Annotated in this window: 51 protein-coding genes and 1 tRNA gene (1 of these 52 running past the window's edge); 21 read left to right on the top strand and 31 right to left on the bottom strand. The window is 52.5% G+C overall.

Going from position 1 to position 57,671, the window contains the following annotated elements; genetic code table 11:
- The 3 genes from Q8W32_RS11805 to Q8W32_RS11795 form a co-directional block, all read left to right on the top strand.
- Positions 1 to 1,740: the 3' portion of a choice-of-anchor tandem repeat GloVer-containing protein gene (locus Q8W32_RS11805; RefSeq protein ID WP_305415068.1), read on the top strand. 210 nt of this gene lie to the left of the window's left edge; only the last 1,740 of its 1,950 coding nucleotides appear in the window; its start codon lies off the left edge, out of view; it ends in the stop codon at positions 1,738 to 1,740.
- A gap of 164 nt (positions 1,741 to 1,904) precedes the next feature.
- The gene (locus Q8W32_RS11800) at positions 1,905 to 3,734 is read left to right on the top strand and encodes a type I secretion system permease/ATPase (protein ID WP_305415066.1); all 1,830 of its coding nucleotides are present in this window, start codon (positions 1,905 to 1,907) and stop codon (positions 3,732 to 3,734) included.
- Complete coding sequence (locus Q8W32_RS11795; RefSeq protein ID WP_305415065.1) at positions 3,731 to 5,062, top strand: HlyD family type I secretion periplasmic adaptor subunit; 1,332 nt, start codon at positions 3,731 to 3,733, stop codon at positions 5,060 to 5,062. The genes Q8W32_RS11800 and Q8W32_RS11795 overlap by 4 nt, the downstream gene beginning before the upstream one ends.
- 69 nt (positions 5,063 to 5,131) lie before the next feature.
- On the opposite strand, the gene choV is transcribed toward Q8W32_RS11795, so the two are convergent.
- From choV to betI, 6 genes are all read right to left on the bottom strand, one after another.
- On the bottom strand, positions 5,132 to 6,316 hold the full coding sequence (gene choV / locus Q8W32_RS11790) for a choline ABC transporter ATP-binding protein (protein ID WP_305415064.1): 1,185 nt from the start codon (positions 6,314 to 6,316) through the stop codon (positions 5,132 to 5,134).
- 2 nt (positions 6,317 to 6,318) lie between these two features.
- Positions 6,319 to 7,161, bottom strand: a complete 843-nt coding sequence (choW, locus tag Q8W32_RS11785; RefSeq protein WP_303433260.1) for a choline ABC transporter permease subunit — start codon at positions 7,159 to 7,161, stop codon at positions 6,319 to 6,321.
- Positions 7,162 to 7,416: 255 nt separating this feature from the next.
- Positions 7,417 to 8,358 carry a choline ABC transporter substrate-binding protein gene (locus Q8W32_RS11780; RefSeq protein ID WP_305415063.1) on the bottom strand — a complete coding sequence of 314 codons (942 nt, stop codon included), beginning with the start codon at positions 8,356 to 8,358 and terminating at the stop codon, positions 7,417 to 7,419.
- 85 nt (positions 8,359 to 8,443) lie between these two features.
- Positions 8,444 to 10,174, bottom strand: coding sequence for a choline dehydrogenase (gene betA, locus Q8W32_RS11775; RefSeq protein ID WP_305415062.1), 1,731 nt, complete (start codon positions 10,172 to 10,174; stop codon positions 8,444 to 8,446).
- Entirely contained in the window at positions 10,171 to 11,631 is a 1,461-nt protein-coding gene (gene betB / locus Q8W32_RS11770; RefSeq protein WP_305415061.1) for a betaine-aldehyde dehydrogenase, read from the bottom strand. The genes betA and betB overlap by 4 nt, the downstream gene beginning before the upstream one ends.
- 11 nt (positions 11,632 to 11,642) lie before the next feature.
- Positions 11,643 to 12,275: a transcriptional regulator BetI gene (gene betI / locus Q8W32_RS11765; RefSeq protein ID WP_305415060.1), complete on the bottom strand. Its 633-nt coding sequence runs from the start codon at positions 12,273 to 12,275 to the stop codon at positions 11,643 to 11,645.
- Between the two features lie 445 nt (positions 12,276 to 12,720).
- Between betI and Q8W32_RS11760 the strand changes: the two genes are divergently transcribed.
- Positions 12,721 to 13,134, top strand: a complete 414-nt coding sequence (locus Q8W32_RS11760) for a heme-binding protein (protein WP_305415059.1) — start codon at positions 12,721 to 12,723, stop codon at positions 13,132 to 13,134.
- A 23-nt stretch (positions 13,135 to 13,157) separates the two neighbouring features.
- Here the strand turns inward: Q8W32_RS11760 and Q8W32_RS11755 are convergent, their stop codons facing one another.
- On the bottom strand, positions 13,158 to 13,739 hold the full coding sequence (locus Q8W32_RS11755; protein ID WP_303433254.1) for a TetR/AcrR family transcriptional regulator: 582 nt from the start codon (positions 13,737 to 13,739) through the stop codon (positions 13,158 to 13,160).
- Positions 13,740 to 13,859: 120 nt separating this feature from the next.
- Here Q8W32_RS11755 and Q8W32_RS11750 point away from each other — a divergent pair, with 120 nt between their 5' ends.
- On the top strand, positions 13,860 to 14,411 hold the full coding sequence (locus Q8W32_RS11750; protein WP_305415058.1) for a carboxymuconolactone decarboxylase family protein: 552 nt from the start codon (positions 13,860 to 13,862) through the stop codon (positions 14,409 to 14,411).
- Positions 14,408 to 15,100 carry a glutathione S-transferase family protein gene (locus Q8W32_RS11745; protein ID WP_303433252.1) on the top strand — a complete coding sequence of 231 codons (693 nt, stop codon included), beginning with the start codon at positions 14,408 to 14,410 and terminating at the stop codon, positions 15,098 to 15,100. Before Q8W32_RS11750 ends, Q8W32_RS11745 begins: the two co-directional genes overlap by 4 nt.
- A gap of 93 nt (positions 15,101 to 15,193) precedes the next feature.
- Here the strand turns inward: Q8W32_RS11745 and Q8W32_RS11740 are convergent, their stop codons facing one another.
- Positions 15,194 to 15,511, bottom strand: a complete 318-nt coding sequence (locus Q8W32_RS11740) for a 2Fe-2S iron-sulfur cluster-binding protein (protein WP_303433251.1) — start codon at positions 15,509 to 15,511, stop codon at positions 15,194 to 15,196.
- An 867-nt stretch (positions 15,512 to 16,378) separates the two neighbouring features.
- Positions 16,379 to 18,082 (bottom strand): amidase, encoded by a 1,704-nt coding sequence (locus Q8W32_RS11735; protein WP_305415056.1) that lies wholly within the window; start codon positions 18,080 to 18,082, stop codon positions 16,379 to 16,381.
- Between the two features lie 581 nt (positions 18,083 to 18,663).
- Here Q8W32_RS11735 and Q8W32_RS11730 point away from each other — a divergent pair.
- Together Q8W32_RS11730 and ykgO are read left to right on the top strand one after the other, a co-directional pair.
- The gene (locus Q8W32_RS11730; protein WP_303433249.1) at positions 18,664 to 18,930 is read left to right on the top strand and encodes a type B 50S ribosomal protein L31; all 267 of its coding nucleotides are present in this window, start codon (positions 18,664 to 18,666) and stop codon (positions 18,928 to 18,930) included.
- A 15-nt stretch (positions 18,931 to 18,945) separates the two neighbouring features.
- Positions 18,946 to 19,086 (top strand): type B 50S ribosomal protein L36, encoded by a 141-nt coding sequence (gene ykgO / locus Q8W32_RS11725; protein ID WP_303433248.1) that lies wholly within the window; start codon positions 18,946 to 18,948, stop codon positions 19,084 to 19,086.
- Position 19,087: 1 nt separating this feature from the next.
- On the opposite strand, the gene Q8W32_RS11720 is transcribed toward ykgO, so the two are convergent.
- Together Q8W32_RS11720 and Q8W32_RS11715 are read right to left on the bottom strand one after the other, a co-directional pair.
- Positions 19,088 to 19,240 (bottom strand): hypothetical protein, encoded by a 153-nt coding sequence (locus Q8W32_RS11720; protein ID WP_305415054.1) that lies wholly within the window; start codon positions 19,238 to 19,240, stop codon positions 19,088 to 19,090.
- A 60-nt stretch (positions 19,241 to 19,300) separates the two neighbouring features.
- Complete coding sequence (locus Q8W32_RS11715) at positions 19,301 to 20,611, bottom strand: peptidoglycan DD-metalloendopeptidase family protein (RefSeq protein ID WP_305415051.1); 1,311 nt, start codon at positions 20,609 to 20,611, stop codon at positions 19,301 to 19,303.
- Positions 20,612 to 20,997: 386 nt separating this feature from the next.
- On the opposite strand from Q8W32_RS11715, the gene Q8W32_RS11710 reads away from it, so the two are divergent.
- From Q8W32_RS11710 to Q8W32_RS11670, 9 genes are all read left to right on the top strand, one after another.
- A complete protein-coding gene (locus tag Q8W32_RS11710; RefSeq protein WP_305415049.1) occupies positions 20,998 to 21,723 on the top strand; it encodes a PIG-L deacetylase family protein in 726 nt (241 codons plus the stop codon).
- Positions 21,724 to 21,805: 82 nt separating this feature from the next.
- Positions 21,806 to 22,732 carry a GTP cyclohydrolase FolE2 gene (gene folE2 / locus Q8W32_RS11705; protein ID WP_305415048.1) on the top strand — a complete coding sequence of 309 codons (927 nt, stop codon included), beginning with the start codon at positions 21,806 to 21,808 and terminating at the stop codon, positions 22,730 to 22,732.
- Positions 22,729 to 23,031, top strand: coding sequence for a membrane protein insertion efficiency factor YidD (gene yidD, locus Q8W32_RS11700; protein WP_305415046.1), 303 nt, complete (start codon positions 22,729 to 22,731; stop codon positions 23,029 to 23,031). Before folE2 ends, yidD begins: the two co-directional genes overlap by 4 nt.
- Entirely contained in the window at positions 23,021 to 23,581 is a 561-nt protein-coding gene (locus Q8W32_RS11695; RefSeq protein WP_305415044.1) for a carbonate dehydratase, read from the top strand. Before yidD ends, Q8W32_RS11695 begins: the two co-directional genes overlap by 11 nt.
- Positions 23,582 to 23,584: 3 nt before the next feature.
- Positions 23,585 to 25,612 carry a threonine--tRNA ligase gene (gene thrS / locus Q8W32_RS11690; RefSeq protein ID WP_303433242.1) on the top strand — a complete coding sequence of 676 codons (2,028 nt, stop codon included), beginning with the start codon at positions 23,585 to 23,587 and terminating at the stop codon, positions 25,610 to 25,612.
- Positions 25,609 to 26,955 carry a dihydroorotase gene (locus Q8W32_RS11685; RefSeq protein ID WP_305415043.1) on the top strand — a complete coding sequence of 449 codons (1,347 nt, stop codon included), beginning with the start codon at positions 25,609 to 25,611 and terminating at the stop codon, positions 26,953 to 26,955. The genes thrS and Q8W32_RS11685 overlap by 4 nt, the downstream gene beginning before the upstream one ends.
- Positions 26,955 to 27,458 carry a phosphoribosyl-AMP cyclohydrolase gene (hisI, locus tag Q8W32_RS11680; protein WP_305415041.1) on the top strand — a complete coding sequence of 168 codons (504 nt, stop codon included), beginning with the start codon at positions 26,955 to 26,957 and terminating at the stop codon, positions 27,456 to 27,458. The genes Q8W32_RS11685 and hisI overlap by 1 nt, the downstream gene beginning before the upstream one ends.
- A 227-nt stretch (positions 27,459 to 27,685) precedes the next feature.
- A complete protein-coding gene (locus tag Q8W32_RS11675) occupies positions 27,686 to 29,374 on the top strand; it encodes a methyltransferase domain-containing protein (protein WP_305415039.1) in 1,689 nt (562 codons plus the stop codon).
- 238 nt (positions 29,375 to 29,612) lie between these two features.
- Positions 29,613 to 30,323: a transposase gene (locus Q8W32_RS11670; RefSeq protein ID WP_305415037.1), complete on the top strand. Its 711-nt coding sequence runs from the start codon at positions 29,613 to 29,615 to the stop codon at positions 30,321 to 30,323.
- Positions 30,324 to 30,521: 198 nt separating this feature from the next.
- Here Q8W32_RS11670 and Q8W32_RS11665 read toward each other — a convergent pair whose 3' ends face one another.
- From Q8W32_RS11665 to Q8W32_RS11650, 4 genes are all read right to left on the bottom strand, one after another.
- Positions 30,522 to 31,547, bottom strand: a complete 1,026-nt coding sequence (locus Q8W32_RS11665) for a PDR/VanB family oxidoreductase (protein ID WP_305415036.1) — start codon at positions 31,545 to 31,547, stop codon at positions 30,522 to 30,524.
- 9 nt (positions 31,548 to 31,556) lie between these two features.
- Complete coding sequence (locus tag Q8W32_RS11660; protein WP_303434821.1) at positions 31,557 to 32,198, bottom strand: aromatic-ring-hydroxylating dioxygenase subunit beta; 642 nt, start codon at positions 32,196 to 32,198, stop codon at positions 31,557 to 31,559.
- Positions 32,195 to 33,397: an aromatic ring-hydroxylating dioxygenase subunit alpha gene (locus Q8W32_RS11655; protein ID WP_305415138.1), complete on the bottom strand. Its 1,203-nt coding sequence runs from the start codon at positions 33,395 to 33,397 to the stop codon at positions 32,195 to 32,197. The genes Q8W32_RS11660 and Q8W32_RS11655 overlap by 4 nt, the downstream gene beginning before the upstream one ends.
- 127 nt (positions 33,398 to 33,524) lie before the next feature.
- A complete protein-coding gene (locus Q8W32_RS11650) occupies positions 33,525 to 35,024 on the bottom strand; it encodes a glutamine synthetase family protein (RefSeq protein WP_303434819.1) in 1,500 nt (499 codons plus the stop codon).
- A gap of 665 nt (positions 35,025 to 35,689) precedes the next feature.
- On the opposite strand from Q8W32_RS11650, the gene Q8W32_RS11645 reads away from it, so the two are divergent.
- From Q8W32_RS11645 to Q8W32_RS11635, 3 genes are all read left to right on the top strand, one after another.
- On the top strand, positions 35,690 to 36,574 hold the full coding sequence (locus Q8W32_RS11645) for a MurR/RpiR family transcriptional regulator (RefSeq protein ID WP_305415034.1): 885 nt from the start codon (positions 35,690 to 35,692) through the stop codon (positions 36,572 to 36,574).
- Positions 36,575 to 37,352: 778 nt separating this feature from the next.
- Complete coding sequence (locus tag Q8W32_RS11640; RefSeq protein WP_303434816.1) at positions 37,353 to 38,042, top strand: hypothetical protein; 690 nt, start codon at positions 37,353 to 37,355, stop codon at positions 38,040 to 38,042.
- A 37-nt stretch (positions 38,043 to 38,079) separates the two neighbouring features.
- Positions 38,080 to 40,155 (top strand): hypothetical protein, encoded by a 2,076-nt coding sequence (locus Q8W32_RS11635; RefSeq protein ID WP_305415032.1) that lies wholly within the window; start codon positions 38,080 to 38,082, stop codon positions 40,153 to 40,155.
- A 221-nt stretch (positions 40,156 to 40,376) separates the two neighbouring features.
- On the opposite strand, the gene Q8W32_RS11630 is transcribed toward Q8W32_RS11635, so the two are convergent.
- Together Q8W32_RS11630 and Q8W32_RS11625 are read right to left on the bottom strand one after the other, a co-directional pair.
- A tRNA-Arg gene (locus tag Q8W32_RS11630) sits at positions 40,377 to 40,453 on the bottom strand.
- Positions 40,454 to 40,632: 179 nt separating this feature from the next.
- Positions 40,633 to 41,640, bottom strand: coding sequence for an MsnO8 family LLM class oxidoreductase (locus Q8W32_RS11625; RefSeq protein ID WP_303434813.1), 1,008 nt, complete (start codon positions 41,638 to 41,640; stop codon positions 40,633 to 40,635).
- 854 nt (positions 41,641 to 42,494) lie between these two features.
- On the opposite strand from Q8W32_RS11625, the gene Q8W32_RS11620 reads away from it, so the two are divergent.
- On the top strand, positions 42,495 to 43,460 hold the full coding sequence (locus Q8W32_RS11620) for an AraC family transcriptional regulator (RefSeq protein ID WP_305415030.1): 966 nt from the start codon (positions 42,495 to 42,497) through the stop codon (positions 43,458 to 43,460).
- Positions 43,461 to 43,632: 172 nt separating this feature from the next.
- On the opposite strand, the gene Q8W32_RS11615 is transcribed toward Q8W32_RS11620, so the two are convergent.
- From Q8W32_RS11615 to dmpE, 14 genes are all read right to left on the bottom strand, one after another.
- Positions 43,633 to 44,343, bottom strand: a complete 711-nt coding sequence (locus Q8W32_RS11615) for an ABC transporter ATP-binding protein (protein ID WP_303434809.1) — start codon at positions 44,341 to 44,343, stop codon at positions 43,633 to 43,635.
- Positions 44,343 to 45,104 (bottom strand): ABC transporter ATP-binding protein, encoded by a 762-nt coding sequence (locus Q8W32_RS11610; protein ID WP_305415027.1) that lies wholly within the window; start codon positions 45,102 to 45,104, stop codon positions 44,343 to 44,345. The genes Q8W32_RS11615 and Q8W32_RS11610 overlap by 1 nt, the downstream gene beginning before the upstream one ends.
- Positions 45,101 to 46,063, bottom strand: coding sequence for a branched-chain amino acid ABC transporter permease (locus Q8W32_RS11605; protein WP_303434468.1), 963 nt, complete (start codon positions 46,061 to 46,063; stop codon positions 45,101 to 45,103). Before Q8W32_RS11605 ends, Q8W32_RS11610 begins: the two co-directional genes overlap by 4 nt.
- Before the next feature lie 15 nt (positions 46,064 to 46,078).
- Positions 46,079 to 46,942, bottom strand: coding sequence for a branched-chain amino acid ABC transporter permease (locus tag Q8W32_RS11600; protein ID WP_303434467.1), 864 nt, complete (start codon positions 46,940 to 46,942; stop codon positions 46,079 to 46,081).
- Positions 46,943 to 47,024: 82 nt separating this feature from the next.
- Positions 47,025 to 48,200 carry an ABC transporter substrate-binding protein gene (locus Q8W32_RS11595; RefSeq protein ID WP_303434466.1) on the bottom strand — a complete coding sequence of 392 codons (1,176 nt, stop codon included), beginning with the start codon at positions 48,198 to 48,200 and terminating at the stop codon, positions 47,025 to 47,027.
- A gap of 326 nt (positions 48,201 to 48,526) precedes the next feature.
- Positions 48,527 to 48,895 carry an IS5 family transposase gene (locus tag Q8W32_RS11590; protein WP_305415136.1) on the bottom strand — a complete coding sequence of 123 codons (369 nt, stop codon included), beginning with the start codon at positions 48,893 to 48,895 and terminating at the stop codon, positions 48,527 to 48,529.
- Positions 48,896 to 48,909: 14 nt separating this feature from the next.
- A complete protein-coding gene (locus Q8W32_RS11585) occupies positions 48,910 to 49,350 on the bottom strand; it encodes a transposase (RefSeq protein ID WP_305415025.1) in 441 nt (146 codons plus the stop codon).
- A 304-nt stretch (positions 49,351 to 49,654) separates the two neighbouring features.
- Complete coding sequence (locus tag Q8W32_RS11580) at positions 49,655 to 50,353, bottom strand: retron Ec48 family effector membrane protein (RefSeq protein ID WP_305415022.1); 699 nt, start codon at positions 50,351 to 50,353, stop codon at positions 49,655 to 49,657.
- On the bottom strand, positions 50,350 to 51,525 hold the full coding sequence (locus Q8W32_RS11575) for a reverse transcriptase family protein (protein WP_305415020.1): 1,176 nt from the start codon (positions 51,523 to 51,525) through the stop codon (positions 50,350 to 50,352). Before Q8W32_RS11575 ends, Q8W32_RS11580 begins: the two co-directional genes overlap by 4 nt.
- A 784-nt stretch (positions 51,526 to 52,309) precedes the next feature.
- Entirely contained in the window at positions 52,310 to 53,257 is a 948-nt protein-coding gene (locus Q8W32_RS11570) for a ketopantoate reductase family protein (RefSeq protein ID WP_303434465.1), read from the bottom strand.
- A gap of 133 nt (positions 53,258 to 53,390) precedes the next feature.
- A complete protein-coding gene (dmpH, locus tag Q8W32_RS11565) occupies positions 53,391 to 54,188 on the bottom strand; it encodes a 2-oxo-3-hexenedioate decarboxylase (protein WP_303434464.1) in 798 nt (265 codons plus the stop codon).
- A 154-nt stretch (positions 54,189 to 54,342) separates the two neighbouring features.
- A complete protein-coding gene (dmpG, locus tag Q8W32_RS11560; RefSeq protein WP_303434463.1) occupies positions 54,343 to 55,365 on the bottom strand; it encodes a 4-hydroxy-2-oxovalerate aldolase in 1,023 nt (340 codons plus the stop codon).
- A gap of 18 nt (positions 55,366 to 55,383) precedes the next feature.
- Positions 55,384 to 56,298, bottom strand: coding sequence for an acetaldehyde dehydrogenase (acetylating) (locus Q8W32_RS11555; protein ID WP_303434462.1), 915 nt, complete (start codon positions 56,296 to 56,298; stop codon positions 55,384 to 55,386).
- Between the two features lie 26 nt (positions 56,299 to 56,324).
- Entirely contained in the window at positions 56,325 to 57,110 is a 786-nt protein-coding gene (gene dmpE / locus Q8W32_RS11550; protein WP_303434461.1) for a 2-oxopent-4-enoate hydratase, read from the bottom strand.
- Positions 57,111 to 57,671 lie beyond the last annotated feature (561 nt).

Genomic DNA, 57,671 nt, shown 5'->3' with positions numbered 1-57,671 from the left:
GATGGCAGTGACCCGCAATTGGATGAAGTCGACTTTTACTATGAAGCCACTACTTTGGTCAGTAATCATCGCGGGCAGATTTTTTTAGGGCACAGAGCAGAAACTCGCTGCCCAGAGATTCTTCGAGAAATACAAGGGAGTAGTGAGATTACCGGCCGGGTTTATGGTTCCATTACTAAATATACCCCTTGGGCTGAGGAAGCTTCGGAAAGAATGGTGGATATGACAACCAATCTGGGTGCGGCCATTTGTCCAACCGGCAATATGGTGTTGGATAACGACGATAATCTCTACTTTATCAGTAAGGCTGAAGGCGATACAGAAATTGAGGCTGTTAACCGTATTTACCGTTTAAGTGCCGAAGGCGAATTAGAAGTTATCAAAGAATTTGTTGTGGACGCAGAAGGCGACAATGAAGAGCAAGCGCTCGAAGAAGGTTATGATCCCGTCAATTTATTTATCAATGCCGATGGCCAGACGATTTACGGCATAAATACCGAGGGGGGCAATAAAAGTTTTGAAAGCGGTGGCACCACTTTTAGAGTTGGAACCATTTTTAAAATCGATACCGCCAATAATTATGACTATTCGGTACTACGCCAAGCTTATATTCTGGAAGACCCAGGTTTAGACTCTGAAGCATGGTTAACCACCACTAACGATAAACTTTATTATATTACCGATGGCCATCCGGCAGTAGATGGTGGTGATGGAATACTCAATAGCCTGGATTTATCTTCCGGCGATACAGACACCATTGATGCTTCCTGGGTAAAGGTTATTGATTTTGAAGGGGCCTCTTCGCCAATGGGTAATTCACCGCGTACTTTGCAATTGGGCATGGATGGAATGATTTACGGCGTCACTAGTAAGGGCGGAAGCAATGTAACAACAAATGCCAACGGTGAGGGAACCTTATATAGGCTCGACCCCGTAACCGACATATTTGAAACCTTATATGAGTTCAGTTCTGACAATGATGTAAAAGCCTTTCCGGTCGGTCTTAGCCCTGTCAGCCCAGACGGTAACTTTTTTGGTTCAACTACAGCTTCAAGCAGTACGGTGTTTAAAGTCGATACCGATATTATCCCAACGTCTCCAGTTATCACCGCCTTTTGGACAGAAACCCCTGAATTGACTTGGGAGTCGGGGGCTTTGCAGGCCACTTTGAACTGGAATGTCACGAATCCATCCGGGGAACTCAGCGACGTAACTTGTAGCGCCAGCGGCGACTGGGACGAGGCCATCTCTGAGCTGACAGATGCCAGCCAAACAGTGGTTATCGCTAACGAAGGCACCAACGAATTTGTCCTGACCTGTGATAACGGTACAGAACAATCCAGCCAAACCCTCAGAGTGCTGGCCTCCGGTCTACCGGATCCAGTATCCATTATTGATTTTCGTTCAGATTTGTACGAAGTCGAACAAGGTGAAACCTTTACCATCAATTGGCAAACCGAAAATGCCGCCAGCTGTGACACTAACTGGGGCACATTGGATACCGAGCAAGCTGTCAGCGGCTCTAAAGAAATTACAGGAGTACCCGGCGAGTATACGTATGAGCTGACCTGTACCGGTCTGGGTGGCGATGAAGTATCGGCAACGCCTTTAGATATAACTGTCGAAACCAGTGAATCCGTTGATGCCGGCTCCTCCTCCGGCGGTGCTTTTAACCCTCTTCTGCTGCTACCCGCAGCCTTGCTGTTGTTCCGTCGCCGTCGGGTGACGTCGGCCAGTTAATCCATGGATAGCCTCTGCCCCGGTTTCCGGGGTACAGCAATCACTCATAACGACCATAACCACCATTAAAATAACCGTCTTTAACAACTACCTTTAATCGCTATCTCAGTCGGCGCAGTTACCCAGCGCCGGCTGGATAAAAAGCCTGAATCCCGGAGTCTGTTATGAAACCTGAAGCGGCTGCCTCAGCCAATACTTCCCCACTGCGTGAGGCGTTGTTGGGCTGCAAGTCGGTGTTTATGTCGGTGGCGGCCTTCAGTGCCGTGATCAACTTACTGATGCTGGCTCCGGCTATTTATATGTTGCAGGTGTACGATCGGGTGATCAGTTCGCAAAACAGTATGACGCTGTTGATGCTCAGTCTGATCTTGCTGGGCTTGTATCTGTTAATGGCAGCGCTGGAGTTTATTCGTAGTCGGGTGCTGGTGCGGCTGGGCACAAAGCTGGATATTCAGCTCAGTCAACAGGTGTATTCGTCGTCTTTTATTGCCAGTTTGCGCAAGGGCGGCTTTAACGCCAACCAGTCGTTGGGTGATCTTAACGGTATTCGTCAGTTTTTGACCGGCAGCCCCTTGCTGGCGTTTTTTGATGCGCCCTGGGTGCCGGTGTATCTGGCGGTAATCTATATGTTTGATGTCTGGTTGGGTTTGTTTGCAACGGTGGGCAGCCTGGTGTTGATCGGGCTGGCGATACTGAATGAAAAACTCACCCAAAAACCCTTGCAGGCAGCCAATCAGTCGTCAATCAAATCCGGTTATCAGGCGGACTCGGTATTGCGTAATGCCGAGGTGATTGAGGCCATGGGCATGTTGCCAGCGTTGCGGCAGCGCTGGTTTCAGTTACACCAACAGTTTTTGGATCATCACCGCATTGCCAGTGAAAAAGCCGGTTCGGTGGCGGCGGCCAGTCGTGGTATCCGTATTACCTTGCAGTCGATGATTCTGGGGTTGGCGGCGTTGCTGGTGATCTCGGGTGAGATCAGTGCCGGGATGATGATTGCCGCTTCTATTTTAATGGGTCGTGCTCTGGCTCCGGTGGATGCGGTTATTGGCGCCTGGAAGCAATGGACCACAGCGCGGCAGTCTTATCATCGGCTGTCGGAGTTGCTGCAGGCCTGCCCTCCTCCTGTAACAACATTGTCTCTGCCCGCCCCTTCTGGTGAATTGAGTATTGAACATCTCAGTGCTGCAATACCAGGCACACGGCAAGTGGTGTTATCACGACTGAATTTCCAGTTGCCATCCGGCAGTGTGCTCGGCGTATTGGGGCCGTCTGGCTCTGGCAAGTCGACATTGGCGCGGCTATTGGTTGGGGTATGGCCTGCGGCATCTGGCAAAGTCCGTCTTGATGGAGCGGATATTTTTCGCTGGAACAAAGCGGAGCTTGGCCCTTCGCTGGGGTATCTGCCGCAGGATGTCGAGCTGTTTGCCGGTTCCATCAGCGATAATATTGCCCGCTTTGGTGAGGTCGATGCCGAGCAGGTGGTCGCGGCGGCCAAGCTGGCGGGTATCCATGAGCTGATTCTGCAAAAACCCGACGGTTACGAGACCCTGTTGGGAGAAAACGGCCGGGGATTATCCGGCGGTCAACGCCAGCGGGTCGGGCTGGCTCGGGCCTTGTACCGCAACCCGGCGTTACTGGTGCTGGATGAACCGGACGCCAGCCTGGATGACGCTGGCGAACAGGCCCTCAAGCAGGCAATCATTAGCCAACAACACAGGGGCGGTACGGTGGTGGTGATTACTCACCGTCCAGCGCTGGTGTCGTCCTGCTCCCATTTGTTGGTATTGGCGGATGGCCAGATGCGCGCCTTTGGGCCAAGGGAGCAGGTGTTGTCGGGGGCGGCGAAGAAGATCAGGCCAACGCCGGAAGTTTATCACTCGCCAACGGTGTCGTTCAGCACAGCAGCCCCATCGTCGGCCCCAGAATCACCTTCAACGCCTTCGTCTTCGTCTTCTTCAAAATCCCACTCCACAGAGGCCAGCGGACAATGACCGTAACCACATTGCCATATGCTCACACCCTGCGCGCAGCCAACACAGAGATGGCCATTCCCTACCAGAGTCAGCGCTATGTACGCGCCGGCTGGCTGTTGATTATTGCCGGTGTACTGGGGTTTCTTGGCTGGGCCTCATTGGCACCACTGGACAAGGGCGTTCCGGTCAATGGTCAGCTGATCGTCGAAGGGCAGCGCAAGAGTCTGTTTCATCCGGATGGCGGTCAGATTGAGCGTATTCTGGTACGCGACGGCGACCAGGTCCACGCAGGGCAGGTATTGATCCGTCTGAATCCGACCCGGGCCGAGGCGCATCTGCGTGAAGTGCAGATTCAGTACGACAATGCCCTGGCCTTGCTGACTCGTCTGAAAGCGGAACGCGATGGGCAAGCAAACATTGAGTTTCCGGCGGACTTGATGGAGCGGGCCACCGACGCCGTACACAGCCAGCAACGGTTGTTCCAGGCCCGGCAGCGCTCACTGGCACAAGCCTTACAAAGCTACGATGAAATCATCACCGGCATGGATTACCAACTGAAAGGTCTGAGCGACAGCAATAGCAGCCGCCGTCGTCAGCGTGCCACGCTGGATGAGCAACTAGCGGGAATGAAAGCACTGGAAAAATCCGGTTATGTCTCCCGGGTACGCTTGCTGGAAATGGAGCGCCTGCACGCCGAAACCGACAGTAAACTGGCCGAGAATATCGGTCAACTAGGGCAATTGCAGCAACAGCTGCAAGAGTTAGCCATCCGCCAATCGTCGCATCAGCAATCCTTTCTCGAACAGGTACACGAAGCCTATGCCGAGGCTGAACTCAATCTGTTATCCCTGGCGCAAAAGCTGCGCTCAGCCCAATACAGCCTGGAGCAAACCCGGGTATTGGCCCCTGTCAATGGCGTGGCCATGGGGCTGAGTGTATTTACCGAAGGCGGCTTTATCAATCCGGGCAGTCATCTGCTCGATGTGGTGCCTGCCAGAGGCACCCTGGTCGTTGAAGCCCAGGTACCAGTGCACCTGATCGATAAAGTCGAACCCGGTTTACCTGTTCGGATTCTGTTTCCTGCGGCCAACCAGAACCGTACACCCGATATCATGGGCACGGTTGCAACCGTCGCCGCCGACCGCTCGGAAGATGATCAGACCGGCCTGCCCTACTATGCCGTGCTGGTCCGTATTGGCCCGGATGGTTATCAACAATTAGAGGATTTCACCCCAAGACCGGGTATGTCGGTCAGTCTGTTTATTCGTACCGGTGAACGCACACTGATGAATTATTTACTCAAGCCACTGCAAGACCGGGCCAATAGCGCACTGGCAGAGGAGTAGTCTTGCCACGGGCATCCAACCCCACGGACAAAGCCAGGCTCAATGCTCAATGGTGCACGGCGCGCAAGATTACGCCGTAGCAGCACCATTAAAATGTTTACCCAGCATGGCGTGATAGAAGTTATGGTCGGTCAGTACCCCCACCAGTTTGCCATGTTCAGCCAGCACCACGGGTTGCTCGGTGGCGTAACGGATTTCGATCGCCCGTCGCATGGAAATATCTGGCGTTGTCATTGCCATGGTGCCCAGTGGTGGCATATCCGTGTTGGCCTCGATGCCGCATTGTTGCATGGGGACCGGTTTGCCGTGGCGATGGGCCGTTTTGCCATCGGACGCCAGCCAGATGTCTTTTTCGCTGCACACCAGGGTGTCGTTCCCTTGCCGCGTCAGCTCATCCGCTGCGGTCATCAGAGACCGGCCAGCCAGGACATTCAATGGGTTGGTATGGGCAACAAAGTCTTCCACATAGGCGGTGGCCGGGTTCATTACAATGTCTTCCGGTGCGCCCTGCTGAATAATCCGGGCTGATTCCATAATGACGATATTGGTGCCAATTTTTAACGCTTCGTCCAGGTCATGGGACACAAACAGAATGGTCTTGTTGAGGCTGCGCTGCAGCACCAGCAGTTCATCCTGTAGCTGCGCCCGAATCAGTGGGTCGAGTGCAGAGAATGGCTCGTCCATCAACAGAATATCGCTGTCCATGGCAAATGCCCGAGCCAGGCCAACCCGCTGTTGCATGCCTCCGGATAGCTCCGCCGGTAATGCATCCTTCCAGTCGGTCAGACCGACCATGTCGAGTTTTTCCATGGCTTTCTGATGGCGCTCGGCCTTGCCTTGCCCCATCAGTTCGAGACCATAAGCAACGTTGTCGAGCACCGATAACCAGGGCATCAGGGCAAATTTCTGGAATACCATCGATACCCGTTCGGCCCGCAGCCGCCGCAAGGTATTGGCGTCACAGCTGCCGACATCAACCTGGCCGTCGCCATCCTTGACCAGTACCTGACCACGAGAGATCGGATTAAGGCCGTTCACCGCCCGTAACAGGCTGGACTTGCCGGAGCCAGACAACCCCATCAAGACACAGATCTCCCCTTGCTTGACCTCGATGCTGGCGTTATGCACGCCCACCACACTGCCAGTGGATTCGATGATCTGCTGGCGGGTTTTACCCTGATCCAGCAATGCCAGCGCGGGGGCGACCGTGTCGCCAAAAACAACATCAAGATTTCTGATAGAAATGGCGTTCATGGTTATACCTCTGCCTTGCCCGGCGCTTTGAAAATACGATCGAGAATAATAGCCACCAGCACGATGGCGATACCGGCTTCAAAGCCTTGCGAAATATTCACCGTGTTGAGTGCCCGGATCACCGGTTTGCCCAAGCCATCGGCACCGACCAGCGCGGCCACCACCACCATGGATAACGACAGCATGATGCACTGGGTCACACCGGCCATAATGCTGGGCAGCGCAGCAGGCAGCTCGACTTTCCACAATAATTGCCGGGGCGTGGCACCAAAGGCCTTGCCCGCTTCAATCAGTTCTTCCGGGACGTTACGAATGCCGAGGTAGGTCAGCCGGATCGGGGCGGCAATGGCAAACACAATGGTCGAGATCAGGCCGGGCACCACGCCAAGGCCAAACAGCACCAGGGTCGGGATCAGGTATACGAAGGTTGGGACGGTCTGCATCAGGTCGAGCACCGGCCGCAAATAGTTGTACACCTTGGGTTTGTGACCGGCATAGATGCCTACGGGGACACCGGTCAGAATACAAATCGTGGTGGCGGTGACGACCAGCACAAAGGTCTCGATCATCTCGGCCCAATAACCAAGGTTGATAATCAGCAGCATCGAGGCGACAACAAACAGCACCAGCCGGATGCTGCGGTGCAGAAACCAGGCCATGGCTGCTGTCGCAATAATCGGTACAGCCGGGTGAAACCATTGGAACAGAGTCACCAGCGAGGTGATCACCCATTCCAGAGAAATGGACACCAGGTCAAAAAACCAGGCTCCGTGGTCGGTCAGCCAGTCGACGAATGTTTCCATCCATGCGCCCAGCGGCAATTTGTTATCGGACAGCCAGTTCATATCAAGCCTCTGTTTGTTCTGTTTTTTTTTGATCTGGTCATTCTGATCGTTAGCGGAAATCTCTGGAGAAGTCTGCGTTATCACTGGCTCAGGCTACGGCTCTGATGCGGTCAGAACCACAACCAGATCGGCGATAACACAGACTTGTCGAGAGACTCCAAACCAGAGCGGTGTTGGCCGCACCTGGTTCGGGATGGTCAGCCAACCGGTTATTGATGGTTGGTCAGGTTGGCCGTTATCCGACCGGGAGGCGGTCTACTTTTTCAGGTAGGCCTGTACCGCTGGCAGCGCATCCGCACCGCTGTTGGTTTTCACTCCGGCCAGCCACTGGGTCAATACGCCCGGGTTGGCTTTCAGCCAGTTGGTCGCTGCGACTTCCGGCTTTTTGCCATCGTTCAGAATCGCGCCCATGATTTCGTTTTCCAGCGGCAGGGTGAAAGTCAGGTTGGTCAGCAGCTTGCCAACGTTCGGGCAGCTTTCCAGATAGCCCTGGCTGACGTTGGTATGCACATTGGCACCGCCGTAGTTGGGGCCGAAGAAGTCATCACCACCGTCGAGGTACATCATGTCAACGCTGGCGTTCATTGGGTGTGGTGCCCAACCAAGGAAGGCAATCCATTTGTCACGACGGACGGCGCGCTTCACTTGCGACAACATGCCGGCTTCGCTCGATTCCACCAGAGTGAAGTCTTTCAGGCCAAAGGCGTTCTGGTCGATCATGTCCTGAATCAGGCGGTTGCCATCATTGCCCGGCTCGATACCGTAAATCCTGTCATCAAACTTATCGGCAAATTTCACTAGGTCGTCAAAGCTTTTGACACCGGCGTCGTAGGCGTATTTCGGCACGGCCAGGGTGTATTTGGCACCGGTCAGGTTGGGGCCAAGATCTTGCACGCTGTTGTTTTTCAGGTAAGGCTCGATATCGGCCTGCATGGTCGGCATCCAGTTGCCCAGGAACACATCAATGTCCTTGTTGGCAAGGGACTTGTAAGTCACCGGCACCGACAGCAACTGGGTTTTGGTATCGTAGCCCATGCCTTGCAGCACCACCGAGGCAACAGCGGTGGTGGCGGTGATATCGGTCCAGCCGACATCCGCAAAACGGACGGTGTCGCACTGGTCAGCGCTGGCGGCTCCGGCGTGCATCAGCAGGCTCAGGGCGATGGTGGATACGGTAAACGATGTTGCAGTCTTCATGACTTGTCCTCAGTGGTTGAATATCAGTTACGGCTCATCACCAGGCCGGGGCCTGGCGGTGCAGATACATCAGTGACGTTGGGCGTTATGCAGCATCTTCGCTGCCGGTGGAGTTGGCCAGCGCACGCTTGGGCGTACCGCTGCGCTGTTGGGTTGGCCAGTCGGGGTCTATCCAGACAGGGACATCCGCCGCGGTGGCAGCGCCCTTGCCCAGAATCAGGTCGGCGGCCTTTTCTGCCACCATGATGGTCGGGGCATTCAGGTTGCCATTGGTAATGGTCGGGAAGATGGAAGAATCCACTACCCGCAGGCTGTCGATGCCCCGCACCCGGCAAGCGCTGTCCAGCACCGCCATCGGGTCGTCGTCTGCCCCGATCTTGCAGGTACAGGACGGGTGATAGGCGCTCTCGACATTGGCCCGAACCCAGGCGTCAATCTCGGCATCGGTCTGGACCGCCGCACCGGGCTGGATTTCATCCCCCCGATACGCGTCCAGCGCCGGTTGCAGAATGATTTCGCGGGTCAGGCGAATGGTGTCGCGCCAGTCCTGCCGGTCTTGTTCGGTGCCGATGTAATTAAAGAAAATCGATGGTTTGGCGTGAGGGTCGGCAGAAGTAATCCAGACCTTGCCGCGGCTGGCCGGTTTATTCGGCCCGACGTGCACCTGGAAGCCATGACCATCGAAGGCTGCCTGACCGTCGTAACGCATCGCCGCAGGCAAGAAGTGATATTGAATATTGGGCCATTCCACTCCCGCCCGGGAGCGAATAAAGGCGCAGCTTTCAAAGTGGTTGGTGGCACCCAGACCATTTTTGAACAGCAGCCAGCGAGCACCGATCAACCCCTTGTTAAACAGGTCGAGTTTGCCGTTCAGGGTGATTGGCTGGTGGCAGTAAAACTGGAAATAGACTTCCAGGTGGTCTTGCAGGTTTTCGCCCACTCCCGGCAGCTCGTGTTGCACGCTGACGCCAGCCTTGGCCAGGACATCCCTGGGGCCAATCCCGGACAATTGCAGCAACTGTGGTGAACCGATGGAGCCCGCCGCCAGAATCACTTCCCGGCGGGCAGTGTGCTGTTCGACCTTGCCGTTGCTTTCAAACTGGATGCCAGTGGCTTCCAGCGTCGTACCCTCGCCGTTCAACAACACCTTGTGTACCACCACACCGGTTTTCAGCGTCAGGTTGGGACGCGATAGCGCCTCCCGCAAATAGGCATTGGAAGTCGAGGCCCGCACACCGTCTTTGACGGTCATATGCATTGGCCCAAAGCCTTCCTGCTGATAACCGTTGTAGTCCGGAGTGTATGGATAGCCGGCGTCTTTACCGGCGTCGATAAAGGCTTGATACAGCGGGTTCAGGCTCATGTTGTTGCCGTTGTTGGTGCCGACCGGGCCATGACCACCGCGGTATTCGCTCTCGCCACCCATCCAGCACTCGGCCTTTTTGAAATACGGCAAGCAGTGCTGGTAATCCCACCCTTCTGCGCCGTGGGCTTGCCATTCGTCAAAGTCTCGGGCATGGCCACGGACGTACACCATGCCATTAATGGATGATCCGCCACCCAGCACCTTGCCGCGCGGGCAATGTAATACCCGGTTGTCGATGCCCGGCTCTGGCAGGGTTTCAAACTGCCAGGCGTATTTTTCGGTATTCATCGGGTACGACAGCGCGGTCGGCATCTGGATAAATATGCTTTTGTCGCTGCCACCGGCTTCCAGTAACAACACCTTGTACTCGCCGCTGGCGCTCAGGCGATTGGCCAGCACACAACCGGCACTGCCGGCGCCGACAATAATAAAATCGTATTGACCACTCATGCGTAAGGACTCTCGACATCTCCCAGCTCAATAAACACGCTTTTGGTCTGGGTATAGTGATTCAGGGTTTCCACCCCGTTTTCTCGGCCAATGCCCGACAACTTGTAACCACCCACGGGCATTTCGGCCGGTGAAGCGCCCCAACTGTTGATCCAGCAAATACCGGCTTCCATTGCCGCGATCACCCGATGAGCACGGGAGAAATCACGGGTAAAAACCCCGGCAGCCAGACCGAAGTCCGTTGCGTTGGCACGGCGGATCACCTCCGCTTCATCGCTGAAACGCAGCACCGACATCACCGGGCCAAAGATCTCATCTTTCACGTTAGGCATATCGTCGTGGCAATCGGCAAAGACGGTCGGCTGCACAAAAGCCCCTTTGGCACAGTCGCCGGTCATGGCCCGTTCACCACCAATCACCAGACGGGCACCCGCCTCTTTGGCGGCGTCGATATATCCCAGTACCTTGTGCATATGGTCGATACTGATCAGCGCCCCGACCTGGGTAGCTGGATCGCTGGGGTCGCCCATGGTCAGCCTGGCGGTGCGTTCTTGCAGCTGGCTGAGGAAGGCGTCGTAAATGGCATCGTGCACAAACACCCGGGTGCCGTTGGTGCAGACTTCGCCCTGGGTGTAAAAATTAGCGATCATTGCCGCCGATACCGCGTTGGTCAGATCGGCGTCATCAAAAATGATCAGTGGTGATTTGCCACCCAGCTCCATGGTGACGTCTTTCAGTGTGGTGGCACTGGCAGCCATCACTTTTTTGCCGGTACCGCACTCGCCGGTAAACGATACCTTGGCAATATGAGCGTGATGAGTCAGCGCTTCCCCGACCCGGTAGTCCCCTTGCACGACGTTAAAAACGCCATCCGGCACACCGGCTTCGGTGTAGATCTCGGCCAGCTTCATCGCCGTCAGCGGCGTTTCTTCCGAGGGTTTGAACACCATGGCGTTACCGGCTGCCAGCGCCGGAGCGGATTTCCACATGGCGATCTGGATCGGGTAATTCCAGGCGCCGATGCCAGCCACGACACCCAATGGTTCGCGGCGGGTATAGAAAAAGTTGCTGCCGCCCAGATCTTGCTGCTCGCCCTGAATCGACGGTGCCAGGCCCGCAAAATATTCCACCACATCGGCACCGGTGACGATGTCGACGCAGTTGGCTTCCTGAATCGGCTTGCCAGTGTCCAGTACTTCCAGCATGGCCAGCTCGTCGTTACGCTGGCGCAGAATCTCAACCGCCTTGCGCAAAATACGGCTGCGTTCCATCCCGGTCATGGCCGACCAGACCTTGAAACCGGCCTGGGCAGAAACCACAGCCCGGTCGACGTCGGCACTGGAGGCCTGCTGGATCAGTGCAATGGTTTCGCCGGTTGCCGGGTTACAGGTCGCAAATGTTTCACCAGAAGTGGCGTCCTGATACTGGCCGTGAATGTACAGAGTGTGGGTTTGCATGGAGTTACCTTCTAGTTCTGAATAGGGGTCGTCGGTCGGGCCGGGACATCATCAGCATCAACGCTCGCCAGTTGCTGGCCGATGTAATCACTGATCAGTTTTTTCGCCATCCCGACATCAATGCCTTCCGGCCGTAATGCGCCACGCAGCCAGATACCATCGATCAGCGCCGCGATGGTCTGGGCGGTCTGCCAGGCCTGATGCCGGGGCATCACCTGCTTCAACTCAAACATCAGATACGACAGCAAGCGCTTTTCGTTGACCCGCTGTAACCGGAACAGCGCCGGTACGTGCATCGATTGCGACCAGAACGCCAGCCAGGTTTTTACCACCCGTGGGTCCGTCTGCGACTTGTCGAAGTTACCGCAGACAATGGCATCCAGACGGCCACGGACATCATCACGCGCCACCTGATCCAGCTGCTTGCGGACACTGCTCGATAGTTGTTTCAGCACCGACCGCATGGTCGCCTCTAGCAAATTATCCTTGCCGCCAAAGTGGTGGTTGATAATGGCCGGCGATACCCCTGCCTTGCCGCTGATAATTACTACGCTGGCTTTGTGTAAACCCACTTCGTTGATTGAATCCATGGTGGCCTCAATCAATTGTGGTCTACGTATTTCTGCTACTCCCAACTTCGGCATAGGAAGTCCTCTACTGGCCAGAATCTTTTTTGTTAAATGGTCGTTTAACCAAAATGTAACGGCTTCAGCGCTGATGTCAACTGAAGAGGCGCAGATAATCCACACTGTCAGGTATGAAGGCAGGCGGTTCGTGAATGGATTGTTGGCGTGGAAAACCCCATAGGGCAACGGTTTGCAGGAAGATTTTTAGTTAGGACTCTAACTAAAATGATGAAAAAACAAACAGGTCATTAAACGGTGTCTGCCATGATCTGGCGCTGTGTTCGAACAATCACAGAGGGCAGCCGTCCGGGTCGCTACTGCCTGAGTCTGGTCTCTTCGGTATTGTAAAATCCCGAATCTGGTACTCTGCCGATCCTGCCCCAGTGGTAGCATCGTCACTCTTTGGATGCTGTCTTGGCGGCTGCATTCATGCATTCCGATTTCCTGATAAAAAGGTCACGTCATGAACCCGATCAATTGCCAACAAGCTCGCCAGATGCTCGATGATGCGGTTAAACAAGCCGAGGATATGGGATTGAATGTCTGTATTTCGGTCGTCGACAGCGGTGCCAACCAGGTTGCTTTCCTGCGGATGGACAAGGCCTTTCTGGGGTCAACTGAAGTCAGTCAGCGCAAGGCCAGAACAGCGGTTTTATTTCAGTGCCCGACCGATGTGTTTGGTCAGGTTATCGAGCAAGAGAAGCTGCTCGGCATGGATCAGATCGATGGTGGCCTGATGGCATTCGGGGGTGGTTTGCCCATTCTGGTGAATGGCGAACTGATTGGAGCGGTAGGCGTTTCAGGCGCGACGGCCAAGCAGGACAAGGCTATTGCGACGGCGGCCATAACCGCTCTGTTGGCGCAGCTGGCGTCGTAAACGCCAGCAATCCGCTCGCTCTGTCAGCCGCGCAGATGCTCAAACACATCGTCGACCAGTTCATCGAGATGGCATTCACCCGGGCGGGCACGCGCATAAGAGCGTAACCCCATCAGCTGAACCTGCAAATAACGTGCTTGCCGCTCTGGATCAGCAGTCGCTGCGGTCTCTCCGCTTGCTCGCGCCTGAGTCAGCACCTCGGCAAAGGCGGCTTCCATTTCGGCCAGCCAGTATTTGGCTTCTGCCAGTAAATCGGCGTTGTCATCGGTCAGTTCGGTGATGGTTTTCACCAGCATACACATACTGCTGGGAGTCGATGCCGGATCACTGCATACCGCGCCTTTAACAAAGGCTTTTAATCCGGCCAGCGGCGATCCCGCCTGCTCCACACTGGTACGCAGCCGCGCTTTACTCATCGCGGCATAGTGGCCCAGCACTTCCTTGAACAAGCCTTCTTTACTGCCGAAGCTGGCGTAAATACTGCCAGGGCGCATATCCATGGCCTGCTGGATATTACGCATGGAGGTAGCGTGAAACCCTTTTGCCCAAAACAGTTGTGTGGCGTTGTGGATCGCCTCTTGGCGATCATGCTTGGCGTGAGACACCCTTGAATTCTCTTTTTGTAACGATCGTTCAATTCTACCTTGAACAAACGTTCAAATCCAGCTAGAGTGATTCCAATGATTAATAAATAACCGCGACAATCGCGGGCCTCTGGAGCAAACATGCAATCCTTTACTCTGCACACCCTGGAATCCGCCCCGGCCGAAAGCAAGCCGCTGCTGGAAAAATCGTTACGAGCCTTTGGCTCTATCCCGGGTCTGCACGCCGTGATGGCCGAATCGCCAGAAACACTGGAAGCCTACCAACAGCTGCACCAATTATTTACGCAAACCTCATTTGATGCTGAAGAACTCACCGTCGTCTGGCAAACCATCAATGTTGAACACCAGTGCCATTACTGCGTACCGGCTCACACTGCCATTGCCAATATGATGAAGGTTGATCCGGCGCTGACCGAAGCACTCCGTAATGGTACGGCCATGCCAACCGCCAAACTGCAAGCGCTGCATGACACCACACTGGCGATGCTGCGTGGTCGCGGCAACCTTGCCGATGCCGAACTGGATACTTTTTATGCTGCAGGCTATGGCCCCAAACAAGTCCTGGAGATCACGCTGGGCATGGCGCAAAAAGTAATGAGCAACTACATCAATCACTTCGCCAAAACACCAGCAGATGAACGCTTTCAACAATTTGCCTGGAGCCCGAAATGATCAAGTTTTACTACCACCCAACCCCAAACCCAACCAAGGTGGCCCTGTTTCTGGAAGAAACCGGTATGCCTTACGAACTGATCCCGGTGGACACCCTCAAGGGTGAGCAACACCGCCCGGAATACCGCGCCATTAACCCCAATGGCAAGACGCCAGCGATTGAAGACGACGGCGTACGGGTGTTCGACTCCAACGCCATCCTGCTCTATTTGTCAGAAAAAAGTGGTCAACTGGGAGGCACACCAGCCACCCGTGCCGAGTTGCTGTCCTGGCTGATGTTTGTGGCTACCGGGCTGGGGCCTTACTCTGGTCAATCAGTGCATTTTCGTCGCGCCGCCCCAGAGCCGATTCCTTACGCCCTCAATCGTTACTGGCGTGAAGCCCGCCGTCATTATTCAGTGCTGAATACCCATCTGGCGAGCCGTACCTTTATCGTCGGTGAGCAATACAGCATCGCAGACATTGCCGCCTGGGGCTGGATCGACAAGGCTACCGTGGTACTGGGTGATGATGGTGCTCTGAGTGAATTTCCGCACCTAAAGGCCTGGTTTGACCGTATCAACAGCCGTCCAGCCGTCGAACGCGCCCGCACCATTGGCCAGCACGCCGAATTCCAGAGTGAGCTGGATGACGCTGCCCGTCGCGCCCTGTTCCCGCAAAATTATCCGGAAGTCGATGCGGCGGAATAAACCGCCACGATCAGCACGGTAGCAGTCCCCTTGCGGGGTACTGCTGTCTCGAACAGTAGAACAGTAGTTAGATAAACCGCGTCCGCGGCTTGCTCAGGCCTCAAGCGGTATCAGATGAATATCACTCTGGGCAAAAATACGACACGCCAACACAATACTCTGCTCTTCATCCCGTGGCGTAATATGCGCCCGACTCATCTTTTTGCTGAGATAAGTGCCACTGGTCACCTTGACGCGGCATTTACCACAGCCACCGCCCTTGCAGCCAACCGGCACCGGGGAATTCTCTGCCCAGCCCATACTGGCCAGTACATTGTTTTGTGAGTTGGTTTCAAAGCATCGTGATTCATTCATCACGCGAACCTGATAACAGGCACGATCTGGCGATACAACAGTCTGCTGATTATTCATGGTCACACTTCTTTTTATTGTTAACCGATGACCTTTCATATTACGTAGGTAGCCCAAAAAATCGCCCATATATTGGCGTCAATTCCGGGAAATAGGATTCTTGTTTACGGGATCAATGATCAGCAGAGCAAACTAACCAGAACCGTCAGAAAGTCTGGGAGGCAACGCAGGGGGTACACATCTCCCTGGTGTAATACCGTCAATTATTCAGCCTGTGTGATCGGCCCTTGCTGCTATTCCATGTCATGTTCATCGATATGCCTTTCCCATCGCAATCCATTGTCAGAAGGGATCAAAGAGGCACTTTTTTCTGTTTTTCAAGGCTGACCAGTGTCAACAACAGAAAAGCATCTTGACTCTTCATGGTGCCTTTCAGGCTCCCGTCCTGTGTCCCGGGACAAGGGACAGCTGGATCATAGTGAATGGGTGATTACAATAATTGCCATATGCGCCCGTGGCGGCTTTTGATTTTGTGCCCAGCCACCTTAGGCAGGGACAGAGAAGCACCAATAAATACAGGCAGAAAAGAAGCGTGTTATCGCCAATAAACACGAGACCCCAACACAGAGAGCAATGAGCACGGTAAAAACCTACCCTGTTCTGTATGCGATGCGCGGGTGGTTATTCATAGTGATGCCAGGGAAATAAAACAGGCGTTTCAGAAAGCCGAGAGAGGTTCACAATTGAGGGGAGTCACGGTGTTGTGTCCGTTGATATTCACGGGTTCATGTACTTTGTCGGCTGCCGCTGGATTGCACAGGATGTGCCCTGCCAGAGGACATACCCAGTCGACCCAGGCAATCAAGGCCAGACTGGATAATCTCGCGCAGAGCAATAAGCATACTGCTCTGCGCGATCACCAGACCGTTACTGAACAGACGTCAGTTCAGGGTAATAAGTCGGTGCTTGACGTGGCTGTGCCACTTCCTGGTAAGAGTAAGCGATGCTGATCAGCGTTGCTTCATCAAACTCTCGGGCCAGAATTTCGAAACCCACAGGCTGTGCTGGGCTAACGCCGTCGTCTTCATCCGCCATACCAGCAGGCATGGACAAGGCAGGGAAGCCAGAGAACGGGCTCAGACGGTTCGCACTACCAGCACTTGGGCTGCTACCCAGATCACCGGCCAGGCTTTGCAGGGTTGGGTACAACAGTACGTCGTACGGCTCTGCACCTTCACCAGCAGCGGTATTGTCCAGGGCTTCCAGAATACGGGGACGCACAAACGTTGGGCGATCAACCGTGTTCAGAAGGTATGTTTCATCAGTGCTCAGATCCACATCAAGGTTGTTACGTGATGCGATGGTTCTGGTGTTACGCTCCAGGTAGCCGGCGCTGTCCTGGAAGTCCTGATAGGTACGCAAGTGTCCGTCCAGGTTACTCGACCAGCTATGCAGGTAGGTTTCCATATCGCGGGCGAACTCATACGACGACATACTGCGGTAGTTGCTCAGAATATCGTCCATATCCGGGATCACGACGTCTTCAACCGTGGCACCTGCCGCTTCCATTGCCGCCAGTGCTTCGTTCAGCTTGGCCTGTACGATCGCATTATCACCTTCATTATCACCAAACAGACCACGTACCACACCGATACGAGCACCGTTCAGTGCATCAGCATCAAGGAACGCGGTGTAGCTTTCCGGAACGCCTGTTACTTCTTGATAAGAGGCTTCATCAGCCACCAGTGCGCCATCAATATCGAAGACTTCGCGCTGACCTGAATGTGAAGACTCATCAAAACCAACCAATACGTCCATCGCAACGGCACAGTCTTCAACCGTCCGGCACATTGGGCCGCCAGTATCCTGCCAGGTAGCCAGAGGCATGATGCCGTCCTGACTTACCAGTCTCATGCTGGGACGAATACCAACCAGTCCACCGAGGCTGGACGGAACACGGATGGAACCACCGGTATCAGTACCCAGGCCAAAAACGGCCAGGCTAGCGGCGATACTTGCGCCGGTACCAGTAGAAGAACCGCCCGCACCTTTGGTCTGGTCATAAGCATTCTTGACCAGACCACGCACGGAGCTTTCACCACGGAAGCCAAATGCCAGCTCATCCATGTTCGCTTTACCCAGGATAATGGCACCGGCGTCACGCAGTTTTTCGATGGTGTAGGCATCGCGGCTCGGCTGGTTGTACTGGAATGCAGTTGCACCACCAGACGTGTACATATCCGAGGTGTTGTAGTTATCTTTTGGCAGCACCGGGATACAGTACAGCGGCTGATCATCGAGATCAGCGTCGGTACCGTAATTCTGGTCAAATTCAATGGCTCGGCCAATGGCATTCGGATTGGTCAGCACAACAGAGTTGAGCTCTGTGCCACCCACCACCGTGTCATAGGTGTTAATGCGATCCAGATAACCGCTGACAATTTGCTCGCAGCTCATCTGTCCAGATGTAATGGCGCTATGAACACTGGCAATCGTTGCTTCAGAAAAGTTGAAATCCTCAGCAGCGGCGGCAGGAGAATCGTTATCGGAAGAGGAACTTCCGCAGCCAGAAAGTAGCAACATGGCTGCGGTTACTGCAGTAATACTGAGTACCTGTTTGGAGGCTTGCATATTTTTACCTTGGTTTGAAAATTTTAAAGAAATTTTCCCGGTTAATTTGTCAAGTCAGATCAGCTTCCGTTGTTGATCGTAAACATGCGTAAGCACACATCGCGCCACATCTTGAAACTTTTTGACAAACAAACAGGTAAACAGCCACACAATCATGATTTAGGTCATAGCTAATTAAAAACTCCAATACTGAATTTGCAAATGTAGTCCTTAGAAATATAAAAACGCCCATTTATAGAGCAATAAAATAAACCAACTGCTCTATTTTAAGGAAAACGATCCACCCGAAAGCCTCCGCTCTGTCTGATCCTCAGTGATCCTCTGTCTGCGGTACCGGCTGCTCAACAGCAAGACGGCGCTATCTGGCAGCACTCAAAATCAATAAAACCAAACACCCGTTAGCAAAGCGCTGCCGCGGCTTATAAATAAAGATCCAGTGGCAGGCCTGGTCTGCCAGCACTCATTGATCATTCTTATTTTGACCCTCCAGATCAAATAAGAATAATTCTCATATTGTTTACTTTTAGATACGAATGAGTTTCAATCATAAATGTTACTTTATAACTTTAAGGAGCAATGACATGAAACCAGGGATTCATCCAACCTATGATTACGTTGTGTTTCGAGACACCAGCTGCGGCGCAACGTTTTTGACCCGATCAACCTGCACATCCACCGAAACCATTGAGTGGGAAGATGGCAAAACCTACCCACTGATTAACATTGAAGTGTCCAGTGCCTCCCATCCGGTGTACACCGGAGAGCAACGGAAAACGAATAAAGAAGGCCGTATTGCCCGCTTTAACCAACGCTTTGCGGGTATGAAAACCCGGCTGGGCAAATCCTGAACCGGAGGCTGATACATGCAGGTATTAAGCTCACTCAAGACTGCGAAACTACGCCATCCAGACTGCCAGATCGTCAGACGCCGTGGTCGTTGTTATGTGATTTGTAAAAGCAATCCCCGCTTCAAGGCTCGCCAGGGCGGAGTCAAAAAGAAATAATTCAGACGACGGCATACAAACAAGGGCACTCAGCAACGGCCAGGAGTGCCTTTGTGCCTCCGGCATCACTGCCGATATTCCCTTGCAGATGGCTGGAACAGCCAGTGCCCGCAGCATGATCAATACGCCGCATCCAGCACATAGACATAGACATCGCATGACGCGCCATTGCGGCACAGGATCACCAGCTCTTCAGACTTGCCGTCCGACCCCATCAGGAAGGAGCCGTGACCTGCAGAATATCGGAGCGGCTGGCAGCATATTTCATCACGATTTGTCGTTGTTTGAGCTTGGCCTTGAAGCGGGCTAAATCCGCCAGAGGAATGGCAGCCGCCGTTGGGATATCCGCCGTCATAGGATCCACCGGTCGGCCGTTGATATGAAACTCAAAATGCAAATGGGGACCAGTGCTGCGGCCGGTATTCCCCGACAAGGCAATTTTCTCGCCGCGCTGCACCTGATCGCCTTTTCGCACCAGAATTTTCTGCAGATGCAGATAGCGCGTTGTGTACGCACCACCATGATCAATATCGATGTATTTGCCCGCGTATCGATGATTACCGATACGCCGCACCGTACCATCCCCGGTACTGACGATCACAGTCCCCGGCGGAGTCGCCAGATCGACCCCGTTATGCGGCGACCGCCGCCCGGTAATCGGGTGCAATCGGTTTGGACTAAAAGCAGAACTGACCCGATAAGGTTTCCGGGTCGGCCAGCGCATAAAGGCCGGGGTTACGCTTTCACCCTTGTCATTGTAGTAATTGCCATCCTCGAACAGAAAAGCGGTGTAGGTTTGATCGCCACGCACCAGTGAAATGGCCTCCAGACGAGTATGGCCGGTGCTCTGGTTACTGGTGACCTCATGCCCGACAATGACCGAAAACGTATCCCCCTTGCGCAAGTCCTTGCGGAAATTCAACCGGTTCCCCAATAACTGATCAATCAGCAGGATTTGGGCCTTGGTCAGTCCGGCGCGAAGCGCGGATGTATACAAACTGCCATCCACAACGCCCCGGAGCACTTCAACCACCCAGCGGGTATCTGCGGTGAATGCCTGATATTCAAAAGAGCCATCGGGTTGTTTGACATAAGTGACCTTGCGAGCCGCATCCAAACGCAGTGTGAGTGCTGAAAACCGGCCCTGGGGATCGTATACCAACGCAAGCTCGGTGCCTGGGGTCAGTGTCTCCAACGACAAATACGCCTCATCCGCCTCCATAATGTAATGCAAGTCAGTCACTGACACCTGGTTGGCACTGAACATTTCGCTCAGTGTATCCCCGGCCTGAACCCGAATGACCCGTATACGATCGACAGCCTCCTCGGCTGACGGCGTCTGTGTGGTCTGTGTGGTCTGTCTCTTATCGTTATTGGCCGCCATGGGCAGATCAGCGGAGTGGTGATCAGGAGCAGGCAGCTGTGCCTGAGCAGGTGCCAGATTGGTAAACACGCTGACCAGCATGACAATGGCCACAGATCTGATGGTCCCCACTACCGTGGGGGTGTGGTCAAACACGGCCACCGGTAATCCTTGTCGTATCGGGCAGCTCATCCAGAATGCCCGGATGAGCTGTTTGACCTTGCAGCACAAAGCGCCGGAACCGCCAACTAACGACCGTAAGATTCCCAAAAAACAACACCCCTTGTTGATGATCGTCGCGGCCGTTTTCTGTTTGCGCGCCACACTCGCCACTATTGAGCCGCTATTCACTCTCTTGACCACTCTTTACCCTCTCTTCGGTTTCCTGGGGCGACGTGCCAGCACTCAGCCAGTACTCAGCACTCATCCCCCGCCCTCACAAATATTTCCCTGGAGCATATTCCCAATCGCCAAAATGTTATATTATAACATTTAATAATAATCAAAACGGCCAAACCAATGTCTCCATCCAACAGGAAAACCAAACCGTGGATCAAAAAACTGCTCTGGTCATTAGTGCACATTCTGCCGATTTCGTATGGCGCGCTGGCGGCGCCATTGCCAGCCATGTTCAGCAAGGTTGGCGAGTAAAGATCATCTGTCTGTCATATGGAGAGCGTGGTGAATCCGCCAAGCTGTGGCGACAACCCGGCATGACGCTGGAGGCCGTTAAAGAAGCTCGACAGGAAGAAGCACAACGGGCCGCCGATATTCTGGGGGCCGAGGTAGAATTCTGGGATATCGGCGATTACCCGATGCGTGTTTCCGACGAAACGCTGCTCCGCCTGGTCGATACCTATCGCGCGTTACAACCGGAATTTGTGCTCTCGCACTCGGAAAAAGACCCCTACAACTTCGACCATCCCCTGGCCATGCACGTGGCTCAGGAAGCCCGCATTATCGCTCAGGCTGAAGGCCACAACCCCGGTCAGCAAGTCATTGGCGCGCCCACCATGTACTCCTTCGAACCACACCAAACAGAACAGTGTGACTGGAAGCCAAATACCTTCCTCGATATTACCGACGCATGGGAAACAAAGCGTAAAGCCATTGAGTGCATGCAGGGGCAGGAACATCTCTGGGCCTACTACACACGTGTTGCCCTGCAGCGTGGCGTACAGGCCAAGCGTAATGTTGGTATTACCAGCAAGCGCACGATCACCTATGCCGAAGCGTACCAGCGACTCACGCCGACGGTTTCTGAAACCCTCTGATCCGCACTGGCGGGAGCTTGCTCCCGCCGTACCACTTATTGAGCGCCACCAACTCGTGGGGCTGACTATTCGGAATGTTTCCATGAACGCAATGCTTCCAGATATCTCTGTCACCGATACAGCTCCCCTGTCCGGGCCACTGCAATGGGTGGGTATGCAAGGAATCGACCTGCCGATCACCATTGCTGAAGCGGATTACCGGCGCGAACTGCACGCCCGTGCCGACGCCCAGGTGAACTTGCCCAATCCCCATATCAAGGGGATTCATATGTCACGCCTGTATCACTTGCTGGCGCAAATCAGCAACGGCGAACCACTGACAGCCACCGCTTTACACACCGTATTAACCGCCATGATCGACAGCCATCACGACTGCGGCAGCAACAATGCCCGGGTGCTGTTGCAGTTTGAGTTACTGGTATTACGCCCGGCACTGCACTCCCAGCATCTGGCTGGCTGGAAATCGTACCCTGTCTCCCTGGAAGCCCGGTTACAGAACGACCAGTTCCGCCTGACCGCAGAAGTCCGCATTGGCTATTCATCTACCTGCCCCTGTTCCGCGGCCTTGTCGCGGCAACTGGTTGAGCAAGGCTTTATCGATACCTTTGGCCACCAGCAACACATTGACCTGACAGCCGCCGCCAGCTGGATTCGTGCCAACGCCACGCTGGCCACCCCCCACAGCCAGCGCAGTGAAGCCATCATCAAGGTCGAGCTGCCGATGGATTCTGCCGACCTTGGCTTACTGGCATTGGTGGATCAGGTAGAAAAAGCGGTAGGAACACCACTACAAACCGCCGTAAAACGCGTGGATGAACAGGCATTTGCCGAACTGAACGGCCAGAACCTGATGTTTGTCGAGGATGCCGCCCGCGCCATTCAGGCAGCACTGGCAGACCATTATCAGCGCCCCAGAGTACAGGTTCGCCACCTCGAAAGCCTCCATCCCCATGATGCCGTCGCCTGGTCGGATGACAGCATCGCTACCGGAATGCCAGCGTCGTTATGAAGATCAGCGTTGCCAAAATACTGATTGGCCTGGTGAAGGGCTACCAGATGTGGATCAGCCCCTTGCTCGGTCACAACTGCCGCTTCTATCCCAGTTGCTCGCAATACGCCGTTGAAGCGATTCAGCTGCATGGTGGCTGGCGTGGCAGCTGGCTGGCCCTGCGACGACTGGGCCGCTGTCATCCGTTCCATCCTGGAGGTTTTGATCCGGTGCCCGGCGTCCCTGACCCAGAGCCGGAATCCCTCTCCGGCCCAGAGACTCCAAAAGATGAGACTCAAAGAGACCGCCATGATTCGTAAAAACCCCCAGGGGGACTTGCCGCAAGTTCACCCCAGTGCGTTTGTCGACCCGACGGCTATTTTATGTGGGCCAGTGATTGTCGAAGAAAACGTCTTTATTGGCCCCTACGCCGTTATTCGCGCAGACGAACGTAATGCCGACGGTGGCATCGAGCCGATTGTGATTGGAGCCCACTCCAATATTCAGGATGGTGTGGTGATTCACTCCAAATCCGGTGCCGCCGTCCGTATCGGCCAACACACCTCGATTGCCCACCGGGCCATTGTCCACGGCCCCTGTGTGGTAAAGGACCGTGTCTTTATCGGCTTTAACAGCGTGCTGTTCAACTGCCAGATCAATAACGGCTGTGTGATCCGCTACAACGCGGTGGTCGACGGCTGCGAGCTGCCCGAAGACTTTTATGTGCCGTCCACTGCCCGTATCGATGCCCACACCGACCTGGATAGCATGCCCAGAGTATCCGCCGACAGCAGTGAATTTTCCGAAGATGTTGCCCGTACCAACAACGATCTGGTCGCGGGCTACAAACATATCCAGAACGAGTTTTGAACCATGATTTTACCCCCCGCCATCGCCAATGAGGATTCCGCAATCAACGCCAACGAGGTACACATCACCCTGCCCGACGGCAATATCCTGCCCTTCACTCAGGCACCCACCCTGCTGGATGTCGCCAACGCCATCAGCCCACAGTTTGCCAAACAGGTGGTGGCCGGGTGCATCAATGGCGAAGCCCACGACCTCAGCGACCGGATCACCGACAACGCCGCCGTTACACTGACCAAGGCCAGCGACGACGACGGGATCGATATTATCCGCCACTCCTGCGCCCACCTGCTGGGGCATGCCCTCAAGCAGTTATTCCCAACCGCCCAAATGGTGATTGGGCCTGTGATCCGCAACGGCTTTTATTACGATATTGCCTACGAACGGACTTTCACACCGGACGATATCAACGCCATCGAAACGCGCATGAAAGCGCTGATCAACACACACTACGATGTGATCAAGCGCATGACTCCCCGCGCCGAAGCCATACAGCAGTTCCGCGACCGTAACGAGGAATACAAGCTGCGGCTGATCGACGATCTCCCGGAAGTCGACGAACTGGGGCTGTATTTCCATCAGGAATACCTCGATATGTGCCGTGGCCCTCATGTGCCCAACACCCGCTTTCTCAAGCATTTCAAGCTCACCGGCGTTTCCGGCGCCTATTGGCGGGGGGATGCCAACAACGAACAGCTGCAACGTATTTACGGCACCGCCTGGGCCACCAAACAGCAACTGAAAGATCACCTCACCCGGCTGGAAGAAGCCGAAAAGCGCGATCATCGACGGCTCGGCAAGGAACTCGACCTGTTCCACTTTCAGGAAGACGCCCCCGGCGCCGTATTCTGGCACCCGAAAGGCTGGACCCTGTTTCAGCAACTGATCGATTACATGCGCCGCCGCCAACAACAGGCCGGTTACACCGAAGTGAACACCCCGGACATGATGGACCGCAGCCTGTGGGAAATTTCCGGCCACTGGCAAAACTACCGCGACCATATGTTCAGCACCGAAACCGAAGACGGTCGCCATCTGGCCCTGAAGCCCATGAACTGCCCTGGCAGTGTGCTGCTGTTTCATCACGGCCTGAAAAGCTATCGCGACTTGCCCATCCGTATGGGAGAGTTTGGCAAGGTGCACCGCTACGAGCCGTCCGGTGCCCTGCACGGCCTGCTGCGGGTACGCCACTTCACCCAGGACGACGCCCATATATACTGCACACCGCAACAGCTGAACGCGGAATGCCAGACCGTGATTGCCCTGACTCTGGATATCTATCGCCAGTTCGGTTTTGACGATATCCGCATCAAGCTGTCAACCCGGCCCGACAACCGCATTGGCCACGACGAGACCTGGGATTTGCTGGAGCAGTCCCTGATCGACGCCCTGCAACAACAAGGCATGGAGTACCAGCTCAACCCCGGCGAAGGCGCCTTCTACGGCCCGAAACTGGAATTTGTACTGCGCGATGCCATCGGCCGCGACTGGCAATGTGGCACGCTGCAAGTCGATATGAACCTGCCTGAACGTTTTGACGTCAGCTATATCAACGAAGCCGGAGAACGCGAACGGCCAGTGATGCTGCACCGGGCACTGTTCGGCTCACTGGAACGTTTTACCGGAATTCTGCTGGAGCATCACAGCGGCAAGCTGCCGATCTGGCTATCACCCGTTCAGGCTGTGGTGATGTCCATTGCCGAAGCCCAGAACCACTATGCCAGCCAGCTGGCCGAGCTGCTGAACCTGCACGGTATCCGCACCGACAGCGACACCCGTAATGAAAAAATCGGCTACAAGATACGCCAGCAAACGCTGCAGCGCATACCTTACCTGCTGATTGCCGGCAAACAGGAAATCGCCGACGGCACCATCACCCTCCGCGATCGCCACGGCAAACAACTCGGCACCTATCCCCTTGCGGACGCCGTCGAGTTCCTGCAAGAAATGGTCATCGCACCGGACTTTACCCGCTCCGAACAACGCCGCCAGACCTTGCTGCAACAGCTGAACAAGCAGCAGGCCAAAACATGAACCAGCATGCCGATTTACTGCTCCGTGGTGGCACACTGCTGACACCGAACGGCCGTCAGATAGCGGATATCGCCTGCCGTCAGGGCCGTATTGTAGCGCTGGGAGATCTGCGTCAGTGGAGCAGTGATCAGCACCTGAACCTGACCGGATTACACGTATTACCCGGCGTCATCGACAGCCAGGTACACTTCCGCCAACCCGGCCTCGAGCACAAGGAAACCATCGAAGCCGGTTCCCGCGGTGCTGTACTCGGTGGCGTCACCGCCTTTTTTGAAATGCCCAACACCCACCCGCTGACACTCAGTGGTGCCGACCTGCAAGCCAAACTCGACATCGCCGCCAACAGCAGCTGGTGTGACTACGCCTTTTACATCGGCGGTTCTGCCAGCAATCGCAATGAGATGCTGGCGCTGGAACAGCTGCCCGGCAGTGCCGGCATCAAGGTATTTATGGGCAGCTCCTTCGGCGATCTGCTGACCGACAACGACGACGTTCTGCGACAACTGCTCAGCCACGGCCAACGTCGACTGGCAGTGCATGCTGAAGATCAGGCCCGCCTGATAGCACGCAAACAACAGTTGGGAGACAACCATTCGGTACACCTGCACCCCCATTGGCGGGATGAACAAAGCGCCCTGCTGGCCACCCAAAAAGTCGTCCGCATGGCCGAACAGGCCGGGCGCAGACTCCATCTGTTGCATGTTTCAAGCGCAGCAGAAATGGCCTTTCTGGCGCATCATAAACGCCTGGTAACGGTCGAGGTCACACCTCATCACCTCACCCTTGCAGCACCAGGCTGCTACGAGCAACTGGGCACACTGGCACAAATGAACCCACCGGTACGCGACCAGCGCCATCAGGATGCCCTGTGGGCAGCGATCAACAACGGCCTGGTCGATGTGATTGGCAGTGACCACGCACCTCACACCCTGGCAGAAAAACAGCACCCCTGGCCGGACTCACCCAGCGGCATGACCGGCGTACAAACCCTGTTACCCATCATGCTCGACCATGTCCATGCCGGCCGCCTGAGCCTGCAACGGCTGGTCGACCTCACCAGCGCCGGCCCGGCACGGGTATTCGGCATCGCGGGCAAAGGCCGCCTGGCCGTCGGCTACGATGCCGATTTCAGCATCGTCGACCTGCAAGCCCAACGCACCATACGCAACCCATGGATCGCCAGCATCAGTGGCTGGACACCTTACGACGGTCGCCAGGTAACCGGCTGGCCCATACACACCGTCGTCCGTGGTCATGTGGTGGTGCAGGACGAAACCCTGATGACCCGTCCAGCAGCCCAAACCATAAAATTTACCGAATCCTTTTTTGCGGAGCCATCCTGATGACCTCTAACCCCCAAGACGCCAGCTCCACGAACCAGTTTGCCCCTCGCACCAGCATCGAACAGGTGGAAGAGAGCAACCAGCTGGCACCAAAGTTCGATGACCAAGGCCTGATTGCCTGCATCACCACCGACGCCGCCAGCGGTGACGTACTGATGCTGGGCTATATGAACGCCGCAGCACTCAAGCTCACCATCGCCACCGGAGAAGCCCACTACTGGAGCCGCTCCCGCCAGGTGCTCTGGCACAAAGGCGCGACCAGTGGCCTGACACAACAGGTAGAAGAAATGCGCATCGACGACGACCAGGACGCCGTCTGGATCAAGGTTCGAGTGGCCGGAAATGGAGCCAGCTGCCACGTGGGTTATCGCAGTTGCTTCTATCGCAACATCGCCGTCGCCCAACAATCAGCAACAAACGATTCACTCACCTTTAATGAATCAGACAAGGTTTTTGACCCGGAACACGTCTACCCCGGCATGCCCAACCCGACCCAACTGTAAACCCCGCTCAGGGACAGGATAAAAAACACACAACAAGCGTGAGGGTAGCGGTCAAATCTTCCGGGCGGTATTCTGTGATCCAATTTTGCTTCAAGGCTCCGGATAGATGCGTGCCTTGGTAGTAACGACTCTCGTCAATGGGCTATCGATATGGATTTCAGTTCTCTGCTCGGCACTCTTGCTCGGTCTTCGGTGCTGGCAGCTACCCCTTCCTTCGACCTGCCCCTATGACCGACTACCCGACCCATCGTTATTACGAGCAACACGTACAGGATGTTTTTACCCGCTATGAGTCGGTAAGCAGTCCCATGCTGGCTTACTTCCCGATGGCTTTTCTGCCCGGCAGTCGAGTACTGGATGTTGGCTGTGGCTCAGGCCGCGACCTGAAGGCATTACTGGCCCAGGGTTACGATGCTTATGGCGTTGAACCGGTGGATGGATTGCGATCTCAGGCAGTGGCACTGTGCCCGTCACTATCAACACGTATTCACGCCGGATATTTGCCGGAAGTCCGCTCGGATAAACCATTCGATGGTGTGTTGTGCAGTGCCGTCTTGATGCACGTCCCCGTCGGCGAACAACTTGAAGCTTTCGTCAACCTGCGCAACTTACTGAAAGTCGGTGGCCGCTTACTACTGTCGCTCCCCTCTCCCAGAGCAGATCTTGATCCACAACACCGAGATCCGGGCGGACGTCTGTTCCTGCCATTGGAAGCCGATCGTGTCCGTCTGATTGCAGAGCAGTTAGGGCTGGTTTTCCTGGGCCAGTTTACCAATGACGATGCCCTGGGCCGCAGTGATATGCAGTGGCATGTCATGCTGTTTGAAAAATCATCCGAACGTAACCGGCCTCTGGATCGTATAGAAGCAGTACTCAAACACGACAAGAAAGTCGCCAGTTATAAATTGGCCTTGTTACGCGCCTTCTGTGATATGTCTGATCGTGATGCCAGTGCCGTCTCCTGGCTGTCGAGTGGTTTTATCGGCATGCCGGTGCGGGCCTTGGCAGAGTGCTGGCTACGTTATTACTGGCCTCTGATCGCCTCGCCAGTGCATATCCCCCAAAGCAATAATGATCACCCCGGCAGTACTCGACCACCGGCTTTCCGCACTGCTCTGGGCCATCTGATCCAGCTTTGCCAAACCAATTACGGCACAGATCCGACCGTCACCTACAGCCTGTTTATCCTGGGTTGGAAAAAAGACAACCTGCCAGTCCCCATCGTGAAACAGCTGGATAAAACACTCGCGATCATGGCTCGCACCCTGATCGACGGGCCAGTCCGCCATGCCGCCCAAGGGGATATGTTCTGCTACGACAAAACCCGCAAGCTGGTATTGCTGGAAGTCGATCTATGGCGAGAATTCTGCCTGTCGGGCTACTGGATACGAGACTCCCTCCTGCTGCGCTGGTCGGAACTGTGTGAAAGCTTTGCAAAACGCAGTGATCCAACTATCCATCGCGGCGTGGTACTGCCTCTGCTGGTACAAGATGAAGATCCCAAGAGAGAACAAGGCCTGGCCCGTCGTCTGTATGCAGAAGCAACAGATCTGACCTGTGTCTGGAGCGATACCCCTCTCAATATGAGTCGTATGGATGTGGACCATGTGCTGCCCTTCTCACTCTGGCACAACAACGATTTATGGAACCTGCTGCCGTCTGACGAAAAGGTCAACAATGCCAAGAGAGACAAGATTCCTGCGCCGGAATTTTTACGCCGCCGTCACGAGATCATTATCGACACCTGGCGCTTTGCCAATCAAATCGAACCCAAAGTTTTTCAATATGAAGTCCAACGCACGTTAGGTGAGTTCCACGTATCCCGCTGGGAACTCGATTTGTTCCAACACTTGTCTGAACGAGCCGCCCAAGCGATCTACCAGCGAGGAGAAGAACCCTGGCAATGGCAAGGCTGAATGGCGGGCGGGCCGCCCGCGCTCCCAGATGTACAAGGAACAACCGCCGCGCTCTCGGTATGTTATGAATAAACCGCCGCGCTCCCAGGTGTACGCAGCGCTCCCGGTGTTAACACTATGCCGCTCATCAAATCATGGGAGCGCGGACGGCCCGTCCGCTTTATCCTATGGAACGTCCCGGGTCAGAATGGAATGGCACACGCGGACTATAGTAAAAAGCCGTTCGAGGGCTGAGTAAATGGACGCGGCTAAAAATGCAGCGCCCCTTGTCCGGGAGCGCGGACGGCTCGTCCGCATCACAACTATCTGGCTGTCGGTACCTGGTTCGGCAGCGTCTTCAAAGCAGGAAGCCATGAGCAATCACACGCAGAAAGGAATTCACAGCCGAGGCTATTTGCCTCATATCGACGGCGCTGAGTTTCAGGTCATTACCTACCGTCTTAACGATGCCTTACCGAAAGCTGTCATCGACCGGCTCAGGGATTTGCCGGACACTCAACGACGGCAACACACCGAGCAAGCCATGGATGCCGGTTACGGTCATTGCTGGCTGGCTATCCCCGAGGTTGCTGCATTGGTGGTGGAGAATTGGTTCTACTTTCATGGGACGCGCTATCAGCTGATTGCCTGGGTGGTAATGCCCAATCATGTGCATCTGCTGATACGGGTATTGAACGGTGAGTCGCTGTCTCGCATCGTGCATAGCTGGAAGTCTTATACTGGCAAAAAGATCTCGGCGTTGCTGGCGGGTTCGCCGCCATCGATATGGCAACCGGATTATTGGGATCGATATATACGCAACGAAGCGCACTTTCAGCGGGCAATTGAGTATATCCATCAGAACCCGGTGAAAGCGGGGTTGGTGAAAAACGCGAAGGATTGGCGCTGGAGCAGTGCTTATTCCAGTGCTAATGCGGGCGGGCCGCCCGCGCTCCCGGGTATGTTATGAACCAATCGCTGCGCTCCCGGGTATGTTGTGAACCAATCGCCGCGCTCCCGGGTATGTTATGAACCAATCGCCGCGCTCCCCGGTATGTTATGAACCAATCGCCGCGCTCCCAGGTATGTTATGAGCCAATAGCCGCGGTGCTCCTCTGGGAGCGCGGACGGCTCGTCCGCAAAACAGCGTTTTACGAGGTGCGGTTCGTCAAAGATCCAAAATCAGCTTGCGGGTTTTGGAGCGACTGACGCAGATCATCATCGTTCGGTTTTCTTCACGTTCCTGCTCGGAAAGTACGGTGTCACGATGATCGGGAATACCGCCAAGCACAGCGGTCTCGCAGGTTCCGCAGTATCCGTCGGAGCATGAGAAGGACAAGCCTTGCCGAACCTTACGGACACAATCAAGAATGGTTTCATCCTTACCCACGTTGATCGTCTCTCCGGTTTTATGCAGCTCAAGTTCGAACGCCCCATCAACATCGCACGCTGCGTCAGTAGCATCATCACTGATTGCTGCAGCATCAACTAATGGCACCAGCTCGATCCGCCCGAAGCGCTCCATATGGAGACTGATCGAGGGCCGCTGTTCAATTTGTACAGAAAGCGCATCCATCAATCCGTTAGGACCACAGGTATAGACCGCTGTATTCTCCGCAAGTCCATTAACCAGAACACCAAGATCAACACCGCCAACTTCGTCATCAATATGGACGAACACACTGCCAGGCTGCTCACGCTCCAGCGCCTCGACTTCAGCCATGTACGCCATTCGTGTACGTGACCGACCGAGGTAATACAGCTTCCAGGGCTTGCCTGCACGTTTCATACTTCTGATCATTGGTAAAACAGGCGTAATACCAATGCCACCCGCAATGAATGCGTAATTTTCCGCCGCTTCCAGGGCAAAAGAGTTTTTGGGTTTGGTAGCCGCAATGACGTCTCCTTCTTGCACCTGTTCGTGGACGTAGCGCGAACCGCCACGACTTTCCGGTTCAAGCAGAATAGCCAGCTCGTAACTTCGCCCTGGCTCTCCTGAAACAATCGAATAAGCGCGTACCAGCCCTCCGGGAAATGCCAGCTCGATATGCGCACCAGGCTCCCAGTCCGGAAGCTCTTCGCCAGCCAGTAATAATTTAATGATGCCGTCTGCTATAACTGCCTTGCTGTTTACTGTCAGGTGTAAGCAGAACCCAGGGGCAAGCGTCTCGTTTCCTGTAACAGTGATAGTCATCATCTCACCTCACAACAGGAACGTCAGGTTGTGATGATTACGGGGTGCATCAAGCAGACAAACGACTTTTCGATCGATTTTGATCACGCCGCCTTCTGCGACGAAAACGTGTCCCATCCAACCACTGAACGTCTGGATTGCATGGCCTCCCCGCATTTCCTGAACGATAAACTGCGAACGAATCTTGATTTCTCCTTCCTTTTCCGTCGGCAGTCTGACGAAAGATGCGCTCACATGAGAGGTATAAGACGGGGGCAGCTGCGAATAAGCAACGCCGGTTCTTAACCATACGATACGGTCACCCATGCGACGACGGTCATCGAAAGCAATCGTGACCTGGCGCTGGGGGTCTGCCCGCTCAGCATCCGGCAACTCACCAACAGCAGGCACCCAGTAAACACATTCGCGACTATAGAGCTGATACCATTGTTCAAATGCACGACGATCCAGTAGCCAGTTTTCGTGAATGATCAGGGACTCATAGGCCTGGCGCTCTTCCTCATTAAGAACCGTACCTTTACCTTCCCATTCATCCATATCATTACGCAGTTTCGCGTAATAAGAATCGTCAATATAATTCGACTCGAGTGTATCGCGCAGAATGTCCTCAAGGGTGAAGCCATCCTTTATAAGATTGGTGTTGATGCTCATTTCGTCCCCCCGGTATTACCTTGTTCTATACGCTTCTGCCACTCTTTCCAGAAAACACGTAATGGAAGTTCATCCGATACAGGGCCACTCAACATTCCCTTGGCGCCGATGTACTCTTTGCCGGTATCCATATGGCGCCCGGTCTGTATCCACTCGACTTCCTCAATTTCAAGACCAGCCTGGCATTCTTCAAAATTCGCCAGATCATCAGGCTCACCGAAGGACGGAAAATCCTCTTGCAAACGCATACGCAGTGAATTGACTTCGTCTGGAAGATCGTCTGCAACGAGGGCGGTTGCATACCAATTAATATTGGTTTTATTGACACTCTGAGGCTCGATAACCTGAATCTGGTTGCCGATAATCAGAAGGTTGGGGAAAATATTAATATTCATGCCAGACCCCATCACGACGTCGAGGGCAGCATCGGCTTTGTCACCCATTTTCTCGCTGATAATCCGCGCATACGGACCTTCGCCTGGCATAGGAGCAGATTGATCCCAATAACGGATTATTTCTGCCCGCTGATCGATGAAGGTACCACCATTACCGCAGTCGGATACGGTTTGCAGGCCCTCATCAACATTACCAAGCGCCCATTGCATATCGACGCCACCACCGTAACGGTCTTTTCTCATACGCAGCAGTGACGCATGGGAATAGCCCGGGTGATAACCATCAGCAGCATTGTCATAAATCAGCTTCCAGTTACCGGCGCAGGTAAACCTGGTTTGTCCGCGGCGCAGCTGCAGCTCTGCGCCCGGCCAACGGTCAAGCCATTCATCCAGCAGCTCTGCTGACGGACCAAGATGGGTTTTGAGGTCAGGCAACTCCTTGTTTAGAGTACCGAAAATAAAGCCACGATAGCTTTCGACACGCAGTTTACCCAGGCCGAGTTCTTCCTTTTTGAAAGAGGGGCCATAACCCTCTTCAAGAGGAACAGCAGCCAGCTCCCCGGTATTGGTGAACGACCAGTTATGGTACGGACAGGTGAAGCGACGAGCATTTCCCTCATCCTGACGGCAAATGGTCGCACCGCGGTGTGTGCAACGATTCAGCAGGCCGTGAAATTTTCCTTCACGGTCACGGGTGATAATAACCGGGCGTAAACCAAGCTTCTTGCGCACGAAATCATTTGGCTTGGGCAACTCACTGGCGTGAGCCAGATAGGTCCAGGTACCACCAAAAACCCGGCTCATTTCAAGGCGGAAAATATCGGTATCCGTATAAAGGGTACGGTGAACACGCCCTTCTTCAATCAGGTGTCCGAAGCTGGATTCCGATGTGGTAATAATATTCACGAAATGTCTCCTAATACCGATGCCATCAGTAGCGCGTAAAGTATTCGTGGTGTTCCCATTGGGTCACCGTATCAGGGGACTGCTCCCAGTCAGGCTCGGCAGCGAGGAAGCGGTTAATTTCACTTTTCTTCATAGCAACCATCCAGTTGATGAACTGGTCTCCCATCGCCTCACGGAAGAACTTGCTCTTATCAAGGGCTTCCGTAGCTTCCATCAGATTGGTTGGAAGCTTCGGCCGGTGCTCGGCTTCGTAGGGGCTGTCTTCGATCGGACAGGGGCTGAGCTTACGCTCAAGGCCATCGCAGCCACTGAGTATTTGCGACGCTATGTAGAGATAAGGATTCGCTGTCGGCTCACCGATACGGTTTTCAATGTGCCCGGAGATATGGCAGGGACGACCTTGTACTCGTACCATCGCTGCCCGGTTGTCGTAGCCCCAGGTTGAACGGTCTGGGGCCAGCGAATTGGGTTTAAGGCGGCGATAACCATTAATCGTCGGGTTGGTAAATACTGAAGCATCGACAGCATGCTCCAGCAGGCCTGCAACGTAAGAAAGCCCTGTAGGGGAAAGAATCTCACCGCTATCCGGCGATGCCACAAAAGCGTTCGGTACTCCTGGCGCAGCAAGGCTCTGATGTAAATGCCAGCCAGAAGCCACAAAACTCGAGAAAATCGGTTTGGCCATGAAGGTGGCATGCAACCCCATGCGTGCCATCGTCTGCTTCACCATAGAGCGGAACAGCACCATAGAGTCAGCCGCCTGCAAGGCGTCCTGGACATCAAAGGTGAATTCAAGCTGCCCCGGCCCCATTTCATCTTCCATTGTGCGAAGCGGCAAGCCGAGAGCCAGGCAGTTTTCTGCCAGTGTGTCTGTGATTTCACTGATCTTGTCCTGCTGGTCCTCAGACATATAGGCAAAGCCGCGCCACAGAGCTTCAACAGATGGCGGTGTAGGCGGAACCCCCAGAGTTCCCATATGTTCTTCACCGAGATTATGATCCGTCACCCGTGTTACATAGAACTCAACTTCGAGCCCTGTAACCAGATCAAAGCCCTGCTTCTTCAATCGCTTAATGGCCGATTTCAGCTGGTGACGGGCATCGAAAGGCACAGGCTTGCCATTGCGAAGATAGATATCACACAACACCCAACCGACGGTCGGCGCCCAGGGCAAAACACGAAACGTGAGTGGGTCCGGCACAAGGATAGCGTTGGAAAAGCCGTGCATGTCGTCGAGGCCAAGACCACCGTCCTTGCCGAACGGGTTGAATGCGACACCTTCAGCAGAGTCAAAGCTGAAATAGGCACTGGTGAATTCAACACCTTCCCGAAGAGCGGACTTGAAGGCCCCCGGAAGAAGCGTCTTGGAACGAAGTTTGGACTGAGCATCTGGAACGGATACCCGAAACGTTTTCAGATCGCCTTTTTCCACCATCGCATTGATTTTTGTTGCGGCCTCTTTCTGCTCATCAGTCCAAAGACCAAACTCATCAATGAAACCGGAAATTTCCGGAGAATCACTCATTTTTGTTTCCTCGCTGCTGTGTACGCTGTCCGGCAATGTTCATTAATTTCCATAATTCATGTCAACATGAAAATTTATAAACATATGCGTTTGCATATTTCTTGATTTGGGTTGTGCAGAGTGATCCACAGCACTGGAAGCTGATCGCGGATTGGTGCTTTAAAGAAGCGCAAAGAGCGTTGGAAGGTAACGATTGAGCGCGCTGAGTTGATGAAAAAATCCGCCCCGAAGGGCCGTGGAATCAATGCTGCTTCGGCCCCAGCCGATAAAGCAGCGTCATGCGCCACCTTGGCGCATGACGCTGACGCCGATCTTCACCACGCCCGCAACGGATTGGAAAAACGGTGTATAAGAGCCACTGAAAACAGTCCTGACCTGAACCTCTGAGCCACCGATAAGAGTGAACAATGCCGCCAATCAAATCGTGTCCTGGATATTCAAATGCCGTAGTTGAAATCGCTGAGGATCAAAATCTCACCATGTGAAAATACAATCAGTCCGTTGTTCTAACGGATTGGTATCAATTGAAGTCGGGGATAATCGTGTGGCTTCGGGATTGGGTCGGCCACTATACTATGGCCACCCGGATTTACGTTGCGCAGATATTTACCCGGGTGTATCAACCGCAACACAGCGAATGAGACATAAGAGCGAGACATACTCGAATGACAGCACAACCTGGAATGAATGGAACTGTTTCCCAGCGAATCAGGGCTCTGCGGGATCGGTTACCACCCGCCGAGCTTGCTGTAGCTAACTCGATTTCCGAAAACTATCCGATGGGAGGCCTTGTGCCTGTGGTACAACTTGCCGCTAGCTCAGGGGCAAGTCCGCCAACCGTTGTGCGTTTTGTAAAGAAACTGGGTTTTGACGGCTATTCAGAATTTCAGGACGCATTACGGAATGAGGCCCAGAACCGGCTATTCTCACCCGTTGGCAGCTACCCGGACAATCGATCAAGTTCTGACGAAACGTCCCCCTCCGGGCAGGCACAGTTCCTGTACCTGGAGAGTATCCGTAATACATTTACATCACTCAGCGATGCAGAAATCACAAAGGCCGTTCAACTGCTGTGCGCATCTGAGAATAACATCGTGACAATAGGTGGACGCTTCAGCCAGGTATTGGCCCAGCAACTTTATCGTTACCTTTCAATTCTGCGCCCGAACGTCCAGCTATCTGTCCCTGATATTCACAGCCTTGTCGACATACAACCGTCGACCGTTGCTGTGGTCTTTGACTTTCGACGCTACCAGCAAACGACCATTAACTGGGGGTTAGAAGCAATCAATAAAGGCGCCAAGGTCATTCTGGTAACAGACCAGTATCTTTCTCCCCTGGCCTCCAAGGCTACCGCTTTGCTTACCGCAGGCAACAAGGCGTTAGAACCATTCGATTCAATGACCGCGGCCTTTGCTGTCACCGAGCTTCTTATCTCGGAAACAGCACGTACCCTCGGTGAGCCTGCACGCGACCGCCTGGAAGAATTCGTACAGCGTCAGGATGACGAGGACCGTCTGACTCTGAAATTCGAACCTCCTGCCGTCTGATACATCAACAGTATTGATGCGGGCGAGCCGCCCGCACTCCCGGACAATTTCACACCTCGGCTCACATAGGAGCGCGGACGGCCCGTCCGCAAAAACAGCGAATATGAGTTGGTAACTCATGCAAACCCAAGCTGAACAGAAAAGGGCTATAAGCGCCAAAGTTGAAATTGTTCAATTTTCACCCATCAGCTATTGACCCCGGGCGCCAGAGCGGATAAATTTTACAAAAATTGACAGTTAGGTTAATCGTTGCACTCAGGCTGTTTTCCTTGAATATTCCGGCCACCTCACGTCACTAACAGAGATGCCAATCACGATCAGGAAACGCCGTTAGAAGAATATCCATAAGCGTTTACATCAGTTATTGCTCTTGCTTTCCAGCTGATTATTCGGCCCGAGCCCGTTGAAGCAGAGCGGGAGGGACCCAAATGGCTCCAGCTAGTAGAAGTGCGGTATATGGAAAGCACAGGCAGCAAAACCCAGAATAAATAATAGCCTGTTTAATAACTGGCCAGGCCGGTTTTTATTCATCGAAAAAGGCGCCCCACCAAAGTCAAGTATAAAAACTCAAGCCTCGCTCTCTGAGAATAAAAATACTTTACAAACAGTGAGAATTATTATCAAAAAAACACTGACCAGTCCTAAAGCAGGATAGGAAAAGAACCAAAAGCAACAAGAAAAATTATAAATACAGGGAGAAGATTAAAATATTTTTGGATGTGCCGCTGTACTATTAATACCAAAATAAAAGTATTTTTATAACGAAATGGAATAGACAATGACTAAAAACATGTCTCTATTTAAATACCTCGGAGCGATTTCAATATTATGCCTCTCTGCCCCCTTGCAGGCAGAGAAGTCTGGTTTTGCTCTTGGTGGTGAGATTGGCACGCTGGGATTGGGATTGGGTGCGCATTATAAGGTACTGGATTGGCTGGTTCTGCGTGGTGGCTTCAATACGTTGGATTTGAATCATGAATTTCAAAACGATGATCTAGATTACGATGGCAACCTGGCATTTAAAAATATACGCATTGGAGCCGATATATATCCATTTAATGGGAGCTTTCGTTTATCTGCTGCGTATGTAAATTATGATTTATCCATGAATATAACCGCCACCCCTCGCAATGGCACACTCGAAGTCAATGGTGAGGTCTACGATACAACAACAGAATTGGAAAGCCTGAGTGGGGATATTTCATCAGCAACAGGATCTCCTTATATCGGTTTTGGTTGGGGCAACCCGGTAAGTGCTGGCAAAGGCTTTGGATTCATGCTGGATCTGGGTGCTGTATTTCTTCACTCCGTTGATGCCGACTTATATGCTACCTGTCCAGAAAACTCCTTGAGTTGTCACAGCGTGCAATCAGATGTGGATATTGAAGAAGCCAAGTTGCAGCGCGACATAGATAATTCTGATTTATTTATACCTGTTATAAATTTTTCATTGAGTTATCAGATTTAATCCCGATGGGCATCTATAAAACAAGGAATCAGACAACATGAGAAATTCTGTTTTTTATATAACGTCACACCTGCCAAAGGCATTATTAACCTTACCTCTCGCTGTATTATTATCATCTTGCCTAAGTAGTTCGGATGATGAAGTTGGTTTGGAAAACCAGGTGCCTTCAGAACCTTCTGTGGTTGTACGCGGTACCTCAGGCTCGGATCAAGCGCTAATGACCTCGGTCAAGAGCCGAACCCTGTCAATCCAGATACTGGACGCGGCGTCCCTGGAACCGATTGAAGAATCGGTGTCATTGTCTTTTTATGCTCCTGATGCGGCTGAACTTGCCTATTTGACCAATGATGAGGGAGACGCTTTCACGAATGGTCAATTAATTATCACCGATAATGGCACTACCAATGTTCTGATCGATAGCGGTTTTGCTGATCAGCTTTCACCAATCAGTTTCCGCATACAGGCATCGGCCAGCAACTATTTTGCTGGAGGAAGCAGTGTGGTGGTAGAACCTGCCTTGGAAGATGGCCAACAAATTGTCACTCTCAAGTTGGTCAGTAAAATCATTTCACCGACGGGAGTTACGGTGGTAAGTAATACCAGCCACGTAGCCACAGACGGTGTATTGGATTCAGAACTGGTGGTTGAAACCGAAAGTGGTATTGGCATTAGCTTGCCTGCCAATACCACACTGACAGATATCGATGGCAATCTTCTGTCTGGTAATTTACACGTTGAAATTGCGTACTTTGACCCTACCGAAGACAGCGCACTTGATAGTTTCCCTGGTGGTTTTTCCGTTGGTAGCGATACGGATATGACAGATAGCTCCGACGGTGAAGGTTTCTTTATGACCGCCGGTTTTCTTGCCGTGGATATCATTGATGAAAACAACCAAAAAGCCCATCAGCTCGGCACCACGGCAGATTTGGTTTTTCGCATCCCTGACGATATTATCAACCCTGAAACAGGTGAACCCGTTAAAATTGGTGATGTTATTCCAGTATGGAGTCACAATGAAACGACTGGCCAATGGGGTATGCACGACCAGGAGGGCATCGTTACAGAAGATGACCAGGGCCTGTACTTAAGTGTTCAGACTGATCATTTATCCTATTGGAATCTGGATTGGCACTACAGCGCCAAATGCATGCGCCAGGTTAATTTTACAGACTTGAGTGGTAATTTACTTACTGCCGATCAGATCCCTGCTTCCGGCATCATAATTAAAACAGAAATCGAGAAAAACGGTGCCAGACAGAGGACTAGCACCGGTACATTGCTGGACCCAGAAAATCTGATTAATAACACGCCCAATGCAGAAGGATTCAGCTTTTCGATTACTCCTTCGTATGGTGATATCGACGGTGATACCGTCATTGTATCCGGTTCTCAAGAGACTGAACTCGTAGGTTATTATACTCAATGTAAAGAGCCAATGCTGGTTGCCATAGATGTGCTGGCAATTCCAGAGCCTGTGTCAATCAAGGCAAGTGCTTATATTACTGCTCCGACAGACCTGACTTATTGGGACGTCAATGAACTTATATTAAAAGCCTACGACAAACCCAGAGCCTCTGCACTCAATGAAGCCCAAGCAGAAAAACGGATTAAATTATTAAATATTACCCACCCAAATTCAAACCCTGAAAATTCCAGTACCTGGGGCGGAAGTTATCAAGTTTACACTGCTCGTTCACAGCCTTTGGTATTGAGTACAACGTATCAGAAGTTTTTAGATGAAGATCTGTTTGATCGTACTGAAATTGCAACAATCCAACAGATTCTAAAAACCCAGTATGTGCTGGATGGAGAAACCTTCTACTACACTTATAGAACAAATACCGGCCATTACTCATATGGCACTGCCACAATGATAAATGGCGAAGTAGAGTTTTCTTTACCTGTTGATTCAGCTGGAACATTGTACGCCAATATCTACGGGTATATTAATGATCCTGAGGATGGCCCATTCAACATCAGCAGTTATCTTCAACAATCAATAACAGCTGAAGACATAACCAATGGTAGAATCGAGCTGGCATTTGAAAATGCAGTAGCAATCGCTCGTATTTATCAAGCTATATTCAATAATAACAGTGTTGAGCAATAACCATTGCTTTTTATCTTCCGACGTTGCTTGAGCAGCGCTAATGCGGGCGGGCCGCCCGCGCTCCCGAAATAAACCGCCGCCGCGCTCCTGAGTTACATAAAATCATGGGAGCGCGGACGGCCCGTCCGCAAACAGCATATTCAAACGCGTTTGTTTATGGTGTGCTGCTTGATCTGAATTTTGGGAGTCAGTAGTTACTATCGCCAGAACGGCTTGGAAAATGGTCCGCCCGAGAGGATTCGAACCTCTGACCTTCGCCTCCGGAGGGCAACGCTCTATCCAGCTGAGCTACGGGCGGTCGATGAGTTCAGGTGATGATTACCTGAATCAAGGCCGCGTATTGTATCTGCTTTTTTGACAATGCTCTACTGCTACCTGCTTGTCTGGTTAAATTTACGTTTTTATGGCGTTATGCGGCCACGGATAGTGCCGGGCCGTGTGTATTTCTCGTCGTTTGGGGTACGCACTCAGCGCTGGCTACTGCTGCTGCGCCAGTAACCGATAGCTTTCCATACGGTCGTAATGACTGTGGGTCACGGTGACGAGGGCAAATTCCTGGCAGTTGAACCGGCGGCTGAGTTGTTCGATATCCGTCAGGCACTGGTCAGCGGTGCCAACGGTGTACCCACTGAGAATATGGTCGTAACCGGCTTGTGCCGATGGCGACATCTGCCGGTAGCGGTCTTGTACCTGTTCGGGGGTCAGGAAGTCTTCCGGCATGCCTTGCTGGGCTGTCAGTTTGCGATATACCGCGGTGCCTGCGCGCAGTTTTGCTTCGTCTTCGGTGGCGGCGCAGATACAGGCGATGCCAAGTAATTTGTTGGGCTGGCGCTGGTGCCCGGCTTGTTGCCATGCCTGCTGCCAGTGGTCGAATATAGATGGCTGACACTGGTCTGGTGCGATAAAGCGTGCCAGTGCAAGGTCGTAACCCAGTTTGCCTGCCAGGCCGGCACTGCCACCACTGGAGCCCAGCATCCAACGTTCCGGAGTCGGTGTATTATCAGGCATGACACTGAGGTGTTTAAACGGGCTGTTGGCGGGTACGCTACCTTCCAGTAACTGCCCCAGCAGTTGTGCTTGCTGTTCATAAATGTCGCCCTGCAGTGGCCGGTGTGGGAAAGCCAACGCTGCTGAGCTCAGACTGGAGCCTCCCGGTGCTCGCCCGATCCCGAGGTCTATGCGGTCGGGGTGCAGTGTGGCGAGCATCCGAAAACACTCGGCCACTTTTAGCGGGCTGTAATGACTTAGCATGACCCCGCCGCTGCCCACCCGGATACGCTGGGTCTGGGCGGCGATGGTGGCTACCAGTATCTCCGGGCAGGGATTGGCAAAGTGCATGCTGTCGTGATGTTCGGCTACCCAATAGCGGTGGTAGCCCAGTTCATCACACAGACGGGCCAGTTCCAGAGTCAGGCCAGGCGCGGCTCTGAGGGAGTGGGAGCCATGAACCGGCGACTGGTCGACCACCGAGAGTTTGATATTCATTCAAGATCCTGTGTAAACGTAGTATGCGGATGCCGGGATATGCCAGAGGCTCCTTGGTTAAAGGGCCGATCAGAAGAGACCTGCGGATAACTATCCGCTGTGGCCATGCTCATGCTGGCGTTTGTACCTGTTTTTGTGTGTCGATAAAGACCAGGTGTGATCGCGGCTATCGCCTGTTCAGATATGTGTGAATAATACCTATCCCATCCCACAAGAGGGACTGTTCCGGCCCATACAATCGGTATTTTGTAATCCTGTTTTCAGGATATTGCTGGATTTCTGAAGGTGATTTTGGCCTTTGCCACCTCCCAGAACATCAGGATCACGCCTGAAGTGGCGGCAGAGAAGCCAGTTATTATCACGCTTGTTATGTGAATACAGAGCCGTATTTATAATAAACCCCTGACAAGACGACGGTCAGCCATGGATGCTTTTGAGGGGTTGAGGATGTGTCATATGTATCTAATCCACAAAGAATCTGTGGTCAAATACCAGCCTTGCCTGACAGTTGAGAACAAATCCAGCTATATCAATATCCAATACAAGAACATCAACAATCAATACAAAACAGCAATAGCCAATAAATCTACCGGTTGTTAGTTTTGATTCATACTTGTGTAAATACAGGCCAAACTTCGATTTTTTATCACCAGCTTTATGGCTATCACGTCCATTGTATGAAGTGTTTTTTGGTAAAAACCGGTTCTGGACAGGTCTTATTTTATAATTCCATTTATGGGTCAATCAAATCCCATTTTACCGATTAATATACAGGCTGTTTTTTGTACTACTGGTTCGACTACCTTTATAAATGAGGGTAAGGTGATCCAAAATAACAATAAAAGAGACATCGTATGTTAGTCAGCGTGCTCAATAACTCAGCCGTATGTACCAATACCACCCCGGATGAGGTGTCCAATCATGTCAACCGTCATATTGGCCGCCATCGTCTGGAACTGATGGAAACCGAAACCTCCCGCGCCCAGTTGTCATTGTGTCAGTTTTCCGATCTCTCCCTGTCCCGGATTTGTTATGGCAACAGGGTACGCGTGGCCTGCCCCGACCTGGAAGATATTTATCATTTTCAGATTGTTATGCGTGGTGAATGCCAGTGGCGCTTTTCAGACACCGATATGCTGCTGACCAGCGGTCAGGCACTGATGATGAATCCAGGAGAAAAAATTGATCTTGTTTACAGCGACGATTGTGAAAAGCTGATTGTTAAGATCCCTCGGGAGGTCATGAACAATACCTGTATCGAGCTGGCAGGCCGAGTACCCAACAATGGGATTTTGTTTGAACGCAAGGTACGGGATATTCGTCAGTCGCAGTCTTTTTTGTCCTGTATTGAGGCGGTTTTTTATGAAGCCAGTGAAGAATCTGAGCTCAGTCTGAATGGCATTTCTGCCAGCTATCGGGATTTACTGGTGCAAAAGCTGATGAGTACCTTCAACAGCAATTTGATGGATGTTATGCCTCCAACAACGCCGGAAGACAAAAAAATACAACGGGTGTTAGTTTATATTGATGCCAATATCAAAGAGAACCTGACGGTCGAGGAATTATCGGCCATTGCGGGTATCAGTGTCCGCAAGCTGTATTCACTGTTTGCCAATAGTCTGTCGACAACGCCAAAGCGTTATATCAAGCAGGCCAAACTGTTAGCGATACATCGGGAGTTACACAAGAATCCGGCGATTCGTAATGTCACGGAAGCGGCAATGGATTATGCCGTAACGCACCTGGGTCGTTTCTCCTCCGAGTACAGGGAAACCTTTGGTGAGTTGCCGTCAGCCACCTTGAAAGCCCGCAACCTGTAATGGTTAATGGTGCTTATCAATACAATAATAAGCCCCATACAGTCCATACCGATGGTTATACGATCGTGATACCCGCCTCGGCGAGCCAACAATGGCCCACCGTTATAAACAGTGAGGCCGGTATCACCCATGGGGCACGGCTTGCCGCCGTACAGGATTAAACAGGTGCCTCCTACACACTGAGGTGCGTCTCAACGGTGTCGATATTGTCCAGCAAGTCGGTGGTATTACCATCGAACACCACCTCTCCCTTCACCAGCACCACGTGTCGGTCACACAGGTTTTTCAGTACCTGAATGTTCTTGTCGACAATCAGGGTCGACATACCGCTATCCTTGATATGGGCAATCACATCCCAGATTTCCTTGCGGATCAAGGGTGCCAGCCCTTCTGTCGCCTCATCCAGAATCAGTAGTTCCGGGTTAGTCAGTAACGCCCGCCCGATCGCCAGCATTTGTTGCTCACCGCCCGATAACTGGGTACCCAGATTGGTCAGTCGTTCGGCCAGCCGGGGAAAGGTTTCCAGCACGCGATCGTAATGCCATGATTGCTGGCCATTCACGCCTTCACGAGCCGCCAGCTGCAGATGCTCTTTCACGCTCAGGTTGTGGAACATGCCGCGCCCTTCCGGCACATAGGCGATACCCTGGCGCATGCGTTTCCAGGTCGGTAATCCGCTCAGGTCAGTGCCATTAAAACGCACATCGCCACCGCGCGGGGCTACCAGCCCAAGTACCGATTTCAGAGTGGTGGTTTTCCCCATGCCATTACGGCCCATCAGGCTCATCGCCTGACCCGCCTCCAGGGTAAAATCCACGCCGTGCAAAATATGGCTTTCACCGTAATAGGTGTGCAAGCCACGAACAGTCAATAGTGGTGTCATCAGATTACCTCGTCGCCCTGGCCCAGATACGCTTCTTTTACCCGTCGATCGTTCCGTACATCATCCACTGTGCCTGTTACCAGATGCTGGCCGTTCACCATCACGGTCAGCTGGTCCGACAGCTCGAAAACGGCTTCCATGTCGTGTTCTACCAGTACAATGCAGTAGTCTGTTTTCAGGGTTTGTAACAGATCGATAATCAGCCGGGATTCTTCATGGCCCATTCCGGCCATGGGTTCATCCAGCAGCAACACCGACGGTGCCGTTGCCAGTACCATGGCGATTTCCAGCTGGCGCTGTTCGCCATAACTGATTTGTGCCGCAATGGCATCCCGTCGATGCTGCAGGCCGACTTTCTCCAGAGCAGCTTCGGCCATTTCGATCAACAGCTTGTCGCGATTACGGCGGGCAAAAATATTGAAGCTGCCCCCGGTTCGGCGTTGTGCCGCCACACAGCAGTTTTCCAGGCAGGTGGTCTGTGGATAGATATTGGTTTTCTGGAAACCACGACCAATGCCCCGACGGACAAATTCGTAGGCCCGGATATCCTCAATGGCATCGCCATGATGCAGAATCCGGCCACGGGTGGGTTTGTACGTCCCGCAGAGCATATTCAGCAAGGTGCTTTTGCCAGCCCCGTTCGGGCCGACGATGCCGTGCAGTGACTTGTCGTGGAAAGCCAGATTCATATTGTCGAGGGCTTTCAGGCCACCCCAGTATTTGCACAACCCTTCGGTTTGCAGAACGATATCCTGGCTCATTTGCGACGCTCCACCCAGTTCTCGATAAAACCGGCAATGCCGGATTTGAACACCATCACCATGGCGATAATCATCAGCCCCATCGGCAACAGCCAGTGTTCGGTCATATGTTCAAAGATATAGTGCAGACCGGAGTACACTGCGGTGCCCAGAATCGCCCCATAAATGCTGCCCATCCCCCCCAGAATCGACATCACTAACGCCGACCCGGAAGTCTGCCAGGACATCATCGACGGATTGACGTAGCCGTATTGCAGGGCAAACAGATAACCGGCATAGGATGCCAGCGCCGACGCCATCACATAGCTGATCAGTCGAAACAGAAAGACGTTGTAGCCCAGCGCCGTGGTACGGTCCGGATTGTTTTTGACGGCATCCATAATGCGACCGAACCGCGATGCCAGCACCAGTTTCCAGAATGCCAGACAGTTGAATAACGACAGCAGGCAGAAGTAATAAAAGTGAATCGGGTTATCGAGGTCAAAAAACGCCAGTCCAAACAGACTGGTATCCGGTTTCATCAGAATAAACAGACCATCGTTGCCGCCAAAATGAATCGAATCGGAGAAAAAATAGAAACACATCTGGGCAATCGCCAGCGTAATCATAATCATATAGATGCCACTGGTACGCAGCACGATCACACCCACCAGCAAGGCAATCACCGCAGCAATCACACAGATATAAAAAGTATATACCCAGAAATTCACTGCCTCGTACTCCGGTGCGATCATAAAAAACAGATAGCCTCCCAAGCCGTAGAACATCGAGTGTCCCAGGGTGATCAAGCCACAACGCCCTACCAGATAATCCAGCGACATCACAAAGATGGCGAAAATCAGTACCGTGGTCAGCTTGTTGATATAAAAAACGTTCTGCTCCAGAAATAACGGCAACAGCAACGCCAGCGGAAAAAATATCCAGACGAACAATTGTTCGGTCTTATTGGTAAATATCATCGCGACATACCGCCCTTAGTTGGAAAACAGGCCCTGTGGCTTGATCAGTAAAATCACTGCCATCAGGATATACACCACCATCGACGACACCGCAGGAAACAGCACAGAGGCAAAGGTATCGACAATGCCGACCATCAAGGCCGCCACAAAAGCGCCCTTGATCGAGCCCATGCCACCAATCACCACCACCACAAAACAGGTGATCAGCACATGCTCACCCATACCGGGCACAATCGATGCGATCGGTGCCGAAATCACTCCCGCCAACGCTGCCAGCATTACCCCGGCACCAAATACAATGGTGTACAGACGGTTAATATCGATCCCCAGACACTCAACCATCTCGCGGTTGGACTCTCCGGCCCGGATCAACATACCCAGCCGGGTACGGTTGATCAGCAAGTACAAACCAGCGGCCAATACCAGACACAGCACCGCCACAAACAGTCGATAGACGGGGTAAGCCACCAGTTCGGTCAGCTGGATCGAGCCGCTCAGCAGCTCCGGCACATCGACCCCGAGGGAGTCGTTCCCCCACAGCAGACTTTGCAGGGCGTTAAACACAAAGATCATGCCGATGGTCAGCAGCACCTGATCGAGATGATTACGTTTGTACAGGCGGCAGATCAGCGTTTTTTCAATCACTATCCCCAGTGCCAACGCAATCACTGCCGACAACAGCGCTCCCAACAGAAAACTGTCGGTGTGCAGGGTGAAATACCAGGCCAGGTAAGCCCCGACCATATACATGGAGCCGTGGGCAAGGTTGAGAATCCCCATGACCCCAAACACCAGCGTCAGCCCCGATGCAATCAGAAACAGCAGCAAGCCATACTGCAAACCGTTCAGCAGCTGGACCAGAAATATTGCGAAGTCCATCAATACGATCCCCTTGAAGAATCATCCGGAAACCCTTGTCTGCTGCCCGGCATCACCGGCCCGGGCAGCAGGCAAGGCATGATCAGTTACTTCGACAGCCGCGAGCCGGGTCTTCCAGGGCTTCTGCGGCAATGCCGGTCACCTTGTTGACGCCATTCTCGACGGTGCGGAGGTAAATGGTCTGGATCGGGTTGTGGGCTTTGGAGAAGTGGAACTCACCCCGTGGACTAGGGATAACGGCGTCTTCCATCACCTGGATCAGGGCGTCGCGGTCACTGATATTGCCGTTTAACTTGTCCACCGCCTGGGCGATCAACAAACCGGTATCAAACCCCTGTACACCGTACAGATCGGCATCTTTGCCAAACTCGGCGGCGTAGGCGGCACGGAAGCGATGGTTAGCTGGAATATCCAGTTCATCCGCATAGTGCAGACCGGTAACAATGCCTTCGGCCGCGTTACCCTGTGCTGCCAGTGTCCCTTCGGTGAGGAATCCGGAACCCAGCAGCGGAATCTTGCCGCTCAAGCCCATGGCGTTGTAATCCTTCACAAATTTCACCGCGCCACCACCGGCAAAGAACACAAACACGGCATCCGGTTTCAGTGCGGCAATTTCTGTGATGTAGGACTGGAATTCGGTTTTGGGGAACGGCACCAGAATCTTCTTCAGTACCTTGCCGCCACCCTTGCTGAACGACTCTTCAAAGGCGTCCAGGCTCTCTTTGCCAAAGCTGTAGTTCCAGCTCATGGTCACCACTTTTTTGTAGCCTTTATCGAGAGCAACCTGACCCATCGGGTACGACGGCTGCCAGGCAGAAAAAGACGTGCGGAATACATTGGGTGCGCACCAGGGGCCGGTTGCCACGTTGGCACCGGCATTGGGAATGATCATGATCGGCTTTTTGTTACGCAGCACTTTCAACATGCCCATGGCGACCCCGGAATGCACCGGCCCAACAATAAAGTCTGCGTCTTTCTGACTCATCAACGCGGTCGCAATTTCAGGTGCCCGATCCGGGCGGGCTTCGGTATCCATTTCAATATATTCAATGGTACGGCCATGCAGTTTGTCGGCGTTTTGTTCCAGCGCCAGTTTCAAACCGTTGCGACCGGCATCTCCCAGCGCAGCGTACACACCACTGAACGGCAACATGATACCGACCCGAATCGGGTCTTCCTTGGCGACAGCGGCAGCGCTGGACAACACGGAAGCAAGCAACACCGCAGCAGCGGTAACGAGAGGTTTATAATGATTCATAGTTTTGCCCGGATTCTTATTATTGAGTTGTACGACCATTTAAAGCCGCCACTCTTCAGGCAAATAGCCAATTTGTGCAGCCCTCTATCCCCTCCTTGCACAGAGAGGATAAACAGGCAGATGAAGGGTCAAAACGTCATATCAGACCGCTGTGCCAGACAGCCATCGGCTTCTTGCTTGCTACCAGGCAAGCGTTTGAAAAATCGAAAAAAAAAGCCTCCGGCCAAAAAAAGAGTTAGACCGTTAAGCCTTTGTTGATATAACCGCCGAGAGAATCAGCCGGAATCCGGCTGACTGACCACGTTGTTCCTAGAGGGTGTTCTCAATCATGCCAGCCAAATTATCGATGACACCAAACAGAGCATCGATAAGTAATTTCTGGCCAAACGCCCGTAGCGAGTGGCAATCCGGCGATAGCGCTTGAGTTTCAAAAAACATCGCTCAACCAGGTTGCGTTTTTTATAAAGCTCCCTGTCGTAATCGCGTTGTTTCTTGCGGTGATGGCGAGGAGGAGTCACAGTCCGGCTGTCCTGACTTTCAATCCGTTGAATAAAGGCATCTGAATCGTAGCCCTTGTCAGCCAGGACATAATCCGCAGAAAATCCAGCAATCAAGCACTTTGATTGACCATATTCGGATGCCTGACCACCCGTGAGAATCAGTCGCACTGGATTACCAAGACTGTCAACGGCCAGGTGAATTTTGGTGCTTAAGCCGCCGCGTGATTTCCCCTAGGCTTCCTGATCACGATCGTTTTTTTGAGGCACCAAATACTGCCGTCCACCATCAAATATTCCAGGTCAGGCTGATCACTCAGCGCTTCAAAGACCGCTTTCCAAATCCCTTTGTGTGACCAGCGATTGTAACGAACATACACCCGGTGCCAGTGACCAAACTCCGGTGGCAAATTCCGCCTGGGAGACCTAGTTCGGGTAATCCAGAGGACGACTTCGACAAATTGGCGATTATTCTTTGCGGTGACACCGCAATCCGTGTTTTTTCCAGGAAGCAGGTGCTCGATGCGTTCCCAGTGGCTATCTCGAAGTACGTTTCTATTCATCTTGGGAAATAGATAGACGTTGCGCGAGAACGCCGAGAAAGTTAATTGAGAACGCTCTCTAGTAAAGAGTGATTTTTCTTTTTGTAACATTTAATATAATAATTATTCCTCCGTGGACGTAAATGCCATGATTAAGCCAGTAGTGCTCCCTGAACTCTCAAAAAATTGGCAAAGCCCACTAGTATTATCAGGCGCTCCATATGCTGCACAGTTCTCGACATGAACCTTTATATTGGCTAGAGATCCATCTTCTCTTGAAAGACTTAACAACGAGTTTTGCACTTTTTTATAATGTTCGATTTTGGCAAAGGTTATCTGAGTCATGATTAAATCGTATTGTTAGATGACCATGTTATTATCGTTGATTTTTGGAGTACTCAAGAAACTCTATATTTTAACTATAAACTCTATCTTTAATATTAAACTCCTTTTCTTTACTTAGAAAAAATATATTTGTTTTTTCTATTAGTTTTAGCAACTCACCCTCTAGCTCAAAAAATTCTAATCTTGGACCATTGGATATATCCATCCCAATATTATTAAATACTGCAATCATGTTATATTGATGAGATTTGTATTTGAAATCCGAATGTTTCCCTGGCATATATCTTGTATTTGACTCTGTGATATTTTTATTTATTTCTTCCATAAACCTTATATATTCTGGACTTACCCGATAATTATTATTATTTGGATCCATATACATGCGGTTAAACCAAATAACTTTGTTTATTGATGATGGATTTATTGTCTTTAGTTGTGCTAATTCAACATCCAAAAAGTTAACAAATGTATTATAGGTAGATAAATGCCTTTGAATGGTGGCTGTAGATTTATTTTCTTTGACTGAATCGATTGTGATTAGAAGTGTGAATAGTGTAGTTAGTGGAATTATTAGGTTTAGTGCTAGAACAAACAAATCCAATGGCACTGAATATGTTTCGTATATTTCAATTAGGCACTTATTTGACATGCATAGATCTGGAATTTCCGTGTAGGTGGTAATGCTAGTTTCGTAAACAGAGAAAACAGAGACCACTGTAGTAGGCAGAAATATAAATAATATTATTTTCATAACAATTCTTTTATTCATTTTTCAAATTCCGGCTTCACTTTTCTCATTCGTTCTCTTATTGATGCTGCTGACTTAGGATATAACTGAGCTAGTATGTTTAGTCTATTATGAAGAATATAATAGCGTTTTTTATACCAAAAATTATTTTTCTTTTTCTCATAATCCCGTTCTATTCTGTCTATAACATGTCCACACCTAACAATATCTCTTGGCGATGGCAGTGGCTTTATTTTAGATATTTTCTGGATAAATGAGTGGTATTTTTCATGTCCAACACGTGATAATTTATTAGTCTTACCCAAGACTCTATTATAGTCCTTTCTATACTGAAAGGTAGTTCGATAATTTGGTTCTTTTGCAACTATTTCAAGTTGATGAATAGCTGCTCTGATTTTCTTTATCTCATATTTTGGAAGTCTTGGCTCGTTGAAATTTACTCTAAGCCCATGTACCAGAGGTGCTTGTGAATATGAATGACATTCTTGGGTTTTTTCATTATTTATTGGAAGTCCTTTGGCATATAGCATTTCCAATACTGCTTTTTTTGCAAAGGAGAAATCATAATTTTTGATATCTGAAGATATTGTGATGTCATCCACAAACCTAGTGTACTTTAATTTTTTGTATGAGAGCTTTTCTATAGTTTTGTGTTCGATGTCATGCAAAGCCAGATTTGCCAGAAAGCTTGATGTTAAAGCCCCTTGAGGAAGATGGTTGTCATGAGAGCATAAAATAGTAAGGGTTTTTGAAACTTCTTCGGGGTATTTTAAAAATTTATGGAAAATATCGTAAATAACATCAAAGTGTATGTTGTCGAAGAAATTTTTGACATCTATTTTCAATATCGACTTTGCATTGCAATGTACACCGGCGCAAGATACATGATCAATTGGCTTTTCTGATTTTTTTTGTTTAGGAATAGAGCCAAAAAGATATGATGGCCATTGAATCATTGAATCATTGGCAAGTATTCTTTTATTTATTCTGTTTTGTATTTTCCGAATTAAGAATGTGGGCTTGTGTACAATTCTGGTTGAACCATTGATTTTTGGCTTTTTTATTACTTTATATTTTTTTTTAGATTTAATGGCTTTATCAAGCTCTTGCTCTGTAATATCAAGTGCTTCACATAGGTTTCTTATATTTGATATTGATTTAGTTGATATCTTGCTAGGCCCTTCTATTCTCATGCCATCATCCATTATTTAATGAGACGGAGCCTATCCTATACTCAAAGGTTAGTGCTTTCAGTCCACCTAGGCTAGGCCGTTTAACAACAGCTACAAAGCAACTGATAACACTAGGCTCCGCCACCGTCTAACACTACTCGAGGTCGTCCCGGCCCGATAGCATGGCGCCAGGCTCCTCCCCGAAATTGCTAGAACGCAATGCCTAACAGAGTTAGGCGTTTCTGTTGCAATTATTGCCTAGTTGCGGTGGTTGGGCGAATCACCCAAGCGAATGTAACCGTAACATAAGAATATATTTTAAGTAAACGCATATTGAACACTGCTGCCTGTTAACCAAAGTGGATCTCTTCCAAATACCATCTGCGAAACTCCTTATTCCGACTGTCCAATTTTTCCACAATGCCACTTACTAGTATTTGGCACCTATCGTTATCCGTCATGTTTTTCACTGGACAACCAAATTAATGGGGGGTCAAAGTTCTGTGTCAGACACGTACTCATCGATCCGGACCTCAAAATAGTTCTTGAAAAGTTCCAGCCCTGTACGGGTGGGTCCATCGGTAGGTTCTGCACCAGCATGTTGGGCTGATACGTTCCAGCCCTGTACGGGTGGGTCCATCACAGCTGAGCCACAACAGGCGTTCGGCTACAACGTTCCAGCCCTGTACGGGTGGGTCCATCTCTAGGAGGCCTTTACAACATATCGGCATAGAGTGATTTCAACAACCATCCATTCGAAAGTAGGCACGCAACCCATTAACCATCGCCGAAAAAACATCAAACCTCAGCCCTCTCGCGCCAGGCTGGCCATCAGTAAACGGTGAATACGTTCGGTCGTCTGTGCCGGTTGTCCTGCCTGGCGGCAAGGTTCGATCACGGGTAAACAGATCTCGTCCACTTCCAGCGGATGGCCTTTTTCCCGGTCAACCAGCATGGAGGTTTTGATGTCGTCAAAGTCTGAAATCAACTGGAACATATCGGCGGCATCCTGGGCTGTCAGGCCCACACCCAGATGCTGCGCCGCCCGCACTGTTTCATCCATCATGTCCTGGATAATGCGCCCTAACACCGGATCGGAAGTCATCGAACGGGTGGTCAGCCAAGTCAGTGCCGACAGTGGATTTACACCGTTGTTGATCACCAGCTTGCGCCACAACGCCTGCTGGATATCGTCACTCAGGGTGCAAGGAATACCTGCTGTCACCAGCGCCGCCTGCCATTGCAATAACGTCGGCTGCCAACCGGGATTGCGCACCGCATCGGGCCAGGCGCCCATTTCTATTTGCGCCACACCGGTGGCAGCCACCTGACCCGGGGCAATGATATGTCCGCCAATCCGTACTGCCAGCCCGCCCAGGGTTCTGTTCATACCGATCACTTCGGCAATCAGCGGCTCATTCCCCACGCCGTTCTGCAACGACAACACCGGGGTATCGGCCACCCCCAGCCAGTCGGCCAATTCTGCCATCAGGCTGGCGGTAGCGGTGGCCTTGGTGGCCAACATGATCAGATCAAATTCAGCACAGCGATAATCAGCCTGCAGTGCTGCCATATCGCAGGCAGCTACCGGGGCGGTCAGTTCAAAGTCCGGGTGCGTGACGGCCAGCCCTTGCTGTTGCAGCGCCTGCAAATGGGCACCACGGGCGACCAATACCACATCGTGACCGGCATCCACTAACCGGGCGGCGTAATAACAACCGATGCCACCGGCTCCCAGCATTAACAGTTTCATTGTTGACTTCTCCTGATAGTGTCACGCCACGGACGCTGCCTGGCTGGCCGTACGCAGTCTGTCGCGATCCAAAACACAAAACAAAAACGGCCGCATCATAGCGGCCGTTGTCATACCAGAACCCTTATCCCGATCAGACAAAACGACCGGTAACGGTACCCAGCCCCTGGTAACGGACACTGAAATTATCCCCTTTTTGGCACTGTACCGCTGCCGTGATTCCCCCAGTCATAATAAACGTACCGGCAGGAATTTCTTCACCACGCTCACCAAACATATTCGCCAGCATGGCAACCGATGCCGCCGGGTGGCCCAGTACCGCGGCACCTGCACCGGTGGCGATCACTTCGCCATTGATTTCCATCACCACGCCAAAGTTTTTCAGGTCGACATTTTCAACCCGTTGCATCTGGCCACCGGTAATAAACCGGGTCGATGAGGAGTTATCGGCAATCACGCTCTTCAGGTCAAATTTGAAATCCTTGTAGCGGGAGTCAATCACTTCCACAGCAGGCAAAACAAAGTCGGTCGCGGCCAGCGCATCGGCAATGGTCACACCAGGGCCTTTCAGCGCTTTTTTGGTGACAAAGGCGATTTCGGCTTCAATTTTGGGGTGAATCAGTTCATCGGTTTTGATTTCGCCACCGTCGGACACGGCAAAATAATCCGCCAGGAAGCCGTAACACGGATGCTCAACGCCCATCTGGGCCATTTTTGCCCAGCTGGTCAGGCCCATTTTCAGGCCAACGATCTTGTTGCCACGCGCTTCTTTACGACGGCGAATTTCCCACTGGATATCAAACGCATCCTTGTAAGTCATTTCCGGGTAGTCGTCTGTCAGCTTGGTGACTTCGTAAGCTTCCAGTTCGGCCTGTTCCAGATGGGCTGCTGCCGCGGCAATCTGTTCCTGATTCAGGTTGTTGTCACTCATATTCGGTGCCTCTGTCTGTGTCACATCGGCTATCCCATAGCCGATGTAGCGGTAACCTCATCAATGGGTCACTCGGAGAATTGGGGTACTCGGTGCCTGCGGCTTCCCACACATCCGGCATGGGAAGCGGCACCCGCTACGGTAGAACGAAGGCCTAGCCTTTGGCTTTGGCCATGGTCAGTGCCAGATCTTCGATCATGTCTTCCTGGCCACCGACGGTGCCACGCTTACCCAGTTCCACCAGGATGTCGCGGGCGCTGACGCCGTATTTCTTTTCGGCACGTTGGGCAAACAGCAGGAAGGAGCTGTAAACACCGGCGTAACCCAGCGTCAGGGAATCCCGGTCGATACGGATGATCTGGTCCATCAAGGGGGTAATCAGGTCTTCGGCGACGTCCATGATCTTGAACAGGTCGATGCCGGTGTGGCAGCCCATGCGGTCGAGTACCGCGCACAGTACTTCCAGCGGCGTGTTACCCGCTCCGGCACCCAGCCCGGCGACCGAACCATCGATCCGCGCCGCGCCGGCTTCAATGGCCGCAATGGAGTTGGCGACACCCATGGCCATGTTGTGATGGCCGTGGAAACCCAGCTCGATGGCGCTGTCCAGTTCGTTACGCAAGGCACCCAGTTTTTCGGTAACGTCGTCTGGCAGCATGTAACCGGCAGAGTCGGTGCAGTAAATGCAGTTAGCGCCGTAGCTGACCATCAGTTTGGCCTGTTCGATCAGTTTTTCCGGCGAGGCCATATGCGCCATCATCAGGAAGCCGACGGTGTCCATATCCATTTCGCGGGCAATGCTGATGTGTTGCTGGGAAACGTCGGCTTCGGTGCAGTGGGTGGCGACCCGAATGGTGGAGACACCCAGCTCTTTGGCCATTTTGAGGTGATCTACGGTGCCGATACCGGGCAGCAGCAGCGCGGAGATTTTTGCCTGTTTCATTTTTGGAATCACAGCACCCAGGTATTCCTCGTCGCTGTGAGCCGGAAAGCCGTAGTTCACCGATGAGCCACCAAGGCCATCGCCGTGGGTGACTTCGATCAGTGGCATACCGGCGTCGTCCATCGCACAGGCGATAGAGACCATGTCGTCCACACTGATCTGATGACGTTTGGCGTGCATGCCGTCACGCAGGGACATGTCGTGCAATTTCACATTTTTGCCGTTCAGGTTCATTGCTTCTTCCTCCGTCTCTTATTCGCCACGGGCTGGCAGTGTGATGGTGCCGCTGGCGGCTTCTTCGGCAAACATTTCGGCGGTACGCAAACCGGCGGCGGTCATGATGTCGAGGTTGCCGGCGTACTTGGGCAAGAAATCCCCCAGGCCTTCAACTTCCATAAACATGGACACCCGGTTGCCATCGAACACCGGGCCGTTCACCAGGCGGTAACCCGGTACGTATTGTTGTACTTCGGCGACCATGGCGTGGACAGATGCGGTAATGGCATCACGATCCGGCTCACTGGCTGTCAGGCAGTGGACGGTGTCGCGCATCATCAGTGGCGGTTCAGCCGGGTTGATAATGATGATGGCCTTGCCTTGTTTGGCGCCCCCGACCCTGGCAACAGCGCCAGCAGTGGTGCGGGTGAATTCGTCGATGTTCTGACGGGTGCCGGGGCCAACGGATTTGGACGACACGGTAGCGATGATTTCACCATAATCGACGGCTTGTACCTGAGAGACGGCGGCCACCATGGGAATGGTGGCCTGACCACCACACGTCACCATATTGACGTTCATCTCGAGGTTTTTGGCGTGTTCGGCCAGATTCACCGGCGGCACGCAAAAAGGGCCAATCGCGGCGGGGGTAAGGTCGATCATGATCACCCCCAGCTCATTGAGCTTGCGCGAGTTTTCCGCATGCACATAGGCAGAGGTGGCATCAAAGGCGACGCGGATATCATCGGCTATCACCTGTTCGAGAATGCCATCAACACCCGTGGCGCAGGTTTTGATTCCCATCGCGGCGGCACGCTTGAGGCCTTCGGATTCCGGGTCAATACCCACCATCCAGACCGGTTCGATCCATTCGGAACGTTGCATTTTCATCAGCAGATCGGTGCCGATATTGCCTGGGCCGATAATGACGGCTTTGAGTTTTTTAGACATAAAAATTTCCTCGCTGAATCTAGCGCTTATACGAAACGAACGGAGGCAGAACCGATACCGCCAATACTGACCGACATAAAATCACCCGCTTTCACTGGCTCCAGTGGTACCAGTGAGCCAGACAGAATGACTTCACCGGCTTTCAGTGGGATACCAAATTCACCCAGTGTATTGGCCAGCCAGGTAACGCAGTTCACCGGGGAACCCAGAGCTGCGGCACCGGCACCGGTGCTGATAATCGCCCCGTTCTTTTCGACCACCATGCCGCAGCTGGTCAGGTCGACATCCAGCGGGCTGACCGCGGTATCACCAAGCACAAACAGGCCACAGGAGGCGTTGTCAGCCACGGTGTCTTCAATCTTGATTTGCCAGTTTTCAATGCGGGAGTCGACGATTTCAAAGCAGGGAATCACGAAGTCGGTCGCGGCCAGCACGTCGGCATTGGTGATGCCGGGGCCTAGCAGGTCATTTTTCAGCACAAAGGCGATTTCGCCTTCGGCTTTCGGTTGAATCATCAGCTCACTGATGGGCATTTCCTGACCCTGGCTGTAGGCCATTTTGTCGGTCAGAAAACCAAAATCCGGCTGATGCACATTGAGCATGTTCTGCACGGCCTTGGAGGTAACACCAATCTTTTTGCCGATAATGCGTTCTCCGGCTTCGATACGGCGCTCATTCATACGTAATGAAACGTGATAAGCATCCTTGATGGTGATGTCGGGATAGCGCTCCGTCAGTGGGCGCAGCGTCGTACGGTTAACCAGCGCGTTATACAGCTCGTCTCCCGCTTGCTTGATATCAGCTTCATTCATAAAAAAATACCATCCATCTCGGTGAATAAATCAGCAGTATTGCGACCGATAAATACTGCTTGAATCAGGGTGCGGCGACGGGAATGTGATTTGGCAAATATCTGTTTGGAATTATTAAATTGCTATTTGCCAAACCGAAGCGTCATGACGCCGTTGGTGTTAACCAATGTACTCCTCAGCCAATTCTGCTCAACCGACTAAATTTGAAATACAAGATCCCAACTATGAGTGTTAGCCTAGCCCTACCGTGATTATTTGGTTATCCATATGGCAGCGAAGGGAGATTTGCCGACCGGGAGATGGGGATATAGCCGGGATTGGCTGTTGACCAAGTAGCGGCCAAGCAACCGTTAAAGCCCGCAGAACCACGGCTCTGGTCCGATACAGGGCGGACAACCGCCATAGTGCCAACAGCAGACAGCAGCACTTATGACGGCCAGTCATCTACAGGGGACATCCATTTAATCCGGTGCTCACTCTGGGTTACCGGATGGTTTCGAATCACGAAGCCGACTTGCAGGCCTGACGGGTCAAGTCAAACGTCGGCGACACCGAGTCGAG

This window comes from Oceanobacter sp. 3_MG-2023 (assembly GCF_030688925.1).
Taxonomy (GTDB): Bacteria; Pseudomonadota; Gammaproteobacteria; order Pseudomonadales; family Oceanobacteraceae; genus Oceanobacter.
The sequence above is the reverse complement of the archived record's forward strand: the minus strand, read 5'-3'. Positions and strand labels throughout refer to the sequence as shown.

Bases quoted from the DNA above. Each gene is read 5' to 3' on its own strand.
- Q8W32_RS11615 (WP_303434809.1), bottom strand. From the start codon at position 44,343: ATGACACCACTATTGACTGTTCGTGGCTTGCACACCTATTACGGTGAA.
- dmpG (WP_303434463.1), bottom strand. From the start codon at position 55,365: ATGAACCTGAACGGCAAAAATGTGAAATTGCACGACATGTCCCTGCGT.
- Q8W32_RS11695 (WP_305415044.1), top strand. From the start codon at position 23,021: ATGATTCGTAAAAACCCCCAGGGGGACTTGCCGCAAGTTCACCCCAGT.
- Q8W32_RS11720 (WP_305415054.1), bottom strand. From the start codon at position 19,240: ATGTCTATGTCTATGTGCTGGATGCGGCGTATTGATCATGCTGCGGGC.
- Q8W32_RS11670 (WP_305415037.1), top strand. From the start codon at position 29,613: ATGGACGCGGCTAAAAATGCAGCGCCCCTTGTCCGGGAGCGCGGACGG.
- Q8W32_RS11660 (WP_303434821.1), bottom strand. From the start codon at position 32,198: ATGAGCATCAACACCAATCTTATAAAGGATGGCTTCACCCTTGAGGAC.
- Q8W32_RS11640 (WP_303434816.1), top strand. From the start codon at position 37,353: ATGACTAAAAACATGTCTCTATTTAAATACCTCGGAGCGATTTCAATA.
- ykgO (WP_303433248.1), top strand. From the start codon at position 18,946: ATGCAGGTATTAAGCTCACTCAAGACTGCGAAACTACGCCATCCAGAC.
- dmpE (WP_303434461.1), bottom strand. From the start codon at position 57,110: ATGAATGAAGCTGATATCAAGCAAGCGGGAGACGAGCTGTATAACGCG.
- Q8W32_RS11780 (WP_305415063.1), bottom strand. From the start codon at position 8,358: ATGAAGACTGCAACATCGTTTACCGTATCCACCATCGCCCTGAGCCTG.
- Q8W32_RS11740 (WP_303433251.1), bottom strand. From the start codon at position 15,511: ATGAATAATCAGCAGACTGTTGTATCGCCAGATCGTGCCTGTTATCAG.
- Q8W32_RS11760 (WP_305415059.1), top strand. From the start codon at position 12,721: ATGAACCCGATCAATTGCCAACAAGCTCGCCAGATGCTCGATGATGCG.
- dmpH (WP_303434464.1), bottom strand. From the start codon at position 54,188: ATGAGTGACAACAACCTGAATCAGGAACAGATTGCCGCGGCAGCAGCC.
- yidD (WP_305415046.1), top strand. From the start codon at position 22,729: ATGAAGATCAGCGTTGCCAAAATACTGATTGGCCTGGTGAAGGGCTAC.
- Q8W32_RS11610 (WP_305415027.1), bottom strand. From the start codon at position 45,104: ATGAGCCAGGATATCGTTCTGCAAACCGAAGGGTTGTGCAAATACTGG.
- Q8W32_RS11575 (WP_305415020.1), bottom strand. From the start codon at position 51,525: ATGAGAATAGAAGGGCCTAGCAAGATATCAACTAAATCAATATCAAAT.
- folE2 (WP_305415048.1), top strand. From the start codon at position 21,806: ATGAACGCAATGCTTCCAGATATCTCTGTCACCGATACAGCTCCCCTG.
- Q8W32_RS11555 (WP_303434462.1), bottom strand. From the start codon at position 56,298: ATGTCTAAAAAACTCAAAGCCGTCATTATCGGCCCAGGCAATATCGGC.
- hisI (WP_305415041.1), top strand. From the start codon at position 26,955: ATGACCTCTAACCCCCAAGACGCCAGCTCCACGAACCAGTTTGCCCCT.
- Q8W32_RS11585 (WP_305415025.1), bottom strand. From the start codon at position 49,350: ATGTTACAAAAAGAAAAATCACTCTTTACTAGAGAGCGTTCTCAATTA.
- choV (WP_305415064.1), bottom strand. From the start codon at position 6,316: ATGAACGCCATTTCTATCAGAAATCTTGATGTTGTTTTTGGCGACACG.
- Q8W32_RS11735 (WP_305415056.1), bottom strand. From the start codon at position 18,082: ATGCAAGCCTCCAAACAGGTACTCAGTATTACTGCAGTAACCGCAGCC.
- thrS (WP_303433242.1), top strand. From the start codon at position 23,585: ATGATTTTACCCCCCGCCATCGCCAATGAGGATTCCGCAATCAACGCC.
- Q8W32_RS11605 (WP_303434468.1), bottom strand. From the start codon at position 46,063: ATGATATTTACCAATAAGACCGAACAATTGTTCGTCTGGATATTTTTT.
- betB (WP_305415061.1), bottom strand. From the start codon at position 11,631: ATGCAAACCCACACTCTGTACATTCACGGCCAGTATCAGGACGCCACT.
- Q8W32_RS11580 (WP_305415022.1), bottom strand. From the start codon at position 50,353: ATGAATAAAAGAATTGTTATGAAAATAATATTATTTATATTTCTGCCT.
- Q8W32_RS11685 (WP_305415043.1), top strand. From the start codon at position 25,609: ATGAACCAGCATGCCGATTTACTGCTCCGTGGTGGCACACTGCTGACA.
- Q8W32_RS11750 (WP_305415058.1), top strand. From the start codon at position 13,860: ATGCAATCCTTTACTCTGCACACCCTGGAATCCGCCCCGGCCGAAAGC.
- Q8W32_RS11645 (WP_305415034.1), top strand. From the start codon at position 35,690: ATGACAGCACAACCTGGAATGAATGGAACTGTTTCCCAGCGAATCAGG.
- Q8W32_RS11655 (WP_305415138.1), bottom strand. From the start codon at position 33,397: ATGAGCCGGGTTTTTGGTGGTACCTGGACCTATCTGGCTCACGCCAGT.
- Q8W32_RS11620 (WP_305415030.1), top strand. From the start codon at position 42,495: ATGTTAGTCAGCGTGCTCAATAACTCAGCCGTATGTACCAATACCACC.
- Q8W32_RS11800 (WP_305415066.1), top strand. From the start codon at position 1,905: ATGAAACCTGAAGCGGCTGCCTCAGCCAATACTTCCCCACTGCGTGAG.
- Q8W32_RS11795 (WP_305415065.1), top strand. From the start codon at position 3,731: ATGACCGTAACCACATTGCCATATGCTCACACCCTGCGCGCAGCCAAC.
- choW (WP_303433260.1), bottom strand. From the start codon at position 7,161: ATGAACTGGCTGTCCGATAACAAATTGCCGCTGGGCGCATGGATGGAA.
- Q8W32_RS11675 (WP_305415039.1), top strand. From the start codon at position 27,686: ATGACCGACTACCCGACCCATCGTTATTACGAGCAACACGTACAGGAT.
- Q8W32_RS11595 (WP_303434466.1), bottom strand. From the start codon at position 48,200: ATGAATCATTATAAACCTCTCGTTACCGCTGCTGCGGTGTTGCTTGCT.
- betA (WP_305415062.1), bottom strand. From the start codon at position 10,174: ATGAGTGGTCAATACGATTTTATTATTGTCGGCGCCGGCAGTGCCGGT.
- Q8W32_RS11625 (WP_303434813.1), bottom strand. From the start codon at position 41,640: ATGAATATCAAACTCTCGGTGGTCGACCAGTCGCCGGTTCATGGCTCC.
- Q8W32_RS11570 (WP_303434465.1), bottom strand. From the start codon at position 53,257: ATGAAACTGTTAATGCTGGGAGCCGGTGGCATCGGTTGTTATTACGCC.
- Q8W32_RS11730 (WP_303433249.1), top strand. From the start codon at position 18,664: ATGAAACCAGGGATTCATCCAACCTATGATTACGTTGTGTTTCGAGAC.
- betI (WP_305415060.1), bottom strand. From the start codon at position 12,275: ATGCCGAAGTTGGGAGTAGCAGAAATACGTAGACCACAATTGATTGAG.
- Q8W32_RS11650 (WP_303434819.1), bottom strand. From the start codon at position 35,024: ATGAGTGATTCTCCGGAAATTTCCGGTTTCATTGATGAGTTTGGTCTT.
- Q8W32_RS11665 (WP_305415036.1), bottom strand. From the start codon at position 31,547: ATGACTATCACTGTTACAGGAAACGAGACGCTTGCCCCTGGGTTCTGC.
- Q8W32_RS11635 (WP_305415032.1), top strand. From the start codon at position 38,080: ATGAGAAATTCTGTTTTTTATATAACGTCACACCTGCCAAAGGCATTA.
- Q8W32_RS11745 (WP_303433252.1), top strand. From the start codon at position 14,408: ATGATCAAGTTTTACTACCACCCAACCCCAAACCCAACCAAGGTGGCC.
- Q8W32_RS11600 (WP_303434467.1), bottom strand. From the start codon at position 46,942: ATGGACTTCGCAATATTTCTGGTCCAGCTGCTGAACGGTTTGCAGTAT.